Origin of the sequence: Sphingobium sp. YR768 (assembly GCF_900111125.1) — a bacterium.
Classification (GTDB): domain Bacteria; phylum Pseudomonadota; class Alphaproteobacteria; order Sphingomonadales; family Sphingomonadaceae; genus Sphingobium.
The window spans coordinates 54,726-111,413 of sequence record NZ_FOGE01000016.1 but is presented as its reverse complement, the minus strand read 5'-3'; the positions used below and the strand labels follow the sequence as shown (position 1 = coordinate 111,413).

General features: G+C 61.6%; 54 protein-coding genes (2 of these 54 running past the window's edge). 33 read left to right on the top strand and 21 right to left on the bottom strand.

Translation table 11 applies throughout. The annotated features are described in order from the left end of the window. On the top strand, window positions 1-722 hold the end of the coding sequence (locus tag BMX92_RS17510) for a TonB-dependent receptor (RefSeq protein WP_177185123.1). The gene continues 1,675 nt to the left of window position 1, outside the view; the window shows 722 of its 2,397 coding nt (coding positions 1,676-2,397); the start codon falls outside the window, past its left edge; it ends in the stop codon at window positions 720-722. Window positions 723-819: 97 nt separating this feature from the next. Here the strand turns inward: BMX92_RS17510 and BMX92_RS17505 are convergent, their stop codons facing one another. Then, the gene (locus tag BMX92_RS17505; RefSeq protein WP_218145802.1) at window positions 820-2,226 is read right to left on the bottom strand and encodes an aromatic ring-hydroxylating oxygenase subunit alpha; all 1,407 of its coding nucleotides are present in this window, start codon (window positions 2,224-2,226) and stop codon (window positions 820-822) included. A 155-nt stretch (window positions 2,227-2,381) separates the two neighbouring features. On the opposite strand from BMX92_RS17505, the gene BMX92_RS17500 reads away from it, so the two are divergent. From BMX92_RS17500 to BMX92_RS17495, 3 genes are read left to right on the top strand one after another with little or no spacing between them, the layout of a single operon-like run. Then, window positions 2,382-3,377, top strand: a complete 996-nt coding sequence (locus tag BMX92_RS17500; RefSeq protein WP_093018841.1) for a DUF7064 domain-containing protein — start codon at window positions 2,382-2,384, stop codon at window positions 3,375-3,377. Between the two features lie 20 nt (window positions 3,378-3,397). After that, window positions 3,398-3,949, top strand: coding sequence for a hypothetical protein (locus BMX92_RS27425; RefSeq protein WP_177185121.1), 552 nt, complete (start codon window positions 3,398-3,400; stop codon window positions 3,947-3,949). Between the two features lie 11 nt (window positions 3,950-3,960). After that, window positions 3,961-4,248, top strand: coding sequence for a DUF1330 domain-containing protein (locus BMX92_RS17495; RefSeq protein WP_177185120.1), 288 nt, complete (start codon window positions 3,961-3,963; stop codon window positions 4,246-4,248). 2 nt (window positions 4,249-4,250) lie between these two features. Here BMX92_RS17495 and BMX92_RS17490 read toward each other — a convergent pair whose 3' ends face one another. From BMX92_RS17490 to BMX92_RS17470, 5 genes are all read right to left on the bottom strand, one after another. Further along, window positions 4,251-5,066 carry an enoyl-CoA hydratase/isomerase family protein gene (locus BMX92_RS17490; protein WP_177185119.1) on the bottom strand — a complete coding sequence of 272 codons (816 nt, stop codon included), beginning with the start codon at window positions 5,064-5,066 and terminating at the stop codon, window positions 4,251-4,253. Between the two features lie 50 nt (window positions 5,067-5,116). After that, entirely contained in the window at window positions 5,117-6,133 is a 1,017-nt protein-coding gene (locus BMX92_RS17485) for an alpha-ketoacid dehydrogenase subunit beta (protein WP_218145801.1), read from the bottom strand. Between the two features lie 10 nt (window positions 6,134-6,143). After that, complete coding sequence (locus BMX92_RS17480; RefSeq protein ID WP_093018835.1) at window positions 6,144-7,127, bottom strand: thiamine pyrophosphate-dependent dehydrogenase E1 component subunit alpha; 984 nt, start codon at window positions 7,125-7,127, stop codon at window positions 6,144-6,146. Between the two features lie 19 nt (window positions 7,128-7,146). Further along, a complete protein-coding gene (locus BMX92_RS17475) occupies window positions 7,147-8,313 on the bottom strand; it encodes an acyl-CoA dehydrogenase family protein (RefSeq protein WP_093018833.1) in 1,167 nt (388 codons plus the stop codon). 110 nt (window positions 8,314-8,423) lie between these two features. Continuing rightward, a complete protein-coding gene (locus BMX92_RS17470) occupies window positions 8,424-9,203 on the bottom strand; it encodes an SDR family NAD(P)-dependent oxidoreductase (protein WP_093018831.1) in 780 nt (259 codons plus the stop codon). A 108-nt stretch (window positions 9,204-9,311) separates the two neighbouring features. Here BMX92_RS17470 and BMX92_RS17465 point away from each other — a divergent pair, with 108 nt between their 5' ends. The 5 genes from BMX92_RS17465 (at window position 9,312) to BMX92_RS17445 (ending at window position 13,706) form a co-directional block, all read left to right on the top strand. Continuing rightward, window positions 9,312-9,839 carry a VOC family protein gene (locus tag BMX92_RS17465; RefSeq protein ID WP_093018829.1) on the top strand — a complete coding sequence of 176 codons (528 nt, stop codon included), beginning with the start codon at window positions 9,312-9,314 and terminating at the stop codon, window positions 9,837-9,839. Window positions 9,840-9,911: 72 nt separating this feature from the next. Next, window positions 9,912-11,312 (top strand): phosphotransferase family protein, encoded by a 1,401-nt coding sequence (locus BMX92_RS17460; RefSeq protein ID WP_143066818.1) that lies wholly within the window; start codon window positions 9,912-9,914, stop codon window positions 11,310-11,312. Next, complete coding sequence (locus BMX92_RS17455) at window positions 11,309-12,445, top strand: epoxide hydrolase family protein (RefSeq protein WP_093018825.1); 1,137 nt, start codon at window positions 11,309-11,311, stop codon at window positions 12,443-12,445. Before BMX92_RS17460 ends, BMX92_RS17455 begins: the two co-directional genes overlap by 4 nt. A 142-nt stretch (window positions 12,446-12,587) precedes the next feature. Beyond that, window positions 12,588-13,133 carry a MarR family winged helix-turn-helix transcriptional regulator gene (locus tag BMX92_RS17450; protein ID WP_093018823.1) on the top strand — a complete coding sequence of 182 codons (546 nt, stop codon included), beginning with the start codon at window positions 12,588-12,590 and terminating at the stop codon, window positions 13,131-13,133. Window positions 13,134-13,403: 270 nt separating this feature from the next. Continuing rightward, window positions 13,404-13,706 (top strand): YciI family protein, encoded by a 303-nt coding sequence (locus tag BMX92_RS17445; RefSeq protein ID WP_093018821.1) that lies wholly within the window; start codon window positions 13,404-13,406, stop codon window positions 13,704-13,706. A 19-nt stretch (window positions 13,707-13,725) separates the two neighbouring features. Here the strand turns inward: BMX92_RS17445 and BMX92_RS17440 are convergent, their stop codons facing one another. Both BMX92_RS17440 and BMX92_RS17435 read right to left on the bottom strand, forming a co-directional pair. Further along, on the bottom strand, window positions 13,726-14,754 hold the full coding sequence (locus BMX92_RS17440) for an NADP-dependent oxidoreductase (RefSeq protein ID WP_177185118.1): 1,029 nt from the start codon (window positions 14,752-14,754) through the stop codon (window positions 13,726-13,728). Window positions 14,755-14,783: 29 nt separating this feature from the next. Next, window positions 14,784-16,187: an aromatic ring-hydroxylating oxygenase subunit alpha gene (locus BMX92_RS17435; protein WP_093018817.1), complete on the bottom strand. Its 1,404-nt coding sequence runs from the start codon at window positions 16,185-16,187 to the stop codon at window positions 14,784-14,786. Between the two features lie 191 nt (window positions 16,188-16,378). Between BMX92_RS17435 and BMX92_RS17430 the strand changes: the two genes are divergently transcribed. The 3 genes from BMX92_RS17430 to BMX92_RS17420 are packed head-to-tail and all read left to right on the top strand — an operon-like array spanning window position 16,379 to window position 18,682. Further along, complete coding sequence (locus BMX92_RS17430; protein ID WP_218145800.1) at window positions 16,379-17,242, top strand: MaoC family dehydratase; 864 nt, start codon at window positions 16,379-16,381, stop codon at window positions 17,240-17,242. 16 nt (window positions 17,243-17,258) lie between these two features. Next, entirely contained in the window at window positions 17,259-17,909 is a 651-nt protein-coding gene (locus tag BMX92_RS17425) for a hypothetical protein (protein WP_143066817.1), read from the top strand. Next, a complete protein-coding gene (locus BMX92_RS17420; RefSeq protein WP_093018813.1) occupies window positions 17,906-18,682 on the top strand; it encodes a tyrosine-protein phosphatase in 777 nt (258 codons plus the stop codon). The genes BMX92_RS17425 and BMX92_RS17420 overlap by 4 nt, the downstream gene beginning before the upstream one ends. Before the next feature lie 25 nt (window positions 18,683-18,707). On the opposite strand, the gene BMX92_RS17415 is transcribed toward BMX92_RS17420, so the two are convergent. From BMX92_RS17415 to BMX92_RS17405, 3 genes are all read right to left on the bottom strand, one after another. Beyond that, the gene (locus tag BMX92_RS17415) at window positions 18,708-20,321 is read right to left on the bottom strand and encodes a class I adenylate-forming enzyme family protein (RefSeq protein WP_093018811.1); all 1,614 of its coding nucleotides are present in this window, start codon (window positions 20,319-20,321) and stop codon (window positions 18,708-18,710) included. Then, window positions 20,308-21,240, bottom strand: a complete 933-nt coding sequence (locus BMX92_RS17410; RefSeq protein ID WP_093018809.1) for a BKACE family enzyme — start codon at window positions 21,238-21,240, stop codon at window positions 20,308-20,310. Before BMX92_RS17410 ends, BMX92_RS17415 begins: the two co-directional genes overlap by 14 nt. A gap of 61 nt (window positions 21,241-21,301) precedes the next feature. Continuing rightward, window positions 21,302-21,532 (bottom strand): biotin/lipoyl-containing protein, encoded by a 231-nt coding sequence (locus BMX92_RS17405; protein WP_093018807.1) that lies wholly within the window; start codon window positions 21,530-21,532, stop codon window positions 21,302-21,304. A gap of 281 nt (window positions 21,533-21,813) precedes the next feature. Between BMX92_RS17405 and BMX92_RS17400 the strand changes: the two genes are divergently transcribed. Continuing rightward, on the top strand, window positions 21,814-22,821 hold the full coding sequence (locus tag BMX92_RS17400; RefSeq protein ID WP_093018805.1) for a hypothetical protein: 1,008 nt from the start codon (window positions 21,814-21,816) through the stop codon (window positions 22,819-22,821). Between the two features lie 53 nt (window positions 22,822-22,874). Continuing rightward, a complete protein-coding gene (locus tag BMX92_RS17395) occupies window positions 22,875-23,717 on the top strand; it encodes an oxidoreductase (protein ID WP_177185117.1) in 843 nt (280 codons plus the stop codon). Between the two features lie 6 nt (window positions 23,718-23,723). Here BMX92_RS17395 and BMX92_RS17390 read toward each other — a convergent pair whose 3' ends face one another. Both BMX92_RS17390 and BMX92_RS17385 read right to left on the bottom strand, forming a co-directional pair. Further along, complete coding sequence (locus BMX92_RS17390; protein WP_093018803.1) at window positions 23,724-24,950, bottom strand: MFS transporter; 1,227 nt, start codon at window positions 24,948-24,950, stop codon at window positions 23,724-23,726. 57 nt (window positions 24,951-25,007) lie between these two features. Beyond that, a complete protein-coding gene (locus BMX92_RS17385; protein ID WP_177185116.1) occupies window positions 25,008-26,312 on the bottom strand; it encodes an MFS transporter in 1,305 nt (434 codons plus the stop codon). A 156-nt stretch (window positions 26,313-26,468) separates the two neighbouring features. Here BMX92_RS17385 and BMX92_RS17380 point away from each other — a divergent pair, with 156 nt between their 5' ends. Beyond that, window positions 26,469-27,755 (top strand): hypothetical protein, encoded by a 1,287-nt coding sequence (locus tag BMX92_RS17380; protein WP_177185115.1) that lies wholly within the window; start codon window positions 26,469-26,471, stop codon window positions 27,753-27,755. A 17-nt stretch (window positions 27,756-27,772) separates the two neighbouring features. After that, window positions 27,773-28,531, top strand: a complete 759-nt coding sequence (locus tag BMX92_RS17375) for an SDR family NAD(P)-dependent oxidoreductase (protein ID WP_093018797.1) — start codon at window positions 27,773-27,775, stop codon at window positions 28,529-28,531. A gap of 10 nt (window positions 28,532-28,541) precedes the next feature. Here BMX92_RS17375 and BMX92_RS17370 read toward each other — a convergent pair whose 3' ends face one another. Then, window positions 28,542-28,835, bottom strand: a complete 294-nt coding sequence (locus BMX92_RS17370) for a Rieske (2Fe-2S) protein (RefSeq protein WP_177185114.1) — start codon at window positions 28,833-28,835, stop codon at window positions 28,542-28,544. A gap of 179 nt (window positions 28,836-29,014) precedes the next feature. Here BMX92_RS17370 and BMX92_RS17365 point away from each other — a divergent pair, with 179 nt between their 5' ends. From BMX92_RS17365 to BMX92_RS17340, 6 genes are all read left to right on the top strand, one after another. Continuing rightward, window positions 29,015-30,454: a 3-oxoacyl-[acyl-carrier-protein] synthase III C-terminal domain-containing protein gene (locus BMX92_RS17365; protein WP_093018793.1), complete on the top strand. Its 1,440-nt coding sequence runs from the start codon at window positions 29,015-29,017 to the stop codon at window positions 30,452-30,454. 12 nt (window positions 30,455-30,466) lie between these two features. Next, window positions 30,467-31,663, top strand: coding sequence for an acetyl-CoA acetyltransferase (locus tag BMX92_RS17360; RefSeq protein ID WP_093018791.1), 1,197 nt, complete (start codon window positions 30,467-30,469; stop codon window positions 31,661-31,663). Further along, entirely contained in the window at window positions 31,663-32,121 is a 459-nt protein-coding gene (locus BMX92_RS17355; RefSeq protein ID WP_093018789.1) for a MaoC family dehydratase, read from the top strand. The genes BMX92_RS17360 and BMX92_RS17355 overlap by 1 nt, the downstream gene beginning before the upstream one ends. Next, on the top strand, window positions 32,118-33,014 hold the full coding sequence (locus BMX92_RS17350; protein WP_093018787.1) for an HpcH/HpaI aldolase/citrate lyase family protein: 897 nt from the start codon (window positions 32,118-32,120) through the stop codon (window positions 33,012-33,014). The genes BMX92_RS17355 and BMX92_RS17350 overlap by 4 nt, the downstream gene beginning before the upstream one ends. Next, a complete protein-coding gene (locus BMX92_RS17345) occupies window positions 33,007-34,176 on the top strand; it encodes an acyl-CoA dehydrogenase family protein (RefSeq protein ID WP_093018785.1) in 1,170 nt (389 codons plus the stop codon). Before BMX92_RS17350 ends, BMX92_RS17345 begins: the two co-directional genes overlap by 8 nt. A 166-nt stretch (window positions 34,177-34,342) precedes the next feature. Continuing rightward, the gene (locus BMX92_RS17340) at window positions 34,343-36,673 is read left to right on the top strand and encodes a TonB-dependent receptor (protein WP_093018783.1); all 2,331 of its coding nucleotides are present in this window, start codon (window positions 34,343-34,345) and stop codon (window positions 36,671-36,673) included. A gap of 42 nt (window positions 36,674-36,715) precedes the next feature. On the opposite strand, the gene BMX92_RS26985 is transcribed toward BMX92_RS17340, so the two are convergent. Then, window positions 36,716-37,366, bottom strand: a complete 651-nt coding sequence (locus BMX92_RS26985) for a TetR/AcrR family transcriptional regulator (RefSeq protein ID WP_177185113.1) — start codon at window positions 37,364-37,366, stop codon at window positions 36,716-36,718. Between the two features lie 132 nt (window positions 37,367-37,498). Between BMX92_RS26985 and BMX92_RS17335 the strand changes: the two genes are divergently transcribed. Both BMX92_RS17335 and BMX92_RS17330 read left to right on the top strand, forming a co-directional pair. Then, window positions 37,499-38,770 (top strand): cytochrome P450, encoded by a 1,272-nt coding sequence (locus BMX92_RS17335; RefSeq protein WP_177185112.1) that lies wholly within the window; start codon window positions 37,499-37,501, stop codon window positions 38,768-38,770. 37 nt (window positions 38,771-38,807) lie between these two features. Next, complete coding sequence (locus BMX92_RS17330; RefSeq protein ID WP_093018779.1) at window positions 38,808-40,241, top strand: aromatic ring-hydroxylating oxygenase subunit alpha; 1,434 nt, start codon at window positions 38,808-38,810, stop codon at window positions 40,239-40,241. 62 nt (window positions 40,242-40,303) lie between these two features. On the opposite strand, the gene BMX92_RS17325 is transcribed toward BMX92_RS17330, so the two are convergent. Then, entirely contained in the window at window positions 40,304-41,251 is a 948-nt protein-coding gene (locus BMX92_RS17325) for an NAD-dependent epimerase/dehydratase family protein (protein WP_093018777.1), read from the bottom strand. 291 nt (window positions 41,252-41,542) lie between these two features. On the opposite strand from BMX92_RS17325, the gene BMX92_RS17320 reads away from it, so the two are divergent. From BMX92_RS17320 to BMX92_RS17310, 3 genes are read left to right on the top strand one after another with little or no spacing between them, the layout of a single operon-like run. Beyond that, window positions 41,543-42,772: a hypothetical protein gene (locus BMX92_RS17320; protein WP_093018775.1), complete on the top strand. Its 1,230-nt coding sequence runs from the start codon at window positions 41,543-41,545 to the stop codon at window positions 42,770-42,772. After that, window positions 42,769-43,545, top strand: a complete 777-nt coding sequence (locus BMX92_RS17315) for an SDR family NAD(P)-dependent oxidoreductase (protein WP_093018773.1) — start codon at window positions 42,769-42,771, stop codon at window positions 43,543-43,545. Before BMX92_RS17320 ends, BMX92_RS17315 begins: the two co-directional genes overlap by 4 nt. Window positions 43,546-43,565: 20 nt before the next feature. After that, window positions 43,566-44,063 (top strand): nuclear transport factor 2 family protein, encoded by a 498-nt coding sequence (locus BMX92_RS17310; protein ID WP_093018771.1) that lies wholly within the window; start codon window positions 43,566-43,568, stop codon window positions 44,061-44,063. Here the strand turns inward: BMX92_RS17310 and BMX92_RS17305 are convergent. Then, window positions 44,045-44,443 carry a putative quinol monooxygenase gene (locus BMX92_RS17305; RefSeq protein ID WP_093018769.1) on the bottom strand — a complete coding sequence of 133 codons (399 nt, stop codon included), beginning with the start codon at window positions 44,441-44,443 and terminating at the stop codon, window positions 44,045-44,047. The genes BMX92_RS17310 and BMX92_RS17305 overlap by 19 nt on opposite strands. A 115-nt stretch (window positions 44,444-44,558) precedes the next feature. Then, a complete protein-coding gene (locus tag BMX92_RS17300) occupies window positions 44,559-45,716 on the bottom strand; it encodes an aminoglycoside phosphotransferase family protein (protein ID WP_093018767.1) in 1,158 nt (385 codons plus the stop codon). A gap of 197 nt (window positions 45,717-45,913) precedes the next feature. Between BMX92_RS17300 and BMX92_RS17295 the strand changes: the two genes are divergently transcribed. Genes BMX92_RS17295 through BMX92_RS17285 form a run of 3 tightly spaced genes read left to right on the top strand, consistent with a single transcriptional unit; the run spans window position 45,914 to window position 48,334 of the window. Further along, window positions 45,914-46,741, top strand: coding sequence for an SDR family NAD(P)-dependent oxidoreductase (locus BMX92_RS17295; protein ID WP_256213483.1), 828 nt, complete (start codon window positions 45,914-45,916; stop codon window positions 46,739-46,741). A gap of 31 nt (window positions 46,742-46,772) precedes the next feature. Next, window positions 46,773-47,828, top strand: coding sequence for a phosphotransferase family protein (locus tag BMX92_RS17290; protein ID WP_093018763.1), 1,056 nt, complete (start codon window positions 46,773-46,775; stop codon window positions 47,826-47,828). Beyond that, window positions 47,825-48,334, top strand: coding sequence for a hypothetical protein (locus BMX92_RS17285; RefSeq protein WP_093018761.1), 510 nt, complete (start codon window positions 47,825-47,827; stop codon window positions 48,332-48,334). Before BMX92_RS17290 ends, BMX92_RS17285 begins: the two co-directional genes overlap by 4 nt. 43 nt (window positions 48,335-48,377) lie before the next feature. On the opposite strand, the gene BMX92_RS17280 is transcribed toward BMX92_RS17285, so the two are convergent. Both BMX92_RS17280 and BMX92_RS17275 read right to left on the bottom strand, forming a co-directional pair. Then, window positions 48,378-49,226 (bottom strand): SDR family NAD(P)-dependent oxidoreductase, encoded by an 849-nt coding sequence (locus tag BMX92_RS17280; protein WP_093018759.1) that lies wholly within the window; start codon window positions 49,224-49,226, stop codon window positions 48,378-48,380. A 97-nt stretch (window positions 49,227-49,323) separates the two neighbouring features. Continuing rightward, entirely contained in the window at window positions 49,324-51,765 is a 2,442-nt protein-coding gene (locus BMX92_RS17275; protein ID WP_177185111.1) for a TonB-dependent receptor, read from the bottom strand. Between the two features lie 251 nt (window positions 51,766-52,016). On the opposite strand from BMX92_RS17275, the gene BMX92_RS17270 reads away from it, so the two are divergent. Together BMX92_RS17270 and BMX92_RS17265 are read left to right on the top strand one after the other, a co-directional pair. Continuing rightward, window positions 52,017-53,426, top strand: coding sequence for an FAD-dependent oxidoreductase (locus BMX92_RS17270; protein WP_093018755.1), 1,410 nt, complete (start codon window positions 52,017-52,019; stop codon window positions 53,424-53,426). A 29-nt stretch (window positions 53,427-53,455) separates the two neighbouring features. Continuing rightward, complete coding sequence (locus BMX92_RS17265; RefSeq protein WP_093018753.1) at window positions 53,456-54,922, top strand: phosphotransferase family protein; 1,467 nt, start codon at window positions 53,456-53,458, stop codon at window positions 54,920-54,922. Here BMX92_RS17265 and BMX92_RS17260 read toward each other — a convergent pair. Next, window positions 54,919-55,932: a zinc-dependent alcohol dehydrogenase gene (locus tag BMX92_RS17260; protein WP_093018751.1), complete on the bottom strand. Its 1,014-nt coding sequence runs from the start codon at window positions 55,930-55,932 to the stop codon at window positions 54,919-54,921. The genes BMX92_RS17265 and BMX92_RS17260 overlap by 4 nt on opposite strands. A gap of 81 nt (window positions 55,933-56,013) precedes the next feature. On the opposite strand from BMX92_RS17260, the gene BMX92_RS17255 reads away from it, so the two are divergent. Beyond that, window positions 56,014-56,688, top strand: the 5' portion of a protein-coding gene (locus BMX92_RS17255; RefSeq protein WP_093018749.1) for a phosphotransferase. It continues 414 nt past the right edge of the window; the window shows 675 of its 1,089 coding nt (coding positions 1-675); the start codon lies at window positions 56,014-56,016; its stop codon lies beyond the right edge, outside the window.

The window sequence follows — 56,688 nt, the reverse complement described above, 5'->3', positions numbered from 1 at the left end:
CGCTCGACACCAAGTCGCTCAATCCGGAAATCGTCGATGCCTATGAAATCGGCCTGAAGACCGAATTGTTCGACCGTAAGGTGCGCTTCAACACGGCGCTGTTCTGGAACGACATCAGCAATCCGCAGATTCAGGCGCAGCGCAATGGTCTGGTGTTCCTGGCCAATGCCGGATCGGCGCGGACCAAGGGTGCTGAGTTCGATCTGACGACGGTAGTGGCGCAGGGGTTGACCTTGCGGCTGGCCGGCACCTATCTGGACGCGAAGTTCCGCAATTTCGGCGATGTCGATGGCAATGGCACGCTCGATTGCGCGTCCTATGTCTATTCGCCGACCGCGCCGGGCAATCTCGACCAGATCAGCATCAATTGCAGCGGCAACCGCATGCCTTATGCGTCGAAATGGAAGTTCAGCGGCGGCGCCAGCTATGTTCGTGAGATTGAGGGCGCGGGCGAGATGACGCTCGACCTGACCGGCAACTGGTCGAGCAGCTTCAACTGGGATGCCGACAATCTGATCAAGGAGCCGTCGCGCTTCCTGCTGGACGGCGGGGTATCCTTCACGCCGGAAAGCTGGGAGCATGTCACCATGCGCTTCTGGATGAAGAACATCACCGGCAAGAAATATAATATCAATTATTATGCGCAGGCATCGGGATCGGCCTTTGCCAGCGCGCCGGGTGCGCCGCGCACCTATGGCGGGGAACTGGTCTTCAAATTCTGAATCGACCAATGTTCAAAAAGAGAGGCGGCCGGGACAACCCCGGCCGCCTCTCTTTTTGTCAGGGGAAGGAGGGGCGCTCCTTCCCCGCGTCTTTTGATCAGCGCGCCAGATCGCGGTCGATCAGTTCGTGCCAAGCCTGGATCATGCCCTCCTGATAAGCGCCAAGGCGTGAATAGGGGGCAGCGGGATTGGCTGCCTTCAGCCCCTGCTGGACCAGCGGCAGGTTGCTCATATCCTGATCGAAGATCATCGCGAGGAAACCATAAGCCGGCGCCTTTTCCGCAATGCTTTCGTCCGCGCCGATCTCGATCGGTTCGGCCGCCGGCGGCCGAGGCTCACCCTCGCGCCAGGGCATCAGCAGGCGGACATCGAAATAGCAGAGGTTCGGGTCGGTTTCGTGCGGCAGGAACTGGTAGACGAAGGGCACCGATTCCGACAGCCACAGGGTAAAGTGCGGATAGAGGAAATAGAGCGAGCTATCGATCATCACCGCGTCGCTTTCGGTGATCGGGCGGTCATAGCTTTGTTCATAGCTTTGCCGCAGCCAGTCGCCCAGTTGCGCGCGCACATCCTTGGCCGGATCGATGTCGGGCAGGGTGGCGTCTGGATAATGCCACATCTGCTGCACCTGCGCCGCCACCATCGCGGCGGCATGCGCCGTTGCCGAGGAATCCGCATGCATGCTGGGTACGGCCGACGGCACCGCTTCGCGCCCTACCGCACCCAGCGGCGTGGTGAAAATGTCATATTGCGACTGGCTGTCGCCGGTGAAGGGCACGCCTTCCGGGTGCGTGGCGTAGAGATGATAGGATTCCTGAAAGGCTTCCTGTGTGATTTTCCAGTTGGCGCGGACGAGTTTGCGAAAGCGTGCCTTGGTATAGCGATTTTCTGGTGCGAAGGCGGCGAAATGATCCGGCATCGGTCCCAGCGCGTCCAGCAGCGGCGGCGCATCCTTGTCGGCATTGATAAACAGGAAGCCGCCCCAGCGTTCCAGCCTTACTTCGGGCAGGGAAGCGTTGAGCCGGGTGAGGTCGGGGAAATCCCAATGGCTGGGGATGCGTTTCAGCCGCCCGTCCACATTCCATTCCCAGGCATGATAGGGACAACGGATCGTTTCCGCCTGTTCCTTCTTCGCGCATAACTTGGTCCCGCGATGCAGGCAGCTATTATAGAAAGCCTTGAAGCTGTCCGTATCCGACCGCACGATGAAATAGCTGTTGGGGCCGATCGTCAGTGGCACCCGATCGCCGACCTGTGGAATATCCTCGTCGCGGCAGGCGAACAGCCATTGGCGGTTCCAGATCTTGTCCAGTTCCTGCTGGAAAAAGGCAGGGTCATGATAGCGCGCATAATCGATCTGCCGATTGTTCGGCTGATGGTCGCCGCGTGCCTGCATCGCCGCATTAGGGCCGCGACTGTCCCGGCTCCACAATTCGCTCAGCAAGGGGCGTTCCTTACTGCCATAGCCCTTCACCACATCCCGTTCGGCAATGACTGCCATCATCCGTCTCCCTTGGCTGCGGGTTCGCATTTCCAATATGGTATGCTACCATACAAAATGCCGGCCGGTCCAGCCTGCAATAAATTATGCTAGCATATGGTGCGTAAGCATCCTAATGCTCGGACAAAGGCCGATGACGGCGCAAATGGAGAGGCTTGATGTCCGATACCGACTGGAACAGCAATCTGGGCGGAGGCTTTGGATCGCATGTCCCGCAGGACGAATATTATCATGGCGTGGGCGATCCGGTCGATACGCTGACCGAGACATGGTACTGGAATTTCCATGTGCCCGAAGCGGCGATCAACTGCTTCGCCTATTGCTGGGTGCACCCCACGCTGGGGACGGTGAGTTCCGGCCTGATGATCTTCAAGGGCATCAAGCAGAGCCATCTGGCCTGCGAGCTATTCGATTACCGCGACTATATGGCGATGACCGTGGTCGGCGATGGCAGCGATATCCAGTTGCCCAACAGCATGCGGGTGCAGGCGATCAAGCCGCTGGAGCATGTGCGTCTGACCTTTGACGATCCGGTGCGTGAGACAAGCGTCGATGTGGACCTGCGCGCGATCGGCGTGCCGATCATGCGGGCCAATAACAAACATTTCGAACAGGTGATGCATGTCACCGGCGATCTGGTCCTGCGCGGCGAGCGCTACAAGGTCGATTGCCATGCCGTGCGCGATCGCAGCTGGGGCGAGGCGCGACCGGAAAATCACAATCCCGCGCCGCCCTATACCTGGGTGACGGGTGCCTTCGGCGAGGACTTCGCCTTCAATGTCGGATCGCATGACGACCCGGATCGCAACCCCGAATGGAAGGGCATCATGCCGGTGCCCACGCGCATCTTCAACGATGGTTGGGTCGTGGTGAAAGGGGAACAGCGCCGCATCCGCAATTCCTCGAAGATTACGACCCGCACCCCTGATCAGTTCGGTCCGATCACCCATGATTACAGCTTTGAGGATGACCGGGGCGACACCTATCATATTCGCGGCAAGCTGGTGGCGCAAACCATCTGGGGTGGCTGGTCCAACATTACCTGCCATATCGGCCTGGTCGAATGGGATTGGGACGGGCGCACCGGCTATGGCGAAAGCCAGGAAGTCCAGTGGAACGACTATGTCTACAAGATGAGCCAGCAGAAGCGCTGAGCCAAACGGGGGAGGAAGGCATGAAAGGCGCGCGGATCATCGCCTGGGTCGTGATTGCGATCATGGGCGTCAACATGGCTAACGTCGCAATCAACAGCGGCATGGATCATGGCGTGGGCTTCGACACCTTCCTCGCCGGATCGGGCGACCCATGGCAGTTGTTCATCAACAATGATCTGGTGACGGGCCTGTTCTTCATGGTCGGTTGGCTGATCTTCCGCGAACGGGGCGGGCGTCTGGCCGACCGGATTGCCTGGGTGTGGATGATCCTGTGGTGGGGCAATATCGTCGTGGCCGCCTATGTATTGCTGGCGCTGTGGCAGGCGTGTGGGGACGACAGGCGCTTCTTCATGGGGCGTCGGGAAGGGCGATTGCCGGGGCTGCGGATCGGTGGCGTCGTCCGCGTGGTCAGCGGTGTGACGGCGGCGCTGGTCGCGCTCTGGACATGTGCGGAAATCGTGAAGGTCGGCTTCGCGCCGATCGCAATCTTCGGCTTGGTCATGGGCTTCGCGCCCGTCATCCTGTCGTTTCTGCTCATCGCCTGGCCCTCGAGACCGGCTGCGGCAGCTTGAAGGAAAACGTCATGACTGTCTATCTCGTTGTCGAACTTACCTATCTGGATGAGGGCTGGCGGGCCGACTATGGGCGCGCGGTGCCGCCGATGGTGGCGGCTGCAGGAGGGCGCTATCTGGCGGCCGGCGCGCCGGACGTGCTGGAGGGGGAGGGGGCAGTGCCGGATCGGGTCGTGATCTTCGACTTCCCCTCGGCCCAGGCGCTCAAGGGCTTTCTCGCCAGTCCGGAATATCAGCCTTATGCGCAAAGCCGGCAGGCGGGTGCGACGACGCGCATGTACCTGATCGACGCGCTTTAGCGTTAGCGCGTCGAGGGGAAGATGGCGCTGCGCTTTTCAAGGAAAGCGCGCACGCCCTCATCGAAATCAGGATCGCCAACGCAGGCGACGATACCATCGGTTTCCGCGTCCAATATCTGCGCCAGCGACTGTTTGGGCGCGTCATTGACCAGCTTCTTGGCGCGGGTGATCGCCAGTTGCGGTGCGCGGGCGAGACGGGTCGCCATCTTCATCGCTTCTTCCTCCAGCGCATCCGCCGCGACGATCCGATGCAACATGCCCAGCCGTAATGCCTCCTGCGCGTCGACCTTGGCCGCCGTCAGCAGCAGCATGCGCGCCATGCGTGTGCCGACCACCTGCGGCAGAACGGCGGTGACGCCGCCATCGGGCGATAGGCCGACCTTCTGGTGCGCGAAGACGAAGGTCGCGCTGTCGTCACCGATCGCATAGTCGGCGACCAGCGGGTAGAAGAGGCCCGCGCCAGCCGCTGCGCCGCGCACCGACGTCACGATCGGCCGGTCGAAGGCGGCGATCGCCTCCACCAAACCGCGCGCCAGCGGCAGGCGACGGGCAAAATCGGCCTGCCGTGTCGCCACGTCCTGCTCGATCGACTGGGCGAAGCCAGCGACATCGCCGCCGGCGGAAAAAATCTTGCCTTCACCGCGCACCCACATGCAGCGCACTGACGGATCGGCTTGCGCGGCGTGGAACAACTGGGTCAGACCGGGCACGGCCGTCTTGGGAATTGCGTTGCCAAATTGCGGCCGGTTGAAGGACAGGCGCAGTACGCCGTCGGTCAATTCGACCAGATAGCTGTCATCTTCTGCTGAAGCGATCATGCAGATGCCCTTGAAAGGGAGGGGCCGCCACCACGGCGACCCCATGATGGTCAGGCGAGCGCTGCCTTGATGGCGGCGGCGATCGTGTCCGGCTGGGGCGCGAAGGCGGTTTCCAGCGGCTTGGAGAAAGGCACCGAGCTGAAGGCCGCGCCGACCCGCTCGACCGGACGCTTGAGCGTGCCCCAAAGCTCTTCGGTGATGACCGACGCGATTTCCGCGCCGATGCCGAACTGCTTCACGGCTTCATGGACGACCACCGCCCGCCCGGTCTTGCGCACCGACGCGAGCACCGTTTCCTTGTCCCATGGCGAAATGGTGCGCAGGTCGATCACCTCCACCGACACGCCTTCGCCGGACAGCTTTTCCGCCACGGCCAGGCTGTGCGTCACCATCAGCGAATGGGCGATGACGGTGACGTCGCTACCTTCGCGCGCGATCCGTGCCTTGCCGATCGGGATGATCTGCTTCGTCACCGGCGCAGGCGTCCAGTAGCTGGGCAGGTTTTCGATGAACAGCACCGGATCGGGATCATCGATCGCCGCCCGCATCAGGCCATAGGCATCGTCCGGGTTGGACGGGGCGACCACCTTGATGCCGGGGGCATGGGCGAACCAGGCCTCCCAATAGTCGCTATGCTGGCCGCCGGTGGAGAAGCCCGCGCCGGTCATGGTGCGGATCACCATCGGCACGCCGGTCTGCCCGCCCGACATGAAGCGCAGCTTGGCGGCATGGTTGATGATCATGTCCATCGCCACGGTGACGAAGTTCATCAGCATGATTTCGGCGACGGGCTTGTAACCGCCGACTGCCGCGCCAATGGCTGCGCCGATGATCGCCTGCTCCGAAATCGGCGTCGATTTGACGCGATCTTCGCCGAATTTGGTGGACAGGCCCTTGGTCACGCCCATGACGCCGCCTTCCTGCGGGTCGGCGACTTCCTCGCCCAGCACGAGTACCTTGGCGTCGGCCTCCATCGCATCATGCAGCGCCAGGTTGATGGCTTCGACGGCGGTCATTTTCCTGACCTGATTGTCGGCCGGGGCGGTTGTGGTGGTGGTATCGGTCATGACGATCCTCTCACGCAATTTCTTCGGCGAACACGTCGCGCTTCAGTTCGGCGACATCCGGGAATGGCGCGTCATAGGCAGCAGCCAGCGCGACATCGATGCGGGCGTCGATATCCGCTTCGATAGCGGCCAGTTCGTCCTCGTTCGCAATCCCGTCTGCGATCAGGCGCGCGCGCAGGATCGGCATCGGATCATCCTTCTGCGCCTGGGCATAAAGGCCCTTGTCCATATAATGGCCGGCTTCACCCAGCAGATGGCCGTTGAAGCGGAAGGTCATCGCCTCGATCAGGGTCGGGCCTTCGCCGGCGCGGGCGCGGTCGATCGCGACCTTGGCCGCGCCATACATTTCATCGGGATCATTGCCGTTCACCGTAACGCCCGGCATGCCATAGCCCGCCGCCCGATCCGAAATCTTGTCGATCGCGCGGGAATAGGCGACGCTGGTATGTTCGGCGTAGAGATTATTCTGGCACACGAAGATGACCGGCAGCTTCCACACCGCCGCCATGTTGAGCGATTCATGGAAAGCGCCGATATTGGCCGCGCCATCGCCGAAATTGGCGATGGACACGCGATTCTTGCCATCCAGCTTCGCCGCCCAGCCAAGGCCGGTGGCGATCGGCATGGACGATCCGACGATGCCGGTCGTTACCATCATCCCCTTGTCCGGGCAGGTCAGGTGCATCGGGCCGCCCTTGCCCTTGCAGGTGCCGGTGACCCGCCCGGCCAGTTCGGCCCATAGCTCGTCCAGCGGGAAACCCTTGGCCAGCATATCGTGGATGCCGCGATAGATGGTGCAGATATAATCATCGTCGGTCAGGCTGACGGAAATGGCCGACGGGATGATTTCCTGCCCGCGCGGGCTGTAATAGGGCATGACCAGCTTGCCGGCCATCATCTGCTTGATGATGCGCTCGTCGTTAAGCTTGATCAGCGCCGCCTTCTTGTAAATTTCCAGCAAGGTTGCCGGATCGGGCTTGGGATAGTTGGACATAACCTCTCCTGATTATGGCTCAGTAGGATTTGGGCAGGTCGAGCACTTTTTCGGCGATGAAGCTCAGGATCATCTGCTCCGTGATGGGCGCGATGCGCAACAGGATCGATTCCCGGAACAGGCGTTCGACCTGATATTCGGTGGAATAGCCCATGCCGCCATGGGTCATGACTGCGCGGGTGCAGGCGTCGAACGCGGCCCGTCCGCCCAGAAACTTGCCGGCATTGGCTTCCGCGCCGCAGGGCTTGCCCTGATCATAGAGATTGGCCGCGCGCATGATCATCCAATAAGCGGATTCAAGATAGGTCCAGTTTTCCGCCAAAGGATGTTGAATGCCCTGATTTTCGCCGATCAGCTTGCCGAACACCTTGCGTTCGGCCGCATAGCGGGACGCGCGCGCCAGTGCGCCGCGACCAAGGCCCACTGCTTCGATGCCGACCAGTATGCGCTCGGGGTTCAGGCTGTGCAGGATATAATGGAAACCCTTGCCTTCCTCGCCGATGCGGTCCTCATCCGGGATGAAATAATCGTCTATGAAGGTGGCGTTGGAATCGACGGCGTTGCGGCCCATTTTGGGAATACGGCGCACCTCGATCTGGCTCTTGTCCAGATCGGTGTAGAACAAAGTCATGCCGTCGGTGGGCTTCTTGCACTGATCCTTGGGCGTGGTGCGGGTTAGCAGCAAGATCTTGTTCGCGACCTGACCCGACGATGTCCAGATCTTGCGGCCGGTGACGCGATAGCCGCCCGGCACCTTGGTCGCGAAGGTCGTGATGCTGGTGGTGTCGAGGCCCGCGTCCGGCTCGGTTACGCCGAAGCAAGCGCGATCCGAGCCGTCGATCAGCGGCTTGAGCATTCGCTCCTTCTGTTCGGGCGTGCCGTTTACCACCACCGCATGGGGGCCGAAGATATTGAGGTGCAGCGTACTGGCGGCGGAATAGCCGCCCGCGCTGCACGCCACTTCATGCATCATGATCGCCGCTTCGGTGACGCCCAGATTGGCGCCGCCAAATTCCTCCGGCATGGTGATGCCCAGCCAGCCAGCATCGGCCATGGCGCGGTGAAATTCGAACGGGAAGATCTTTTCCTGATCGCAGCGCGACCAATATTCGTCATCGAACTGGTCGCACACCTTCCGCACATTCTCACGGATGGTTTCATGATCTTCCGAAAGGCAAATATCCACTCGATCTCTCCTGCGAGGTCCGGTTCAGTCGGCCGGCTCTCAATTCGTATGCATTATTACTATATGCATCATTTCCAGAGTCAAGGGCGAGCAAAGGCGTGACGTGCAATTCAGTGCGGTGTCAGCCCGCCATCGACGAAGAGTTCCGCGCCAGTGACATAGGAGGCCGCATCCGATGCCAGGAAGGCGACGACCGCGCCAACTTCCCGCGCTTCGCCCATGCGACCCATGGGGATGGCGGCGCGCAGGGCCTGCACTTCCGGCAAATCGGCCTTGGCGTCGCTGCCCAGCAGCATGTCGGTCGCATGCGGGCCGGGATGCACAGAATTAACCCGGATGTTCGCGCCACTCTGCGCCAAATGAATGGCGGCCGATTTGGTCATGTTCGCCACCGCCGCCTTGGTCGCGGCATAGGATGTGGTGATGGCGCTCACCCTGCGGGTGGAGTTAGAGGATATGTTGACGATCGCTCCGCCGCCGCTGGCCTTCATTGTCGGGATCGCTGCCTGCATGCCGCGAAAGGCGCCGAGCAGGTTGATGTCGAGGATCGTCTGGAAATCCGCGACTGTAAGATCTTCCACGGTGGCCGCCGTCGCAATGCCAGCATTGTTGACGAGAATATGCAGCCCGCCAAAGGCCTGAACCGTGGCGTCGACCGCTGCTGCCCATGCGGTTTCGTCGCGTACATCGAGTTGGACGAACTGCGCGGCGTGGCCGGCAGCGCGCAACTCCGCAGCGGTTTCCTCGCCGCGATCGACCAGCAGGTCGCCTATCATCACTTGACCGCCCGCCTCGCAGATCGCCCAGGCGCTCGCCGCGCCAAGGCCGCGCGCTGCGCCGGAAATGAGGGCAGCCTTCCCCGTCAGACTGGGGCTGTTGGTGCGTTGCATATCCTCTCCTTGATCCGGCGTTCGCTCGATTTTCTTTGCCGAAATGAAATGCTAGCATATGGTATGAATGATAACCAGTGGTGATGACCGCATTTCAGGAGAGAGACTATGGCGCGCAAACCCGTGGGCCGGCTGAACCAGATCGCCTATATGGTGCCCGATCTTGACGCCGCGATCGACTGGTGGACGCAGGTGATGGGCGTCGGCCCCTTCTTCGTTTTCCCCGGCTTTGACATGGTCCGGTCCGACTATCGCGGTACGGATCAAAAAGTGGAGTTCGGTGCGGCGGTCAGCTTTTCCGGCGATCTGATGGTCGAACTGATCGAACCGCGCGGCCCCTCCATCTTTCAGGAATTTCTCGATGCCGGTCGGCTGGGCGTCCATCATCTGTGCGCTTTTGCCGATGATATGGCGGCGACGCAGGCATGGGTCGAGAGTGTTGGCGGGAAGCGCTTGCAGGGGGCGGCCTTCGGCGACGGGTCGCAAATCGCCTATTTCGCGATGACGGAAGATGAAACGATCATCCTGGAGGTCGGCGTGCTGCAACCGGAGGTGATCGGCCTGTTCGATGCGATCCGGGCGGCAGCGGTGAACTGGGATGGGGAAAGCCGTTTGTTCGATCCCACAGCCACATAAGAGGGGTGACAGGCAATATAATATGCATTAGTATGATATGCATATAATCATATATCGGAGAGGCGCGCTGACGTGAGCAATGCACAATATCTCTGGAGCGCGGCCATGGGCTTGCGGACTCAGGTCCGGCCCAAGGTGGAGGACAGCGCCGCGTTGGGTGCGCTCGACAATGGCATTCGCATCCTGACAGCCGTCGCCAACGCACTGGAGCCGGCGGCGGGGCAAATTCCGGCGCATTTCTCCGCCTTTCCGACGGCGGATACCGATCGGCAGGGCGGCCCGGCGGAAAATGCCGCCGCCTATCGCGATACGGGCGCGGCGATAGCGGACGCAGCGGGAAGGCTGTCGACCGGTGCCTCCCTGTCGGGCCTTGGCAATGCGATCCGCTGGGAGAAAACGCTGCTCGACAGCGCGATTGCGCGGATGGATGCCGTCGAACGGGCGCTGCCTCCTGCGGTCGAGGCGGATGATCAGGCGATCGATCCGGCGCGCTTGCAAGCCTATCTTCGGCGGCAACCGGGTTGTGAGGAAGCGGTGCTTTCCGCCTTCCGCCTGATCGTGGGCGGCCGATCGCGTCAAACAGCGATCTTCTCGGTTTCAAGCGCCGACGCCTTGCCTGCCCATATGGTTATTCAGCGTGGCATTCCCGGACAGGCGGGTAGTGCCGCTTTCCTGAGCGAGATCGCGCAATATCGGCTGCTGACGCAACTGTATGCCGCTGGCATGCGCGTTCCCCGCCCGGTGCTGGTGGAGGAAGATGCGGCGTGGCTGGACGCGCCCTTCCTGCTGGTCGAGCGGGTCGATGGCGCGCCGGTGCAGCCCGATTACTGGCTGCCAGCGGAGAGCGAAAAGATCGTTCTCGGGCTCGCACGGGAAATGGCACTGCTGCACAGCCAGCCGGTGGAAAGTGTGGGCGACGGACTTCGGCAGGCACGGGATCGCTATGATATTGATGGCTGGCGCGCCGAACTGGAGCAACTGGCGGCGCAGTGGGAGGGGGCGGCCCATTGGCCGTCCGTCACCATGTCGGCGGTCATCGCCTGGCTGCGCGAGAATGTCGACTGTCTCGATGATCGACGCGCCATCGTTCACAACGACATGGTGTTCCACAATATATTGGCGGACGGAGATCAGATCACGGCGGTACTGGACTGGGAGCAGGCGGCGATCGGCCATCCCGGCGAGGATCTGGGTTATTGCTATCCCGTGGTTATCGCCGTCACCGACTGGAGTCGGTTCATGGACGCCTATCGTGCGGCCGGCGGGGCGGATATTCCGCAGCGCCAGATCGACTATTTCGCCCTGCGCGCGGGGCTTCGCCTGATGCATCTGGTCATGCATGGCGGCCGCGACTCCTTCGAAAAGGGGCTGAGCGACGATATATTGGTCGCCAGCGCCGGGGCGCATTTCACCCAGAGGCTGTTGCACCGTATCGCCGTGATCCTCGCTTCGGTGCTGGAGCGTGACGCATGAGCGAGGCCATTCACCCCTTCACTCTGGCGATCGACGAGGATGTGCTGGATGACCTGCGCGATCGCATCGACCGGACGCGCTGGCCGGAACGCGAAACTGTCGCCGACTGGAGTCAGGGCGTGCCGACCGATCGGCTGCGCGCGCTGGTCGACCATTGGCGCCATGGCTATGACTGGCGCCGGTGCGAGGCGATGCTGAATGGCTTTGGCCAGTATAAGACGCGGATCGACGGCCTCGACATCCATTTTCTGCATATCCGTTCGCCCAATCCCGATGCGATGCCCCTGCTGCTGACCCATGGCTGGCCAGGATCCGTGATTGAATTTCACAAGGTGATCGGACCGTTGAGCGACCCGGCGGCGCATGGCGGTGATCCGGCCGATGCGTTCCACCTGATCGTCCCGTCGCTGCCGGGCTATGGTTTTTCCGATAAGCCGGCGGAATCGGGATGGGGGGTGGAGCGGATCGCACGCGCCTGGGCTGAATTGATGCGGCGGCTGGGCTATAATCACTATGTCGCGCAGGGCGGCGACTGGGGATCGGCAGTGACAGTGTCGCTGGGGGTTCAGGCGCCGCCGGGCCTTGCCGGCGTACATTTCAACATGCTGTCGATCCGGCCGGAGCATGTGTCAGAGCATCCTGATGCGCAGGAACAGGCGGCGATCGATGCGCTCGATTATTTCGGCAATGTCGAGTCCGCTTATGCCCGGCTTCAGGCGACGCGCCCGCAGACGATCGGCTATGCGCTGGCAGATTCCCCGGTGGCGCAGGCGGCCTGGATTTACGAGAAGCTGCGCGGGTGGAGCGATTGCAACGGCGAGCCGGAGACGATCTTCACCCAGGACGAGATGCTCGACAATATCATGCTCTACTGGCTGCCCGCTAATGGCGCGTCATCGGCCCGCCTCTATTGGGAAAGCATGGGCAGTTTCCGGCCGACGAAGATCGACCTGCCGCTGGGTTACAGCCAGTTCCCGCGCGAGATCATGGCGCCGCCGCGCCATTGGGCGGAACAGGTTTTCAGCAATATCATCCACTGGAATACATTGGATCGGGGCGGTCATTTCGCCGCTTTCGAACAGCCGGATCTGTTCATAGGGGAGGTGCGGGATTGCTTCCGCACCTTGCGGTAACGGCGTGCTTATATCTGCTCAAATTCTTATCATATGGGCCATTATGATAAGCATGCGTGAATATTATGCGTGCATGGCGCGCTGGCTTGCGTCATGATGGCCGTGGCGCTGCGCTCATGCGCGTCCAGATGAAGTTGCAAAGATGAAACATGGGGATCAGGCCGCCCTGGCGGTGGCGCAATCGGAACAACAGGCGGGGGCACAGCCCTTCACCTTCGGCTATCTGGTGCATGACGTGTCGCGCGTGCGGCGTGTGGTCATGGACATGGCCATGCGCCCCTATGACATCACCCGATCACAATGGTCGGTGCTGACGACGCTGGCGCGCGGCGGCAATGACGGCATGATGCAGGTCGACCTGGCCCGACTGATGGAAGTGGGCAAGGTGACGGTAGGCGGTCTGATCGACCGGCTGGAAGCGTCCGGCCATGTCGAACGGCGCCCCGATGCGACCGATCGACGGGTGAAGCGGGTCTTCATCACCGAAAAGGGCCATGGCGTCGTGAAACTGATGGTGGAGATCGCATCGACCATGAATCAGCGCATCCTGGCTGGACTGTCCCCTGAAGAAGTGGCGATGTGCGAGCAGGTGCTGGGCCGCGTGAAGAAGAATTTGAAGACCATATTGGCCGAAAATGGCGGTGTGAACGGATCGGGTGACATCCTTGCCGAGGGGCTGGACGACTAGACGACGTGGACACATTCCCATCGCTGTAATTGGCGATAATGTGAGAAAAGAACCACAAAATGCGTGTGGAATTGTCACCTTATGTCGCTTTTGCAGGTCCGCTGGAAGTGATGGGCAGCGCGTCTGCTAACAATCGAAAGAGCCGATCGCAGGTTAGGTGCGGTCGGCCCTGTAGGACAGAAAATTACCATAGCAGGCAGGCATTGAGAGGCAGCGCGTGACGCGCGAATATGTCCAGATGGCCTGACGCGCATAAGAAGGGATGCCCGAATGTTTTTCATTGTCCTTGCCCCTGACAAGCCGGGCATGCTGGAACAGCGGCTGGCGCACCGGCCGGCGCATGTCGATTATTGGGTCAGGCAGGGCGATGCGCTGAAGGTCGCTGGCGCGATGCTGGAATCCGATGCGTCGGACGCTGCGCCGATCGGCAGTTCCTTCCTGATCGAGGCCGAGGATGAAGCGGCAGTACGTGCGTTGATCGCCGCCGATCCCTTCACGATCGAGGGGATTTTCGGCGACGATGTGACGGTGCAACCGGTGCGGCCGGCGCTGGGCGTGTGGCGGCCCGCCTGATCGAGGCGGGCTTTTCGCCTCAATCCTCGCCTATATAGACCAGCATCTTGCCGGCATTGGTGCCGGCGAACAGCGCCTCCAGCGTCGGCAGGATGCGCTCCAGACCGTTCTCGACGCTTTCGTCATGCTTCAACTGGCCAGCCAGCAGCATGTCGGTCAGACGCTCGATCGCGGCGGGGAAGCGATCCACATGGTCGAATATGACGAAGCCTGTCCAGGTCAGCGCCCGCATCAATATTTCGCGTTCGTTGCGCAGGCCCGTGGGCGCAGGGTTCCAACTGGAGGTCGCCGCGGTGCCGCACTGGACGATCCGGCCGAAGCGGGTCATGGCGCGGATCGTGCTGTCCAATATCGCGCCGCCCGTATTGTCGAAATAGGTGTCGAAACCCTGCGGGCGCGCGGCGGCCAGCGTTTCGGACAGGTCGCCGACCTTGTAATTATAGGCGGCGTGATAGCCATAATCAGCGATGCAGCGCGCGATCTTGTCCTCACTGCCTGTCAGGCCCACGACATGAGCGCCAGCTTGTCGTGCGATCTGACCGACGACGCTGCCGACGGTGCCGGCGGCGGTCGACACGAGGACAGACTGGCCTTCGCGGGGCGGCGCAATGTCGTGCAAGGCCAACCAAGCCGTCACCCCGGGCATGCCCAGCACCCCGGCATAGGCGGGCAATGGCGCGCGCGGGTCCGCAATATGCGACAGCAGGTCGGCACGGGTGGCGGTGGCATAATCCTGCCATCCGAAAAATCCGTAGACGATGTCCCCTGTCCGGATGCCGGGATCGCGGCTGTCGATCACGACACCGATGGCCAGCGACCGCATGGGCGCGTCGATCGGCGTCAGCGCCGGATTGGCGGCCCAGCCGCGCTGGACCGGGTCAGCCGACAGATAGAGATTGCGGACGAGGAAGCTGCCCGCCTCTGGCGAAGCGATCGGCGCTTCGCGTAGCGCGAAGTCGGCGGGACGGGGCGTGCCCTGTGGCCGCTGCGCCAGCACCATCTGACGGTTGGTCTGGGGCGTCGTGAAATTGGGCATGGCGGTCCGCAAGGAAGACTCCTGTACTGGCATTGGGGTGACTAGCGCCGGCCCGGCGCATCGGCCGGATCGTCACTGAGATAACGGTCGAGCGTCTGGTGCAGATGCCGGATGCGCACTTCCTGATAGGCGGAATAGAGGATGTCGGCGTCGCCGCCGTCGCGCAGCCCCTGCTGGCACATGCGCAGGCCTGTCACATCCTGATCATAGATTTCACCCAGCCAGGGCGGCAATATGCCGGCGCCCGCGAAACTGTCCGCCTCGGCCAGATCGACCAGATCTACTTCGGGAATATAGCCATCCGCCAGTTTGGGTTTGAAGATCATGAATTCGAACGTCGCCCGGTTCGGATCGCCCCGTACCGGCAGGAAGCGGTAGACATAGGGATAGCCGAGCGAGCGGAAGAGGATGATATTGGGGAAGAGGGAATATTGGATGGCGTCGGCCGCCTCCGCGTCCGACAGGGTCGAATAATCCACGCCGTCCGCCGCGCTCATGGCCGCGCGCATGCCGGCGGCCATATAATGGCGCGCTTTCGTGCCGGCCTCCAGTTCGGGCACCTGCGCACCGACGAAGACGGCGGAGAGGGCGGCATCCAGTATCTGCTGTTCCGACAATTGAACGGGCAGCTGGTCGCTCATCACCCCGGTCGGTTCCAGAAAGCGGCTGACATGGGGATCGTCCGGCCAGACGTCATATTGGGTGCTGGCATCGCCGCCGAAGGGCAGGGCCTGTGCATGGATGCCGGCCAAATGGTAGGATTCGACGAACCCCTCGATGCAGGTCTTCCAGTTGGCGTCGATCGTCTTGCGCATGACCGTCGCCAGATAGCGGTCGCCATAGGACCAGTCGGCGAAATGAGAGGGCAGATGGCCCAGATAGTCCTTCAGCGGCGGGGCTGCGAGATCGCGGTTGATGAATATGAAGCCTTGCCAGCGTTCGACCCGCGCTTCGGGCAGGTTCATGGCGTCATCCTGCATGTCCGGGAAATCCCAGCGCGCGGGGACGTGCGCCAGTTTTCCGTCGAGATTCCATGTGAAGCCATGGAAGGGACAGGTGAGTTTGCGCACGCTGCTGTCTTCGGCGCACAGTCGCATGCCCCGGTGCAGGCAGCTATTATAGAAGGCCCTGATGTCGTCCGGGCCGCTACGCATGATGATCAGCGATGCGCCGGGGCTTTCGTAGAGCACATAGTCGCCGACCTCGGGAATCTGCTCCTCCCGGCAGGCGAATTGCCAGACGCGGGGCCATAGCCGTTCCATTTCGAGCGCGGCAAAATCGGCGCTGCGATACTGGTTGCGCGGTACACGCGCGACCGGAATGTCGACTTCGGAATATTCGCGCAAAACGGGGGGCGCCGCGACCGGATCGTCAGCGATCACCTGTTGGAACAGGGGGGCTGGACTGTCCCGATAGTCGGGCGCGAACTGGCTCTGCTGGCCCATTTCTCTCTCCTGACATGCCGATGGGGCGCTGCGCCTTCATGGGCGGTCTTATGTCACCGCAGGATAGATCGAAGCGTCGCCAAGTCAATATAGTATGCTAGAATATCATATGAAGGCTGGCTTTATCGAAAAATGATTGCTAGCGTATTATGTGATTGCAAACAATATGAAGCCAGATGGCGCTGTGGGAGATGATGGGGATGGACCTGGGCAAGATTGAAACCATGGCGATCGATCCGATCGTCCAGCCTTATGACAAGCGCGACACGATCATTTTCGCGCTTGGCCTGGGTTATGGCGCCGATCCACTCGATGAAGACGAGCTGCCGTTCGTCTATGAAAAGGATCTTCGCTGCCTGCCGGCCTATGCCAATATCCTGTGTCATCCCGGTTTCTGGGCGCAAGACCCGCAATTCGGCATCGAATGGGTCAAGATTTTGCACGCCGAACAGGATCTGGTCATTCACGGCCCGTTGCCGGCCGTTGGCGCGGTGCGCGGCGAATATCGCGTTGCCGGGGTTGAGGACAAGGGCGAGGGGCGCGGCGCGCTGCTCCATCAGGTCAAGCAACTTTATGATGACGCGGATGGGACGCATCTGGCAACCGTGCGCTCTACCCTGTTCCTGCGCGGCAATGGGGGCGAAGGCGGCTTTGGTGACGCGATGCCGGTGGCTGCACCGGTACCGGATCGCGCGCCCGACCGGGTCGTGGAGATCGCGACATTGCCCCGACAGGCCCTGATCTATCGATTGAGCGGTGACTGGAACCCGCTCCATGCCGATCCGGCGATCGCTCGCAAGGCTGGGTTCGATAAGCCGATCCTGCATGGGCTGTGCACCAAGGGGCTGGCCAATCGGGCGATCCTGTCCACCTATTGCGACAATGATGTTGCCCGCTTCAAATCCATGTTCGTGCGCTTCAGCAAGCCTGTGATGCCCGGCGAGACGATTCGCATCGAGTTTTTCGAGGAAGGCGAAGGGCAATTGCGCTTCCGCGCGATCGCTGTGGAACGCGACATCGTGGTGCTCGACCGTTGCTCTGCCACGGTGGCGTAAAGCAGGGATGCCGACGATGCGCTGTCTGATCCTTTATTATTCGATGACCGGGCAGGCGGAGAAGGCCGCCATGCAGGCGGCACGGGCGGCCGTCGAGGTCGGGTGGGATGCGACATTGTGCCGCATCGGCATGAGCGATCCGGCGGATGCACTGGCGCGCCCGATGAACATTGCCGCGTCGAAGAAATGGACGCAGGGCGCGCAGAAGGGGATGACGGTGCCGATTGCCTTCGACCCGCCCGATGCCGTCGATGTGCGCTATGATGCCGTCCTGTTGTTCAGCAATACCTGGGGCGATAACCCATCCGTGCCGATTCGATCCTTTCTGGAAAGCGATCGGGCGAAGGCGTTGTTCGCCGGGACGCCGGTCGGCGTCTATATCGTCTGCCGGCGGCTGTGGCAGAATAACCTGCGGATCGTGCGGGAACTGGTGGAGCAGGCTGGCGGTCATGTGCTGTCGGGGGAGGCGTTCATGCATCCGGGCGGACAATGGGGCAGCCTGATCCAGACCATCACCTATTTATATCGCACCGATACCGGCCGGACGCATTTTCTGGGGTTTCCCTTGCCGCGTTATGGCCTGTCGGATGAGGCTATGGCACGCATTCCCGGCTTCACCGGCGCATTGCTGGCAGCGGCCGTTACCAATCAGAAAGGCAAGGCATGACGGATCTGGAACTGGAGCGGGTCGTTCCGCTGACGGGCGGGCATAATTTCCGCGATCTGGGGGGGTATTCGACCAAAGACGGGCGCAGCGTCGCGCGCGGGCTGGTCTATCGTTCTGGCACGATGGCGGAATTGAGCGATGAAGATCATGCCATGCTCGACGCGATCGGGCTGAAGGTCATCTGCGATTTCCGATCTTCGCAGGAGCGCGACCGGCGGCCATCGCGACTGCCGGCCATGGCCAGCTACGAGATATGGGCGCGCGATCATCAGACCAGTGCGGGCGACGTCACCATAGCGCTGCAAAGGCCGGGGGCGACGGCCGATACTGCGCGTGCCTATATATTGGAGGCGTATCGCGATCTGGCCTATGAGCAGGCGCCCTCCTATCGCGAACTGTTCCTGCGGATCGCGCAGGGGCCGTTGCCGCTGGTCTTTCATTGTGCGGCGGGGAAGGACCGTACCGGTATAGCGGCCGCGCTTTTGCTCGACCTGCTGGGCGTGGCGCGGGAAGTGATTGCGCAGGATTATGCGTTGACCGATCGCTTCTTCGCGCGGGGTTGCGAACTGGTGGCGAAAGACCCGTTTGGCGCGAAGCTGAAGGGGATCGATCCGGCCGTTTGGGAACCGATCATGCGGGCTGACCCCAGCTATCTGGCGGCGATGTTCGAAACGGTGGAGCAGCGCCATGGATCGGCGCAGGGTTTCCTGCGCGAAGAACTGGGGCTGGGCGATGATATTCTGGAGGCCATTCGTGCCCGCTTGCTGGAGTGACCGGGCCGGTTGGCGCCTTCTGATTTTATGAGGCCTGCTCCATGAAATGCCTGCGGATCATGGCCCGCTGGACCTTGCCCGATGCGGTGCGGGGCAGCGGAACACCCGTCTCGATCCGGCGCGGTATCTTGTAGGCGGCCAGCGATTTGCGGGCGAAGGCGATGACTTCTTCGGCATCCACGTCATGGCCGGGCCGCAATTCCAGCGCGGCGGTGACGCCCTCGCCCCATTTGGGATGGGGAAGGCCGAATACGGCACAATCCAATATGGCGGGATGATCGCGCAGCACCGATTCCACTTCGGCAGGATAGACATTCTCGCCGCCCGATACGATCATGTCCTTGATCCGGTCGGTCAGGAACAGATAGCCATTATCGTCCAGCTTGCCGCCATCGCCCGATCGATACCAGCCGTCGATCAGCGCATCGGCCGTCGCTTCGGGCTTGTTCCAATATTCCATCAGCAGGCTGGGCCCCTTGACCCAGATCTCACCCGGCATGTTGGTCGGCAGTAATTGTGCGTCCGGCCCGCGAATGGCGATGCTGAAGCCCGGGAGCGGGCGTCCGACCGATCGCAGCAGATGGGGATTGCTGGCATCATGTTCGTCCGGCCCCAGGATCGCCATGGTGCCCGTCACTTCGGTCATGCCATAATATTGCAGGAAGCGGCAGCCGATCCGGTCGACCGATCGTTCCAGCAGGGCTGGGTCCATGGATGCTGCGCCATAATGGATGCCGCGCAATGTCGGGACGCGAACACCACGCGTGTCCATTTCGCCGATCAGCGCCCTGACAAGGGTCGGGACGATGAAGGTGCGGGTGATGCCGTGCGCCAGGCAGTTGTCCAGAATGACAGCGGGACTGGTATCGGCGATGACATGGGCGGTCGCCCCCCGCACCAGCGCGGTGCAGACCCAGGACATGCCGCCGATATGGAAGGATGGCAAAGGCGACAGCAGGATTTCGTCATCGCCCCAGTCGGCGAAGAAGCCGGAGATATTTTCGATATGCCGGGCGCTGCCGAAAGCATATTGCGACGTGACCACGCCCTTGGGCCGGCCGGTGGTGCCGCTGGTATAGAGTTGCAGGCACGGGGCATGCGGGTCGAGCGGGATGCGCTCTGCGGGTGATGCGGCATGGATGCGGGCGCGCAGGCCATCTGGGCCTTCCTGATCGACAACCAGCACGGGCAAGCCTTGGGAATTGGCTTCCCCGATCAGGTTCAGAAAGGCGCTGTCCGCGATGATGAGCGACACGGCCGAATCATCGATGACGTAGCGGGTTTCGGGTGCGGTATTGCGCCAGTTTACGGGCACCATCACCGCGCCCGCCCGGATCGCCGCGATCAGCAGGACGAAGAACAGGTCGCTATTCTTGCCCATATAGGCAAGCCGGCCGCCTCGCCCTATCCCATAGCCGGATAGCAAGGTCAAGGCGGCATTCACACCGCGATCAAGCTGCGCATAGGTCCATTGATGCGGGCCGAAGATCAGGGCCGGTTTGTCCGGCGTGATCGCCGCATAAATATTGGGATATTCCGACGGCAGGATCATGCCGCTATCGTCCAGCGTCGGCCCCTCGGCAAAGGCATAGCCTGCTGCAACACCGGCATGCGGGACGGCAATGTCAGAAAGCGACATTGTCTCCCCCCTTCGTCTGCATCATCTCCCGTGCTTCGGCAGGCGTCGCGACGCTGAGGCTCAGTTCCTCCAGAACCCGGCGAATCTTGGCCACCTGTACGGCATTGGATGTCGCCATCACCCCTTTGCCCGCATAGAGGCTGTCTTCCAGCCCGACGCGAACCGAACCGCCGAGCAGAGCCGAAAGGGTGACGAGGCGCATCTGATGCTTACCCGCCGCGAGCGCGGAGAAGATATAATCCTCGCCGAACAACCGGTCTGCGGTCGATTTCATGTGCATCACATTTTCCGGGTCCGGGCCGAGGCCGCCCAATATGCCGAACACACCCTGAATGAAGAAGGGCGGCTTCACCATCCCGCGATCGACGAAATGCGCCAGATTGTAGAGATGCCCGACATCATAGCATTCGAATTCGTAGCGGGTGCCCTGATCCGATAATTCGGTCATGGCCCGTTCGATCTGGGCGAAGGTGTTGGACAGGATGAAGTCCTGCGTCATGTCCAGATAGGGCTTTTCCCAGTCATGCTGCCAGTTGTCGATCTTTGCCCCGGCGCCGGAAATGTTGAAATTCACCGACCCCATATTCATCGAACAGACTTCGGGCTTGAATGTCTTGGTGGGTGCCAGCCGGTCGTCCAGGCTCATGCCCAGACCGCCGCCGGTGGTGATGTTCAGGATCGCATCGGTCGATTGTTTGATGCGGGGCAGGAATTGCGCGAACAGGGCCGGGTCCTGCGATGGCTGACCGGTTTCCGGATTGCGGGCGTGCAGATGAAGCATCGCGGCGCCGGCTTCTGCGGCGGCGATGGCATCTGCGGCGATCTGATCCGGCGTGATCGGCAGATGGGGGGACATGCTGGGCGTGTGGATCGAGCCCGTGACGGCGCAGGTGATGATGACCTTGTCGGTACGCTTCATGATCTTGTGCGGCGTCTGACACGCCTCTCCCTATGGTTTCTATGTTCGGGCCGTGGCGCGATCAGATGATTTCGCCCAGAACCGTCCCCACCTCATAGGTTTCGCCGGTCTGCTTCAGGATTTTGAGCGTACCGCTGACCGGAGCTTCAACCTCCTGAGTCGATTTGTCGCTTTCCAGCGCGAACAGCGGTTCGCCAGCCGTCACCGTGCCGCCATCGGCGACCAGCCATTCGGACAGAAGGCCTTCGTTCATCGAAAAACCAAGTTTAGGCAGAATGATTTCGGTAGCCATGAAAACCTCTCTCCAAGTTCGACATTTGCCGATTACCGTATGTATGCGACCCATGAAGTAATCTAGCGTACCGATTGCGTCCAGCGAAATTGCGTCATGACAGGCGCGACGATGCAAATTCGTATGCCGACGTACTATATTGACAGGCGGGCCGGTGTCAGCCACTAAATGCGGCACAAGATCCGATGGAAAGCTGGAGAGGAGCGGGCGGGACCCTGTGTTCGCGCGTCGAACCCCTGTGGCTGACATCGTTCGCCGCTGTTTCGACCAGGAGTTTCGCGATGCCGACGCCGCCGATCAACGATTATCCGTGGGATGGGGCCTTCCCCGACACACCCAACTGGAGCGAGAATTTCCTGCTGGCCGGGGATGACCCCAAGGCAGGCGTGGGTTTCTGGCTGCATCTTGGCCGCTGGCGCAAGGACCTGACCATGTTTCGGGAAACCACCATCGTCCGCTTGCCGGATGGCAGCGTCGTGGGCAATCGCGCGATCGGCAATGGCCGGGCCGTCAAGGACGGACCCGGCGGGCCGCATTATGCCATCCGCATCATCGAACCGGGCCGCAAGCTGACCTATAGCTATGCCGGCGGCGTCCGTAGGGTGCCGGCCCAGTCGATGCGGGACGGACTGGTCCTTGAAGGGCCGCGCACGCCGATGACCTATGAACTGACGTTCGAATCCGATGCCGACATCTGGGATCTGCATAAGGTTGGCGGGTTGCAGGACTTTCTGCCCGCCGGCCATATCGAGCAGATCGGGCGCGTGACCGGATGGTTGCAGGTTGGTGCGGATCGCTTTGATATCGATACGATCGCCAATCGGGACCATAGCCTGGGTCCGCGCGACAATAAGGATCTGCTCAATCACCAATGGCATCAGGGCTATTTTGAGAATGGCATCAGTTTCCTGCTGTTCGATGCGATGACGCGCAGCGACGGCAAGGTCGTGTTCTCCGAAGCCGTAGTCTATGAGGGCGACCGCCTCTATCCGGGCAAGCTGGAAATGGGCTGGCGTTGCGATGACGCTGCGCGCGACGAAGAGCCGATTTCGTTCAGCATCCTCTATGAAAAGGGGCGGCTGGATATCGAGACGGTCGGGTACAGCAGCAACAGCTATTCCTCGCTCACGTCGCCGAACGACCAATATGTGGGCGTGTACAAGTCCGACACGGACGAACCCACGCTTGCCCTGCTGGAACAGTCGGTGAAGTTGCGACTGAATGGGTCGGTGCCCGGTTATGGTTGCTATGAACGCACCGTCAACGGCCGGATCATGCCGGAAGAATGACCCGACGCCTGCCTGCGGAGCGGGTGTGACCCAATATGCTGGAGGAGGATGGGATGATGGAATGGGGCGAGAAGAACTGGTTCATCACCGGAGCCTCCTCCGGCTTTGGCAAGGCGATCGCCGAGGCCATATTGGCACGGGGCGGGCGGGTCATCGCCACCGCGCGCAATCCCGATACGCTGGACGATTTGAAGGTGATCGCGCCCGATCGCGTGCTGGCGGTTCAACTGGATATTCGTGATCCGGTCGGCATGGCGGGGGCGCTGGAGCAGGCGAAGGCGTTTGGCGGTATCGATGTGCTGGTCAACAATGCCGGCTACGGATTTCTGGGCGGTGTCGAGGAAAGTAGCGACGAAGAGATTGCGACCCAGATGGACGTCAATTTCTTTGGGCCGCTTCGCCTGATTCGCGCAGCCCTGCCCGATATGCGGGCGCGGGATTCTGGTTTTATTGTCAACATCTCGTCCATCGCGGGGATTCGATCCTTTGCCGGATCGGCCTTCTACTCGACGTCGAAATTCGCGCTGGAGGCCTTGTCCGAAGCGCTGGCCGGGGAGGTGGATCGCTTCGGCATCGGGGTGATGATCGTCGAACCCGGCTATTTTCGGACGGACTTTTCCGGGCGTTCGCTCATGCATGCATCGAACCCGCATCCCGACTATGATTTTCTCGCCCGGCGCAGGGCGGCTGCATCGGCGGCCAGCGGGACGCAGATCGGCGATCCGCGCAGGGGGGCGCGTGCCATCATCGATGCCATGAATGCGCAGACGCCGCCGACCAGACTGGTGCTGGGCAGCGATGCTTATGCGATCGTCAAGGACGCGCTGGATGCGCGCCATATGGAATTGGAAGACTGGCGGACGCTGAGCGAAAGCACGGACTTCGCCGAGGACTGATCCGTTTCATATTGGGCGTGGCCGGTAGAGCAGGAATAGCAACCCGATCAGGGCGAAGGTGCCGACATGCAGCAGTATCGTCGGTCCATAGCCGCCGAAGCGATCGAACATCGCGCCGGCCAGCGGTCCGGCCCCGAACATGAACGGGATTTGCAGCAGATAGCACAGGCCCATACCCAGACCGACATTGGACGATCCCAGCCAGCTGCCCATAAGCGATCCGAAAAGGGGCAGGATGGCGTTGCAGCACAGGCCGATAGCGAAGGTCAGACCGAGCAGGGATGCCAGATCGCTCCCTGCGACCAGCAAGCCTAGCCAGGCGGGTATTTGGATGAGGCCCAGCAAGGCAAAGGCGCGGCCGCCACCGATGCGATCCGCGATCCAGCCGAACAGGGGCGCGCCGACCACACCGGCAAGGCCGAAGGCGGACAGCAGCAAGGAGGCTGGCGCCAATGCAACGCCCCTGTCCATGGCGAGGGCGACGATATGGGTCACCATCACCAGTCCCGCCGCGCTGAGCAAGGATACCCCCAGCGTCAGGACCAGAAAGGGTGGCGAGCGTAGGATCTGTCCCGCCGCCATGGGCGTGGACTGACCCGTCTCGTTCTCCTGGTCGGGGCTGGCGCCGAGCGCATGCTGACCGATCCGACCCGGATGATCGACAACCAGCCAGATCAGGGGGAGCATGGCGATCAGGACGATACCTTGCCCCAGAAAGGTAGCCCGCAGGCCAAAGCTGGCGAGGATGGCGGCCGCCAGCAATGGCATCAGGCTATTGCCCAACGGCATATTGATAATGCCCAGCGCCTTGCCCCGGTCGCTATCGAACCAGTTGGCGATGATGGCGGTGCAGGGAACCGGACCGGACAGGGCGAAGCCGGGGCCGATCAGCAGCATGTAGATGGTAAGCAGCAAACCGATATGGCTGACCTGTGTCAGCAGGAAGAAACCGAGCGCATTGAGCATCATGCCTGTCAGCATCAGGGTGCGGATCGATACGCGGCGCATCAGTCCGCCCACGAGAGGCGACAGCAGGCCGAGCGCGAGCGTCAGCATGCTGAGGCCGGCAGCGGCAAGAGCGCGACTGGTGGCGAAGCTGGTCTGGATCGCGTCTACCAAGGCGCCATAGACGGCGAAGTTGACACCCAAGGAGCAGTTGAGAATGACGAAGATCAGGGCGACCATGCGCCAGCCCTGAAAGGATTGCCCGCTGCGGGCGCCGGTCGTTGCCATGCTGTGTCTCTCTCCGATAGGCGCGCCGGATATAGTCCGGTCTGGCCGATGAAATGGTCAGGCGATGGTTGCGCGGCGATAGGGGCGCCAGGCGCAGGCATAGAGTATCCAGGCGATCGGCCCGGCGATCAGCGCAATGGTCAGCATGGCCTGCCCCAGTCCCGCGGGTCCTGGAAAGCGCGTCTGCGCCAGCAAGGCGACGAGATAGGCACCGAGGCTGAGGCTGATGATATTGTTGCAGAACTGGACCATCGCCACGAGGCGACCGCGCAAGGCTGGCGGTGCGGTGAGCGGGACCGTGATGGAAGGCAGCGCGTTGATGGCGCTCAGCAGGCTGAAGCCCAGCCCCATGAGCAATGACGCGCCAAGCAGGCTATGTTGGAGGAGCGCAGCGATGAACAGCAGGAGGCCGATCGGTATGACGACCAGCGGAATGCGCATGAGGATGTCACGCCGACCGGAGCGGGCAAGGCGTTGGGACAGGGTCGGGAAGAGAATGGTCAGCACGACGCCGAGTGCCAGTGCGGTGGAGAAGAGATAACCGGCCTGTGCCGGCGCGATATTCTGACTGCGGATGAGGTGGGTCGGATACCAGGCGAGTGCGCCATAGAGCATCGTGCCCAATATGGCGTTGCCGATGAAGAAGCAGCCATAGAAGCGGATGGCATCCGATCGATTGAGGAAGATGCCGAAGCGGGTTTCTGTCGCTTCCGCTGACGTCGCGAGGTCTGTCGAGGCCTGTTCCATCGCCCCGCGCTTTGGTTCGGGGACGGTAAGGATCAGCAAAGGCGCGATCAGGAAGCCGGGCAGGGCGATTAGCACCAATGTCTGACGCCAGGCTGGGAGCGCGCCGATCAGCGGCAGCGTGGTCAGGGCGCCGCTGCGGGCCAGATCGAGCGCGGCGGCGCCGACGACATAGGCCAGCATCACGCCGGTCGTGCCCGCCGCGATGAAGATGGCGCTGGGCGCTGCCCGCCGGTCGCGCGGGAACAGGTCGCCGATCAGCGATATGGCGGCGGGCGCCAGCACCGATTCGCCCACGGCCAGCCCCATCCGCAAAGCGAACAGCATCGCGAAGGAAGATGCATAGCCGGCAAGCAGGGTCGACAGGCTCCACAGGACGATCCCGGCTGCCAGATATCTTGTGCGGTTGCCGCGATCGATCAGCCAGGCGACCGGCAGGCCGATCACCGAGAAAAGGATGGCGAAAGCCGGGCCGATCAGCAGGCCAACCTGAAGGTCACTGATGCCCAGATCCGCCTTCATCGGATCAACCAGCAGGGTCAGGATCAGACGGTCGACATAGGAGATGACGTACAGGGCGGCGAGCAGCAGGACGGCATACCATGGCCTGTTTTGCATATCTTGGTCCTCTCCTGGTCGCCTCATGCTTATCGAGTCAATAAGTTCGCCAGCGAATGATAAATAGCAATACGATAATTGACCTGTAAACATCCATCGCGGATAGTCGGCACAAAGAGGCAATGCCCGGCAGGACGGGCGGAATGAGGTGAGAGGATGGGATTTCCCAAACTGGTCGAGGGCGACCATGTCGGTACGGCCTTTCCGGCCAGCGTCGACGTGCTGCTGGAAGATGCACCGAGGCATCTGACCCGGCTGTTTCGCGCAACGGGCGCGATCGGGCAGGACAATGTGGTGACGGAGATCACCCATTGGCGTGAGTTTTTCGGTGGCGGCATGGGACGCAAGATGGAGATCGATGTGCGCTATGCGCATGCGGCACCGGATTTGCCGACTCGTCTGTTCGCCAAGTTCACGCGGGAATTTGGCGATCCGCTGCGCGAGCTTTTCTCCCCGGTGATGGACCCGGAAGTGCGCTTCGCCATGTTGTCGCGTCGCGCGGACTTTCCGGTGCGGGTGCCATGGTGCCTGTTCGGCGACTATAGCGTGGCGGACAAGACCGGCCTGCTGATCACCGAGCGTGTGCCCTATGGTGCGGAAGGGGTCGAGCCGGCGCTGGAAAAATGCCTAGACTATCGGATTGCCGATCCGCTGCCTTATTATGAGGCGCAGACGCGGGCGATTGCGGCGCTGGCGGCGTTCCATCGATCGGGGCAGTTTGGCGATGCGGTTGAGCGCCAGTTTCCTTTCCAGCCGGATAGCCCGGCGATGGTGAAGGTCATCCCCTTCGATCGGGACGGGCTGGCGGAAAAGCTGACCGCGTTGCGCGCCTTCGCGCGCGAGGCGCCCCAGCTATTGCCCCCGGAACTGACCGATCCCGATTTCCTCGATGCCTTTTGCGCCGATGCCGCCGTCGTGCTGGAAAAGGAGGAGGCGCTTTGGGCTTTCCTACACGGGCAAGCCGATCTGGTGGCGCTGGCCCATTGGAACATGAATCCCGACAATGCCTGGTTCTGGCGGGATCAGGCGGGTGTCCTGCAATCCGGGCAACTGGACTGGGGCGGCGTAGGGCAGGCCAATATCGCCCAATCCTATTTCGGCATGGTCTGTGCGGCGGAAACCGATTTTCTGGACCGGCATGACGCGCATTTGCGTGCGCTGCTGCTGGAACGGCTCGCGGCTTTGCGTGGCCCGACGATCGATGCAGAATTGTTCGACCGGTGCGTGCTGATCGCGACGGCATTGCTGGGCGTCGCGTGGATGTTGGACGCCCCGGCCCTGATCGCAGCGGAAATTGCGGATCATGCGTCGCTGGCCGACCGATATGATCCGCGCATCCGCGATGCCTTCATTCCGCGCGCGCAATTGCATCTGATGACGGTGTTTCTGTGGCTGTGGCGCCGTCATGACATGGGCGCGGCGATCCGGCGCTTTGCGGCGTAACAGGAAAGGAGGGCCATATGCGCGAATTTGAGGGCAAGTCCATATTCATCACGGGCGGGGCGAATGGCATCGGGTTTGCCACGGCCAAGCTCTTTGTCCAGCGCGGCGCGCGGGTTGCCATTGTCGATTTTGACAGGGATGCGGGTGAAAACGCGCTTGCTGAATTGCAGCAGTTGGGTGGCGAGGCGATCTTCCTGCCCGGCGATATCTCCGAAGCGGCCGATGTGCGGCGCGTGGTCGATGCGACGGTGGCGCAATTTGGCGGCCTGGACTGTGCGTTCAACAATGCTGGCATCTGCCACCCCGCCGATGCACTGTGGGACGATGCCGCCTTCGACCGGACCTTCGCCATCAATGTGCGCGGGATGATGCAATGCATCAAGGCGCAGTTACGGCATATGGTGCCGCAGGGGCGCGGGGCGATCGTCAATACGGCGTCGGTCGCGGGACTGGTCGCCTCGGTGGCGCCGTCGCAGCCAGCCTATACCGCCAGCAAACATGCCGTGATCGGGCTGACCAAGAGTGTCGCTCTGCGCCATGCGCGCGACGGGATTCGCGTCAATGCGGTGCTGCCGGGCGTCACCATGACCAATATGGTGCGCGAGGTGATGCAGCAGGGGCCGGAGGTGCGCGCCACGCTGGAAAATCTGGCGCCGATGGGCCGGATGGCGCGTCCGGAAGAAGTGGGAGAGGCCGTCTTGTGGCTTTGTTCCGACCGGGCGAGCTTCGTCACCGCGCATGCGCTGGCCGTCGATGGCGGCGCGCTGGCGCAGTGATGCGCCGCGATCAGCAGTCGACCTCTATCATGTCGCCGTCGATCCGGACCGGGTAGAGGGTCAGGCCGTTCGTCGTCAAGGGTGACAGCGATCGCCCGTCCTCCAGATTGAAGCGGGCACCATGATGCGGGCACATGATGAAATCGCCGCGCACCCGTCCGCCATCGAGCGACAATTTCTGATGGGGGCACATTTCCGCGATGGCGTGAATCCCCTTCTGGCTGCGGCACAGCAGCACGCGGCGGCCATCACATTCCACGATATGCGTGCCATTGGCAGGCAATTGCGCCAGCGGAATCCGCATCCCAACCTCTCCCTTCCTGTCTTGTCCCCGCATAATAGGACAGGGCCGATAATAAGTCACTTGCATAAAGTACTATAGCGCACTAAATCTTCGTCAATCGAGAGGCGATGGCCTCTCCGCGGCGTAATGCCGCCCGACGCAACCAGAAAAGGGGCCATGGCCCCAGGCAGGTGAGGTGCATGACGGATATCGGTATTGCGCGCTTTGGCGCCTATGTTCCCCGCCTTCGGATCGAACGGTCGATCATCGCCGCTGCTCATGCGTGGATGGCGCCGGGCCTGAAGGGGCAGGCCAAGGGCAGTCGTGCCTTCACCAGTTGGGATGAAGATGCCATTACCATGGCGGTGGAGGCAGCGCGCGATGCTGCCGGATGGGGGGGGCTGACAGGCGTGGAGGCGGTGCGGCTGGCATCGACCAACCTGCCCTATGCTGACCTTCAGAACGCGACCATCGTCGCCGGGGCGATCGGTGCGCCATCGACCATTGCCACATCGGATGCCTCCGGGTCGCAGCGGGCAGGCACGTCGGCGCTGTTGCAAGCCTTGAAAGGGGGGCGACCGGAACTGGTGGTCGCGGCCGACAATCCCTATGGCAAGCCCGCCAGTGGGCAGGAGTTGAGCTTTGGTGCAGGGGCGGCAGCCTTCCTCCTGTCGGATCAGGATGTGGCGGCGCGGCTGATCGGGTCGGCCAGCATCAACAGTGTCTTTGTCGACCATTTCCGGTCGGACGAAGCGAGCAGCGACTATGCCTGGGAAGAGCGGTGGGTGCGCGATGAAGGCTATGCCAAGATCGCCCCGGCGGCGATCCGGGCGGCACTGGCCGATGCACAGATCGACATTGCCGATATCCAGCATTTCGTCATGCCATCCTATCTGAAGGGCGCGGCGGATGCCGTGGCGAAGAAGGTGAAATTTGCTGGCGCCGTCGCAGGCGGGCTGGAAGATGGGGTGGGCTATGCCGGTGCGGCCCATGCGCTGCTGATGCTGGCGGCAACGCTGGAAAAGGCGCAGCCGGGCGAGCGCATATTGCTGGTCGGATTCGGGCAGGGCGCCGATGCTCTGATCTTCGAGGTGACGGACGCGATCGCCAATGCCCAGCCGGCGCGGGGTGTCGCTGGTTGCATTGCCGACGCTCTGCCGACCGACAGCTACTTGCGGATGCTGTCCTTCTATGGCGGGCTGGAGGCCGAATGGGGCATGCGATCGGAAAAGAGCGGCAAGACGGCCCTGACCGAACAATATCGCTCTGCCGGCCAGTTGGAAGGATTTAATGCCGGCAAGTGCGGCAGCTGCGGGACGGTGCAGTTCCCGCAGCTGCAATATTGCGTGCAATGCCATGCGTCGGCTGAAGGGTTCAGCGACGTGTCGCTGCGCGACGAGCAGGCGGAGGTGCTGACCTCCACCGCCGACTGGCTATCCTATCATCCCTCGCCGCCCTTGTGGGTCGGCTTTGTTCGCTTCGACAGCGGCGCCCGCGTCCTGATGGAGATGGTCGATATCGGCAAGGACGGGATCGATACCGGCGCGAAGCTGCGGATGGTCTACCGCATCAAGGAAAAGGACCGGCAGCGCGGCTATAACCGTTATTTCTGGAAATCGACGCCGCTGGGTGCGGCCTGAGGAGCAAGAGCCATGGCAACAGGGATCAAGGACAAGGTCGCCATATTGGGCATGGGATGCTCCAAGTTCGGCGAGCGTTGGGATGCGGGATCGCCCGACCTGATGAAGGAAGCGTTCGAGGAAGCGCTGGCGGATGCGGGGATCGAGCGCAAGCAGATCGACGCGGCCTGGTTCGGCTGCTGGGGGGATGGCATCAATGTCGGCAATTCCTCCATTCCTGCGGCCATGGCGCTGCGGCTGGAGGGCATACCGGTCAGCCGCGTGGAAAATATGTGTGCGACCGGCACGGAAGCGCTGCGCGGCGCGACCTATGCGGTGGCCAGCGGCGCGGCTGACATCGCGCTGGCCATCGGGGCGGAAAAGCTGAAGGATACCGGCTTTGGTGGGCTGCCGCCGCCGTTCAAGGGTACGTTCAACGACATGTGGATGCCGATGGGGTCGGCGCCGGCGGGCTTTGCGCAACTGGCGCCCTATTATCGGTCGAAATATGGCACGTCGAAGGAAGATCTGAAGCGCGCGATCAGCCATGTCTCATGGAAAAGCCATCAGAATGGGCAGTATAGCCCCAAGGCGCATTTCCAGAAGGCGGTGTCGATGGAAACCATCATGAACGCGCCGATGATTTCCGATCCGCTGGGCCTGTTCGACTGTTCGGGCGTGTCGGACGGATCGGCCTGCGCCATCGTGACGACGCCGGAGATCGCCAGAGCGCTGGGCAAGAGCGATCTGGTGACGATCAAGGCATTGCAACTGGCGACCAGTTCGGGGCGCGAGACGCAGACGAACAGCTGGGACGGCAGCTATGTCGCGACGACCCGTGCGGCTGCCGCGCGGGCCTATAAGGAAGCGGGCATCACCGATCCGCGCAGTCAGGTGCATCTGAGCGAAGTGCATGATTGCTTCTCGATCACTGAACTGGTCACTATGGAGGATCTGGGCTTTTCCGACGACGGCCGTGCGGTGTTCGACATTCTCGACGGGCGCTATGATCGGGACGGCGCCATGCCGTGCCAAATTGACGGGGGCCTCAAATGTTTCGGCCATCCGATCGGCGCGTCGGGGCTGCGCATGGCTTATGAAATCTACAATCAACTGCTCGGCCGGGCGGGCGAACGGCAAATGTCGTCGCCGTCGATCGGCGTTACGCATAATCTGGGCGGTGTTCCCTATCAGGGGATCGCAGCCATCTCTGTTCTGGGGCTCGCATAATGGCTGGTGTCTGGTTTGATGAATTGGAAGTCGGGCAGGTGTTCCATCACCCGATCCGCCGTACCTTGACCGAAACCGACAATCTGTTGATGTCGACGCTGACGCATAATCCGGCGCAGTTGCACATTGATGCCGAATATATGAAGGGGACGCCATTCGGGCGCCCGCTGATGAATTCGGCCTTCACCCTGGGCCTGATGGTCGGCATTTCGGTGGGGGACACGACGCTGGGCACGGCGGTCGCCAATCTGGGATGGGATGAAGTGCGCTTCCCCAATCCACTCTTCGCTGGCGATACCATCCATGTCGTGACGGAAGTCATCGAATTGCGGGAGTCGAAGTCGCGGCCGGAGGCCGGTATCGTCACCTTCCTGCATCAGGCTTTCAACCAGAAGGATGAACTGGTGGCCACCTGCAAGCGGTCCGGATTGCAGCTCAAGAAGCCGGCGGACGCATGACCAGTCTGCCGATCCGGTCCTTTCTGTTCATTCCGGGGGACAGCGAGAAGAAGTTGGGGAAGGTCGATGGTACGGCCGCCGACGCCTTCATCTTCGACCTGGAGGATGCCGTGGCGGTGGCGCGCAAGCCGGTCGCGCGCGAAATGGTGCCAGCGTTCATCAAGGCGCGCCCAAAGAGCCAGCGCAAGGCGCAATATTGGGTGCGGGTCAACCCGCTCGATACGCCCTGGACGCTGGAGGATCTGGCCGTGATCGTATCGGCCGCGCCCGATGGCATCATGTTGCCCAAGGTGAATGGGCCGCAGGATGTGGCGCAGGTCAGCCATTATCTGTCCGCGCTGGAAACGGCGGCGGGCATCGAAGTGGGATCGATCAAAATTCTGCCGGTGGCGACCGAAACGGCGATCTCGCCCTTTCGGCTGGGCGATTATGCAGGGGCCGGGCTTGACCGTCTCTATGGTCTGACCTGGGGGGCGGAGGATCTGAGTTCCGCCATCGGGGCGAGCGGCAATACCGACGAGAGCGGGCAGTGGACGCTGACCTACAAGATGGTCCGCTCCCTCTGTCTGCTCGGTGCACATGCCGCAGGCGTTGAGGCGGTCGATACGCTGTACGTCGATTTTCGCGACCCCGATGGATTGCGCGCATCCTGCATGGCGGCGCGGGCGGAAGGTTTTTCGGGACGGGTGGCCATCCATCCGGCGCAGGTCGACATCATCAATGAGAGCTTCTCGCCATCGCCGGCGGAGGTGGATTTTGCCCGCCGGGTGGTCGATTTGTTCGCCGCCAACCCGGATTCGGGGACTTTGGGACTGGACGGAAAGATGCTGGATATTCCGCACCTGAAACAGGCGCAACGTACGCTGGCCATGCATGAGGCGCGTCATGGCTGATCCGCTGCTGCGCAATGATGGCGGCCGGGGCATATTCTCCGCCGAACATGAGCAATTCCGTGAGACGGTGGCGCGCTTCGTCGATGAAGAATTGGTGCCCAACCATCATCAATGGGAAAAGGATGAGGTCGTCCCTCGCGAGATATGGAAGCGCGCGGGCGAGGTCGGCATTCTTTGCCCCAATATCCCGGAGGCCTATGGTGGCTTCGGGGCGGACTGGCTCTACAATGTCGTGATCATCGAGGAGCTGGCGAAGAAGGGCATTACCGGCCCCGGCTTCATGGTGCATTCGGAGATGGTCGCGCCCTATATTTTGGCGGCCGGCACCGAGGAACTGAAGCAGGACGTCCTGCCGAAAATGGTGACGGGCGAGTATATCGGCGCGCTGGGCCTGACCGAGCCGGGCGCCGGGTCCGACGTCAAGGAAATCCGCACGCGGGCCGTGCGCGATGGCGACGACTATGTCCTCAACGGGCAGAAGGTCTATATTTCCAACGGCCAGCTTGCCGATGTTATGGTGTGCGCCTGCAAGACCGATCCGGCAGCCGGTGCCAAGGGCGTCAGCCTGATCGCGGTCGACACGCATCAGGAAGGGTTCAAGCGCGGCCGCAATCTGGAGAAGATCGGCCTCAAGGCGCAGGATACGTCGGAAATCTTCCTGGAGGATGTCCGCGCGCCGCTCCATCGCCTGCTGGGCACGGAAGGCGGCGGCTTTGGCATCATGATGGGCAAGCTGGCGCAGGAACGGCTGACGCAGGCCGTGCGCAGCATCTGCGTGGCGGAAGCCGCGATCCAATGGACCGTCGATTATACGTCGGAACGCAAGATGTTCGGCCAGACGCTGGCCGATTTCCAGAACACCCAGTTCGTTCTGGCGGAATTGTCGGCTGAAGTGCTGTCGGCCCGTGTCTTTACCGACTGGTGCATCAAGCGGTTCCTGGCCGGGGAACTGACCGGCGTGGAAGCGGCCAAGGTGAAGTTGGTCGTGACCAACCTGCATGTGAAGGTCGTTGACCAGTGCCTGCAATTCTTCGGTGGCTATGGCTATATGACCGAATATCCGATCGCCCGCGCCTATGTCGACGCACGGATCGTCCGCATCGCGGGGGGCGCGGCAGAGGTCATGAAGCAGATCATCGGGCGCGACCTGTTCAAGAAATAGAAGCTCCCATTATTTACATTCAAACCTGAATGTATGTCTTTACTCATTCCAGTAAGCACGCTAACCATAAGGCGTGCGGACGGGAGGGTGACTCAACGACCGATCCGCACATCCCGTTGACATAAAAAAGCGCCGGACTGCGGCGTGACATGGGGAGAGGATTGGCATGACGTACAACAGGCTGTTGTTGTGCGCTTCGCTCATTGCGATTGCGCAAATGAATCATGTGGCTTTGGCGCAGGAGGATGGGGCAGGCGGCACCGCGCGCCAGCAGGCCGACATCATCGTGACGGCCCAGCGCCGCGAACAAAGATTGGAGGATGTGCCGCTGACGGTGGCGGTGCAGTCCGGTGAGCAACTGGCCCGTGCGGGCGTGACTGACAGTCGCGGCCTTCAGCAACTCACGCCGGGTCTCGTCTTCCAGCAGCAGAGCAGCTTCCTCAATCCGTCGCTGCGCGGCATTTCCACCACGGTCGTCACGGCGGGTGCAGAAAACCCGATCGCAATCTATCTCGACAATGTCTATGTCTCCAGCTTCGCCGGATCGATCCTGTCGCTACCCGACGTGGACCAGATCGAAGTGCTGAAGGGGCCGCAAGGCACGTTGTTCGGCCGTAATGCGACCGGCGGCGCGATCCGCATCTCCACCAAGGAGCCGGGCAACGACGTCGCGGGCAAGATCGACGTCACGACCGGCTATTATGACGGCGCCGGATCAAGCCGGTCGGCCTATGACCTGTCTTTCAAGGGCTTTGTATCCGGTCCGATCGTGGAGGATGCGATAGCGGCCAGCCTGGCCTTCTCCTATCGCAAGAGCAATGGATATGGGCGCAATGTCGCCTATTCGCAGGTATCGGACAGCGTGCGTCACGCCTTTGGCAGCGATCGCATGATGTATTTGGAAGACAAGCTGTTGCGTGGGAAATTGCGCCTTACCCCGACGGACAATCTGGACGTCCTGCTGACCGGCTATTGGAACGAGTGGGAGTCCGATCGCGGGCAGATCGGCGTGGTACAGTCGGGCGGCACGGCGACCGGCCCGGCCCAGTTGAACGACGCCAATGGCAATCCCTACAATTACATCGTCGGCACGCGTCCCTGGCAATATGCCTATGATGCGCACAAGCCCAATGCGTCGGTGGAAGGGCGGGGCGCCAGTATGCGGGTCAAATGGGATCTGGATATGGGCCAGTTCACGTCGACTACGGCTTGGTCGCGGGCGCGCAGCCGCGAGTATGTCGATTCCGATGCCACCTATTCGCCTGACTGCCTGGAGATCGCGAATGTCGGCGCGGGCGTTGGCTGTGTCGCGCCGTTCGACACGATATTGGACAAGACCTTCCAGCAGGAACTGCTCTTTTCCTCGAAGGATTTCGGCATTTTCAGCTTTGTCGCCGGCGCGAACTATTATCGTGGAACGTCGGTGGTCGATGTGCGGGTCAGCGACTTTGCCACGGGCGCTTTCCCCGCTGGCGACCTGTCGGTGAATTATCCGTCCATCTTCACATACAATACCGGCATCAAGACGAAGGCGATCGGCCTCTTCGCGGAGGGTACGTTCAAATTCACCGATCGGCTGACCGGCGTTGCGGGCATCCGCTATAGCGATGAGAAGAAGAGCGGTACGACATCCTTCTTCGGCGGGGCGGATTCGCCGCTGGTCCCGATCAAGGACGATGCCTGGACGCCGCGCGTATCATTGATGTACGAAATCGCCGATCGCACGAACATCTATGCGACATGGTCGAAAGGCTTCAAGTCGGGTCTCATCCCGGGCGGCAATGCCGCCTATATTCAGGGCAGCGCCAATCCACTTCCCAGCGTTCGGCCGGAAAAGATCACCGCCTATGAAGTGGGCTTCAAGACGGCGAAGGCCGGCGCCTATACGTTCAACCTGGCGGCCTTCTATTATGACTATAGCGATGTGCAGGTGCAGGCCAGTCTGGGGGCGGGCGGTACGGTCATCGCCATCCAGAATGCCGCCAGCGCCACCATTTACGGCTTCGATGCGGAAGGCACGCTGACCCTGAACGATGATTTCAGCCTGCGGGCGGGCGCATCCTATATTCCCCGCGCGCGCTATGACCGCTTTCCGGGGGCACAGGTCGCGTTGCCGCCAGGCACCTATGGTGGCTTCGTCAATGGCGAACTGGTGGATCTAAAGAATAAGCGTCTGTTCAAGACGCCCAAATTCACCGGCAATATCGCGCTGAATTACGAGCATGAGCATGATTGGGGCAAGATCGACGCGACGGTGAACGCCTATTATGCCTCGCGCCTCTATTTCGACCCGACCTATCTCTTCTCCACCAAGGAGTTCAAGCTGGGCGGCGAGGTCGGCTTCACGCCTGCGGGCAGCCCGTTCCGCGTCGCTCTATGGGTGCGCAACCTCACAAATAATGACGCCTATGTGTCCTATCAGCTGACGTCCAACGCATCGGTGCTGACGCCGGGCGAGCCGCGTTCCTTCGGCCTGACGGCAGGATATAAATTCTGAAATAGGGGAAGGGGGCGCTTTCGGGCGCTCCCTTTCTATCGATCAGAGGCGGACGCGGACAAATTCCAGCAGCATGGTGCGGGTGTCCGCCATCGTTCGGCCAATGGTGTCGGATGTCTGGCTGAGCAATTGGGCCATCGCTGCGCCTTCGCTCATCATCAGGGTGATTTCCAGACTGGTTTCGATCAGCGGCGCGGGAATATGGCCATCCAGATTGCGGCGCCAGAACTCCCGGAATTGCTGGGTCAGCGGGCGCTGCAATTCCAGTGTCCGGTCCTTGAGCGCGGGATCGCCGCGGCTGGCGCTCAGCAGGTCATAGACAGCGATGGCGTCGGGCGAGACGGTGAGCGCCGTCACCTGATCGAACAAGGCGGCGACGCGGTCGATGCCACGCACGCCATCGGGCACGCTATAGCGTTCGAACGCCTGCGACAGCCGATCGTCCAGTTCGCGCACGGCGGCCAGGATCAATTCTTCCCGGCTGCTGAAATGATGCTGGATGGCGCCGCGCGTCAGATTGGCGTCGGCGGCGATCTCGCTCATGCTGGTGGCGGCGATGCCGCGTTCGCGCATCAGGCGGATGGCGCTATCGAGCAGGCCGGCGCGCGAGGTTGCGCTGCGCTCTTCCTGCGAACGGCGGATTCGGCCTGTCTTCCTTGTCCCGTTCTTCTCGATCGTCGTGCGTGTCGCCATCAGCTTTCCGGCATGCCCTGTTCGGTTCCCCTTTACAAGGTCCCGCTGCTTGTACATACATTCGATAAAGAATGTATGTTGCTTCTATGCCTTTTTAGGATGGGATGGCAATCATGTACCCGGAGAGATGATGTGACGGCGACTGATACGCTCGATTCCGCAGCCAGTTTTGATTTTACCGCGCCGCCTCTGCTGGCCTATCCGCACGAAGCGCTGGCGACATTGCGGGAGCAGGGGCCGGTGGTGAAGGCGCGCGTGCCCGGCGGGATGGACGCCTATCTCGTCACCGGTTTTGCCGCCGTGTCGGAAGCGACCAAGCGGACCGAGGATTTCTCGTCACAGATGGGGCATCTGACCAACCGGCCGAACATGGATAATCATGAGGCGCTGGCGATATTGGCAGAGGCCGGGAAGGCCGGGTCCGGCTTGTTGCTGGTGTCCGACGATCCCGATCACAAACGCTATCGTGCATTGGTCAATGCCGTGTTCGCGCATGGTCGGATCGCCAACCTGCAACCGCTGATCGAACGGATCGTGACGCAGTTGCTGGACGATATGGCGCGGAAGGAAGAGGCGGATTTCGTCAATGAATTCGCCGTGCTGCTGCCCACCTATGTCATTGCCGACATATTGGGACTGGACCGCGATCACTGGCATCTGGTGCGCCAATGGTCGGACGCCGCCATCCTGCTGGTCAGCCGTATGGGAACGATGGCGCAGGAGGTTGAGGCCGCGAAACAGGTGGTGGCGTTCATTCGCTTCATCCGCGAACGGCTGGCGCTGCGCCGCGCCGATCCGGCGGACGACCTGATTTCCAATCTGGTCCATGTGGGCGTCGATGGCATTCCGCCGCTCAACGATGATGAGGCGACCGCGCTGACGCTGGAAATCGCGGTGGCGGGCAATGAAACGACGCGCAACACGCTGATGAGCGGGTTGGTGCAATTGCTGCGGCACCCGGAGCAGATGGAGATGCTGCGCGCCGACCCGTCGCTGATCGCCAATGCGGTGGAGGAATTGCTGCGCTATGAGACGCCGGCGACGTCGATGTGGCGGATCGCCACGCGCGACACCGAACTGGCGGGCACTTTCATCCCGGAAGGCGCGCCGGTGTTGCTCCGGTTTGACGCGGCCAATCGCGATCCGGCGCGTTTTCCGGAACCGGACCGGTTCGACATCACCCGCAAGGAGGCGCGCAATCATGTCGCCTTCGGCGCGCCCGGCGTGCATCGCTGCCTGGGGCAGATGCTGGCGCGCAAGGAACTGGCGATTGCCCTGCCGGCGCTGCTCGCGCGATTACAGGATATTCGCGTCCTGGATGGCAGCGACACCGATTATTGGCCCGGCCTGCTGCATCGCGGGATCACCAGCCTGCGGATCGGATACCGGGCGGCAAACGCATAAAATTTACAGCATAATCATAGGAACAGGATGATCGATCATGGCGACGATTGTACGCAAATCGGAAATTACCCGCGGTTATGGCACGAAAGAACGGCCGGTCACGCAGGAAGTGTGGGACAAGGAGACATTCTTCCCCGATCATGTGTCGCTGCACATTGATGGGACGATCGAGCCGGATAGCCGACGTTTCGACCATAATATCTATATCGATCCCGGCATCGCTGCGCTGGAGCAGGAGCATGTGTGGGAGAAAAGCTGGCTCTATATCGGCCGGGATGAGGATCTGCCCAATGTCGGCGATCGCATGCCGGTGAATGTCGGTCGGCGGTCTTACATGATCGTCCATGCATCGCCCGACGAATATAAGGCCTATTATAATAGCTGCCCGCATCGCGGCACCGAACTCTGTTCGCAGAAGGAAAATGCAGCGTCGATCCGCTGCCCCTATCATGGCTGGGAATGGCAGAATGGCGGGAAGCTGAAGCGCATTCCGAGCCATTGGGATTTCAAGGAAATCACGCCCAATAATGGCGGCCTGCCCGAAGTGCGACTGGAGCGCTGGGGCGGGTTCCTGTTCATCAATGCCGACAAGGATGCACCGTCGCTTCAGGATGCGCTGGGCCTGATCCCGGATCATTTCAAGGAATTCGATTACGCCAATCGCTACACCTATGGCCATTTCCGTCGTGAGATGGACTGTAACTGGAAGGTGGCGCAGGAGGCCTTTCAGGAAGCCTATCACCTCTATGCGACCCATCCCGAAGCCGTGCCCTTCGCCGGCGACGCGCAGGGCAAATATGATGTCTGGGAAACCAAGGGCAGCTATATCGGCCGCAATTCGACCTATTCGGCCATCCCGTCGGCGCATGCGCCGGCCGATACCGATCCGGTCGCATCGGCGCAGATGTTCCTGCAAACGACGGGCGACTGGCACTATCCCGGCCACCCGGTGACGGTGCTGGACCCGGACAAGGGTTTGCGGGCGCAGGTGGCGGATTGGATTCGCGACGCATATCGGGCGAAACATGGCAAGGATACCGAGTTGCCGGACGCCATCTTGCTCGATTCCCTGCTCTATTTCTTCTACCCGCATTGCTGCTTCTGGCTGTCGGAGGCAGTGCCCTTTACCTACCAGTTCTGGCCGCATGCGACCGACCCGAACAAAAGCTATTTTGAAGTGCGCATGCTCTATCCGGTTGGCGAAGGCGAAGCGCGACCGGCGGCGGCGCCGCGCGTGGATATCGGCCCGGACGAGTCGATCTTTGCGACCATGCAGGAGAGCTTCGGCTTCCTCGCCTATATCTTCGATCAGGATTGCAGCAATTTGCCGCGGGTGCAGCGCGGCGCGCATTCGGCCAATATCGAAAATCCCACCACCTTCCTGGGCGCCTATCAGGAATCGATTATCCAGCAGTGGAACAAGGTGATTCTGGCCGCGATCGAGGAGGGACAAGCGCGCAAGCGCGCCTGACGCCTGAAACCAAATAAGGGGGCTGCGGCGCCGGAGTGATCCGGCGCCGTCTTTTTATTTGTTCAGGAAGCAGCCTTGCGCGGCGCGACCCAGGAGGGGGCGGCGCGTTCTGTCGCGGCGGCATAATCGGGGTGCAGACAATCCTCCAATATGTCGACGCGATCCTCGCGCGGCGACCAGCCCAGTTGCGTGCGGGTGCGCGGACAACGCTGGCGACTGTTGGATTGCAGGATGATCTTGCCCAGCCCCTTGTCCCAAATGTCGCAGGCTTCCTCGACCGTAACGGAGCGAGTCGGCACGCCCAGATGCTGGGCGATCCGCTGTGCCATCACGCCATAGGCGACCTCACCCGACACCGCGAAATAGAGCGCGCCCGCTTCGCCCTTTTCGATGGCGAGGCGGTAGATTTCGGCCAGTTCCTCGACATGGATGTTGGAATAGACGTTGAGGCCCCGGCCGATATGGCAGACCGCGCCGGTGGTGCGGGCCGAATGATAGAGATCGGCGATGATCTGGCTGCCGCCATTGCCCCAGATGAGCGACGGACGGATCACCATGCCGCGCACGCCCTGTTTCGCGGAGTCGCGGGCAATGGCTTCGTTGATCAGGCGGGGGGCGATCTGTCGCTTGGGTTCGAAGGGTTCATCCTCGGCGAAGCTACGTTCGTCCCACAGGCCGCCGGTCGGGATCGACATCAGGCTGGTGCCGCTGGTGAAGATGAAGGTCTTGCCGCTGCCTTCGAAGTGATCGACGATCGTCTGCGTCACCTGCTTTTCATGGTCCAGCATGAGTTGGGCAGCGAAGATAACGACATCCTGCCCTTCCAGCATCGCCGGGATCGAGTCGATCTGGGCCAAGTCGCCGCGCACGGCGCGCACGCCCATGGCCTGCAAGATCGCGTCATTGGCGGCGTTGCGGGAAAAGCCCGACAATTCGTGACCATGGGCCGCCAGATTGGCGACGATATGCCGCCCCAGATAGCCGGTCGCGCCGAAGATGATGATCTTCATGGATCAGACCTCCGTGGCGATGGCTATGGGGGCGGACAGGCCGCAAGGGTGGGCTTCAGTCATGATGGGCATCCTCCTCCAAATGTCATTGCACTGACATAAATACATTCAAGAAAGGATGTATCTTGCGTTTGCGGTCGGATGCAATAAGTTTCGATCCAGTTCCTGAAGGGTTTGCGCAAAGCCCTTCCCAAAAGCAGGCCGAATAACAGGCCGGGCGCACCGGTTTAGACGGATCGCCCGGCAGAACCGCTTGCAACAATGACAAGAGCCAAAAGGAGAGGACCACAGATGCTCACCCCCTATGACGAATTTCCCGTCCATCAGGCGTCACGGCCGTTCAGCTTCATTCCATCGACCGACTATAGCTGGGACGACGGCTATTATTTCGGGGTCTTCAATCCCGATGAAGGGATTTTCATTGCAACCGGCGCGCGGGTCAATCCGAACACCGACATGTTTGGCGGCTATGCCTTCATCAACGACAATGGCATCCATTCGACCACGCGCTTCAACCGGACCTGGCGTGGCAATTTCGACGTGGCGATCGGCCCTTGGCGGGTCGAATTTGTCGAACCGCTCAAGAAAATCCGTCTGGTGCTGGAGGATAATGGCAGCGGCCTGTCCTTCGACATATTGTGGGAGGGCGTGTCGCCGGCATTTCTGGAGGACCATCATTCGGCCGAAAATCGCGGGCGGCTGACGACCGACCAGAGCCGCTATTCGCAACCAGGCGTGGCGACGGGCTGGGCCGAATATCAGGGCCGACGGTTCGAAATCACGCCGGATACGTGGTTCGCTGCGCGCGACCATAGCTGGGGCCTCTATGCCGAGCGACCGCCGCTGGCGCCGCTGGCGTCGCTGTTGCCGCCGCGCCGCAAATCCGGGCCGCAGCGCGCGATGCGTTGGTGGAATTGCTTTGTCGCAGGCGACTATAGCGGCTTCTTCCACCTGCATGAAACGCCCGATGGCGTGCAGGCGAAGATGAATGACGTGTTCGGCACACCGCTGGGTGGCCATGTGTTCAAGGGGTGGGACAGCGAGGCGCTGCATTTCACTTCGGCCCGGCATGAAATGAACTTCGCGGAAGGCACGCGGATGCTGACCGACGCGACCATGTATCTGGAGGATGACCAGGGCGGGGCGTGGAAGATCCGCTATGATGTCGCCGCGCCGCCGTGGATGGGTCAGACGATGGGTTATCATCCGGGCAGCTGGAAGGATGGCGGCACCTTCCACACCTATCATGGGTCGGAGGAGCTGGCGATCGAATGGGAGACCTTCGATTGGTCGACGCAGCCCTTTACCTACACCCCCTACAAGGTCAGCGGCGAGCAGCTGGCGACCAATTTCGGCGAAGGCACCGGCGTCGAGGACAAGGGCAATGATGGCAACAAGACCCATGGCGTCGAATATCTGATGCGGGTGACGCTGCATGCGCCCGACGGATCGGTCCACACCGGCGCGGCGCAGGTCGAGATGTTCATCAACGGCCGCTATGATCCCTATGGCTTTGCATGAAGTTGGGGCTTGACGGCCGGGTCGCGCTGGTTTCGGGCGGCAGCGCCGGCATGGGCCGGGCGATCGCCTGCGAACTGGCGCGGGAAGGCGCGCATGTGATGGTAGTCGCGCGGCGCGAAGAGGCGCTGCGCGACACCGTGGCCGCCATCGAGGCGGAGGGCGGCCGGGCCGGGTGGATCAGCGCGGACATGGCCGATGAAGCCGGGATCGTGCAGGCGGTGGCGGAAACGCGCCGCCTATTCGGCGATCCCGATCTTGTCATCGGCAATGTCCGATCGGTGGTGCGTTACGGGTTCGAAGAAGCGTCTAACGACGATTTTCGGCTGAGTAACGAACAGGTCGTGCTGTCCTTCGCCATGCTGGTGCGCGAAACCCATGCCGCGATGAAGGCGAAGGGCTTTGGCCGATACGTCAATCTGGGGTCGGTCTGCGCGAAGGAGCCGCATCGCTTCTTCGACATCATCCTGTCCAACACTTATCGCACGGCTGCTGTGGGGTTGGCGCGCAGCCTGTCGAACGAACTGGCGCCGCATGGCATCACCGTCAATACGATCGCGCCGGGCAGCATCGACACGGGGCTGAACCAGGAAACGCAGGGTGGCGGGGCTGAGGCGCGGACCCAGCGAGAGCCGCCACCCGTCATCCAGATGGGGAGACATGGCCGTCCCGATGAAGTGTCAGGCCTTGCCGCGTTCCTCTGCTCGGATCGGGCCAGCTATATCACCGGACAGACGATCGCGGTCGATGGGGGCTGGACGCGCGGGCTTTTCTGAAGGCGGGGAGAGAGAGCGGCATGAAGCTGGAGGAAATGCTGGCGCGCGAGGCGATCCGCTACACGATCGAACTCTATAACCGAGCGTCGGATACGGCCGATTATGACCTGCATCATCATGTCTTTCATCCCGATGCGCTGTTCGAAGTGCAGGGGCAGGGCGCGTTGCAGGGACCTGACGCCATCATCGCGATGCTGCGGCCCGCGGCAAAGCGGCGCGGTGCGTTCGATCCGGGCAATTTTCAGCGGCATAATCTGACTACAACGATGATCGATTTCATCACGCCGGAGCAGGCGAGCGTGACGACCTATATCATCGTCGTCACCGAATTGGGGATGGATCATGCGGGCCGCTATGACGATATATTCGTGGCGCAGGGCGATCGCTGGCTGATTGCACGCCGGCGCGCGACGATGGAATGGTCGCGGCCGGATTCGCGGTTCGTGCGCTGGCTGGGGGACGCCAAGCCGATGGATGCCAGCAGCCACGCAGCAGATATTTACAAAAATTCGGCGTAGTTGGTCGCGGTTTGCGGGTGAACAATGGATTTCCCCTGCGCATAGACGTCGAAAATATCCGGTCCCATTTCCAGACCGTTGAACAATTCCATCGTCATCGGGCCACTGCACAGGTCGAGCATCTGGCTGACCAGTTGCTTGAAGGCGTCTGTCTTGCGGATGGCGTTCACCGCTTCCTCATTCTTGTAGGATTCGATGGCGACCATGACATTGGGATCGCGCCCGAAGCCGTAAAAGACGAAATTGGCATTTTCCTGCATGAATGCCGTGGCATTTTGCCAGAGCGGGTTGAAGATTGCCAGAAATGCGTGCCGCTTGCCCGGTTTGATCGGATAGCGGGATATGAAGATGTTCGATTGGGTGACGATGATTCCCGTCATAGTGCCTCTCCCTTGTCAGCGACCTTGCTGGTCGCCGCAATTTACATGCAATAAAGAATGTATGTTATCAAGGGCGGATCGGGATGAACGACCTCATCCCGATCCCATTGTGACCTCAGTCGAATGCGTCCAGTGCTCTATAATCGTCGATCGCCGTACCCATGCGGTGCAGAAATTCCAGCGTCGTATGTTCCGGCTGCATTGCGGGCATGTCGTCCGTCGGCCGCATGGTGATTGTCCAGAAGGCGAAGGCCGTGAACATCTGCTGGCGGACATTGCGCAGCGCATCATCGAAATCGATCTTCGCCACGCCCTTCTCCGCCATCAGATCGATATAGAGGCGCAGCAGATCCTCCAGCCATTCGCGGCGCTGCTCTACGGTCAGCGCGGTGAGGGTGGAAAAGATGAAGTCGCGGCTCCAATGGCCGATCGTGGTCAATTGCCAGTCGGCCAGTCCCAAGCGGTCATTGGGCGTGATATACCAGTTCTTCAGATGGACATCGCTGTGGATCAGGGTTCGGGGCAGATCGAGATGCCGAGCGACGGACCGTTCGGTGGCGGCCCATACCTCGCCGCTACGACGGACGAGGCCGGCGGGCAGGACATGGGCGGCCGCATCGAACCCTTTGGCACAAAAGTCCGGGAAGTCGGGCGCGCCCTGCATCATGTCGCGCCACCAGACCGGCCAATGTTTGAAGGGCAGGGTGGCGCTGCCCAGTTCCGGGTTTTCGTAAAAGCGGGAATGGAGGCTGGAGAGGGTCGTCACCAGCGCCTCAGCCTGATTGTGCGTCAGGGTGGTGCGTTCGTCGGGGAAATGCACCTTGCCGGCCATATCGTCCATCATGATCAGATAGGCGAAGCTATCGGGATCGAATTTGGCGAAACGCGGTGTCGGCGCCTCGAAATCGATGCGGGGACGGACGAGATTGTAGAAATCCGATTCCGCTCGCGCCGTATCCGACGCGCCCAGCACGATGCGGTTCTCCAGCGTCTCCGCCGCCTTGCAGAAGACCGTGGCTGGCAGACCGGCCGCTTGCGCCACATGATTGTAGGACAGGAAGATGCGGCGCCGGTTGGAGGAACCATCGTCCCTTTCATCGAAGCGGAAATCCATCACCGCGCCGCCCGGCGTGTCGGCGCACAGCACGGCTGTCAGCCAGTCATGTGTGATGGCCGCATAGCTGGTGGGCACTTCATGCCTTTGGGTCACGGGGCGGTCATGATCGACCTCCGCCGCATAGGCCGCCTTGATTGCTTCCGCCGATGCACCCATCGCTCCTGCTCCTTCGAATTTGATCGTTATGAAGCGTATGATTAGCTTCTATAGAGATTTTGGCAAGGGACAGGATGGCGCATGCAATAAGGATTTGCACTTTGGCCATATGCATATAATATGCATGCAAACATGAATGTAAATACTGAGACAGGATAGCGGGAAGCAGCCGCGCCAGTCATGATGGGAGAGAGGATTTGGACCAGCAAGCCATGGCGTTCGGCCTGAACCTGAAGGGCAAGGTCGCCGTCGTTCTGGGCGCCTCGGCGGAAGGCGGAACCGGCTGGGCGATTGCCGAGACGCTGGCCCGCAATGGCGCTGACGTTGTGGTCGCCGCGCGCAGCCTGCCTCCACTGGAGCGGCTGGCCGAGCGAATCGGCGGCGCGGCTTTCCGTTGCGATGCCGGAGTGGAAGCGGATATAAAGGCGCTGGCTGCCTTTGCGCTGGAACGCTATGGCCGCGTCGATATCGCCGTGAACAGCGCCGGCCTGCCGGTCATGGGCATGATTTCGGAGATGACGCAGACGTTGCTGGACGATGCGACCCGCGTCAATTTCCACGGGCCGACCTTCTTCATCAAATATATGGCGGAGGCGATCGGCAGCAATGGATCGATCATCTTCATATCGTCCATGTCGACCACCCATCCAGTCATGCCGCACATTGCCTATGCCGCCGCGAAATCGGCTGCCGATTGCATCGTGCGCTATGCGGCGATCGAATATGGCCCGCGCAATATCCGAGTCAATTCGATCCTGCCGGGGCCGATCAATTCGGACATGGCGAAGGAAGCCTTTGCCGATCCCGATTTCGAACGCGCCTATGCCCGGGAAATCCCGGTGGGGCGGGTGGGCCTGCCGGACGATTTCGCCAATGCCGTGCTGTGGCTGGCGGGACCGTCCTATGTCTCCGGTCTCAATTTGCAGGTGAATGGCGGCAACCAACTGACACGCATGCCGCGCCCCGATGAACTGGCCAAGGGCGCCGATTCCTATGGGTCCGGCAAGGCGCTGGGCGACCGCTGACAACAGAAATCAATAATGGAGAGGTAGAGGCGTGGAATTGTTGAAACGGCCGCTCGCCGAATATATCCGCCATCTTTACGGGGACGAGGCGGTTCTGGAACATGATGTTCGCTATCCCCGGGGATCTTCCCGCCTGACCTGGTTTGTGGACTATCGGGAACGGCCCGGTGCGGACCTGTCTTCCATCGTTCTGCGCGCCGACTTCGAAGGCGGGAGCACGATCCATAGCTCGCTGGAGCAGGAATATTTCATGTATGACCGGCTGGGGCAGAGCGCTGTGCCGGTCGCTCCCGTGCTGCGGTGGGAGGCGGATGAGCAATGGGCAGAACGCCCCTTCTATATCCGTCGGCAGATCAAGGGGGATTGGGAAATTCCGCATTTCAAGGACCCCGACCCCCAATATGACGCCATGCGCATTGCTGTGTCGAAGGAACATATGCGCAAGCTCGCACTGGTGCATCAGGTCGACTGGAAAGCGCTGGGCTTCGATACGCGTTTGTCCGCGCCGGCCAGTCGGGAGGCCTGCGCCAGTCACTTCATTGACCGGCTTATGGCGCAACTGGCGGATTTCCAGCGCGAACCGATGCCGGTCGTGGTCGAATGCCTTGCCGCGCTGAAGAAAGGCGCGCCGGTCGCGCCTTGCGTTTCGTTGTGCAAGGGCACGAACGGCTTGGGCGAGGAGATATTCCTAAATGGCGAGATCGTCGCCATGAGCGACTGGGAGGAAGCGTCCATTGGCGACCCGGCGGCAGATTTCGCTTCCTTGCAGGATCTGATCCCGGAGATCGAGCGGGACGGCGCCAAGATCTGGGGGCTGGAGCAGGCGCTAGCCTATTATCGGGAGGTCAGCGGCATCGATCTGCCGATCGAGAATGTTCATTTCTATCAGCGCCTCCGCACGCTGGGCGCCATCCTCTATGGGCACAAGGCGGCCGTGGTTCTGCATAATGGCAAGGCGGATATCCGGCAGGCCTGGACCGGCACCGAAGTTTTCCATCTGGCCAAGCGGATGCTGGCCGGTGCGGGCGGCCTTGGGAAGCCCATCGACCCTGCCTGGTTTGCTCAAATGAACGAGACTGTCGCATGATCCCGATCCTGACCCCGACCGCAACCGAAGTGCTGCGCTGCGTGCGCGAAACGATGGAAAGCGGGATCATTCCCTCGCTGTCTGGTCGCACCGAACGCAGCAATGCTGCGACGATCCAGCATATGCTGCGTTTCGTGGAGCATCGCATCGACAAGGAAGGGCAGTTGCTGTTCGATGAGATCGCCTATCTGCGCGATCTGTTCCCGGCTGCGCTGGACTGGTTGGCCGGCCGGTCGGATGCCGCTGCGTTGAAGGCCGCCATTGGTCGTGCGGTTGATGCAACGCCTGATCCGAGCGTCTATCCATCGCTTGCGCGCCTTGGCGAGACGGTGGCTGCGTTGCGGCAGCATGTCTGTGATCTGTTGCTGTTATTGCAGGTTACGCCGGAGAGCGACGGTCAAGCGGCCGACCTCCATCAAGTGCTGCGCGATTATATCGTGTGGCAGTTGGAGCAGGAAGGCAGCATGGTGGAACCCGCCTTCATCGGCCATGGGCCGCGCCGCTAGCATGGTTTTCGCGGGGCGGCAGCAACGCCGCCCCGCAATATCGTTAGGCTGGCGCCGTTTCGCCGGACATCATGGCCGCCATCATCGCATCCATCTCCGCGTCGGACAGGCTGTGCGCGGCAGCGATAAGCTGTTCTGCATCCGCACCTGCAGCATAGCGGGCAGCCGGCGCTGCATCGGTCAGGGCGCGAACCACGACGCTTGCCACCTGTTCGGGGGTGGAAGCGGTGCTGATGTGGCTGGCATGTGCGGCCGCACGGAAGCCGCGATAGAAATGGCCGTAGAGCGCATCGTCCTGCGGTGTCAGTTCCTCGATCATCTGGCTGACCTGCGCGAGTTGCGTGTCCACCATGGGGGTCTTGATCCCACCCGGTTCCACCAGCGCGACATGCACGCCCTGTCCAGCCACTTCGCGGCGCATGGCATCAGCCAGACCCTCTAGGCCGAACTTGGAGGCACTATACTGGCCGACGAAAGGCATCGATACCTTGCCCGCCATGGAACTGATGAAGACGAGCCGCCCCTTGCTCGCACGTAGCGACGGAATGGTAGCCTGAAAAATGGCAAGCGCGGACAGGATGTTGACGTCCAGCGTGCGGGCGACCTGATCGAGATCGGCCATTTCCAAAATGCCGATCGGTGCGACCGCTGCGCAGACCGCTACGCCATCCAGCGGAGCGTTACCGATCGCCGCGCGGACGGCCGCGACCACCGAGGTTGGCTTCGACAGGTCGAGCGCAAAGCTGGCCACATCGGCATGCGCGGCCGTTACCGCCGCCGCTTCCCTGTCGTCGAGGACGGAGGCGACCACCTCATCGCCCGCCGCCTTGAGCGCCGAGACGAGGGCAGAACCCACACCGCCCGCGCCGCCAACTACCAGATATCGTGCCATGTCCTGCTCCTGATAATAGCTGTTATCGAATTGGGTCGAAAAAGGGTCTGCCGATAGTGCATCGGCAGACCCGCAATGGCGATCGTTGATCGGGGCGTTATTGCCCGAACTTGTAGGATAGACGGATCATCACTTCCCGCCCACGGCTGACTGCCGCGAAGCGATCGCCTGGCACGCCTGCCGCCGTCCCCGTGCCGCTGCCGGTGAAGGGCACGTCGGTCGAAGCGACATAATAATATTTGTTGGTCAGGTTGCGGCCGACCAGCGCGACTTCCCACTTATCGTCCGTGTCGCTGATGCGCAGCGATGCGTCGAGCAGTGTATATTTGGGCATCCGACCTTCCGGCGCGGAAGTTGCGTCGGTTAACATACTACTTGAATAATTAGCATCGGCAGACAAGCCGATTTTCACTGCTTCGGTCAGCGGCGTTTCATAGGAAAAGCCGCTCGACAGGTTCCAGCGCGGCGCGCGGGGGATTTCGGCGCCCGACAGATCCTGCACCGGCGCACCGGAACTGCCGATGACGCAGCCCTGCGTCGGCGTCTGGCCATTATAGCAAGGCGCGTTGGCGAAGGCAGCATAGCGACCCCGGTTGTAGGCGGCGGCACCATGGACCGACAGACCATCCAGTGGCGTGCGGTAATTGAAGTCGAATTCCACGCCTTTGATCTTGGTCGATGCGGCATTGCGGATGGTCGAACTGGCATTGGTGAAGTTGACGACCTGAAGGTCATCGACGCGGTAGGTGTAGGCGGCCATGTTGATGCGCAGCGTGCGGTCCAGCATGGCGGCCTTCAGGCCGGCCTCAAAGCCCTTGATGGTCTGCGGGTCATAGGACAGGTCGGTGGTCGCGATATTGTCGACCGAGCTGGAGTTGAAGCCGCCTGACAGGAAGCCATGCTTATAGTTGCCGAAGATCGTCAGATCCTGGGTCGGGCGATAGGAGACGCTGATTTCCGGCGAGAAATCATTCCAGTTGCCGCTGCGCTTGACGAGCTGGTCGGTGACGTCGACCATATTGTCGAACGTGTTCTGCACCGGCTCGACGAAGCCGACGCCGCCATTGATGCCGTTCAGCACCTTGGTCAGCTTCTTCTTTTCATAGGAATAGCGGCCGCCGGCAGTGATTTCGATCTGCTCGATGGGCTTGTAGCTCATCTGGAGGAAGGCTGAATAGGCCGTGCCTTCCTGCACGAAATAATAGTTGTTGATCTGGAAGGGCGTGCGCAGCGGGATGAAGCCAAGGCCGTTGGCAGTCAGGGAGGCGAGGCCGCTTGCTTCCGCCGCGAAAAGGAAGGTCTTAGACCCGGTCTCCGCCTTCGTGATGCCGAGATAGGTGCCGGCGGTGAAGTTCAGCGGGCCATCATAATCGGTCTGGATGCGCAGTTCTTGGCTGAATTCCTTGTCCTTGTAGATATTACGGCTGGGCAGCGCGATCGAATAGTCGTTTTCGTAATTTTCGGCCTGAATGAGGTCGACATCATAATAGCCGGTGATCGAGGTCAGCTTGACCTCGTCCGACGGGCTGTAATTCATTTCCAGCCCGGTCAGGATCTGGCGCTGGCGGCCATAAGGCTCGCCATCGCGGAAAGTGGGATCGAGCGTCCCGACGATCGGGCCGGACGAGCCACGGATGAGCTGGTCGTCCGCCTTGCAATTGTCGGTCGATCCCGACTGGGGCGAACCGAAGGGGCAATGGATGAATTCGCCCGCCTGCGCCGGGCCGGCATATTTGGTGCGGCCGATATTGACCTTCAGCCGGGCGTCGAAATTGTCGGTTGGTTCCCATTTGACCGTGCCGCGGATCGCATAGTCGCGATTATGCGGCAGCCGCTGCTCCTTGGGATAGAGATAGGCGGTTTCGGGCACCTGATTATTAAGGTCTCCTTCGATCCGTGAATAATAGCCGGCCAGGCGCACGCCCAGCGTTTCGGTGACGGGGCCGGAGACATAGCCTTCCAGACGCAGTTCGTCGGCGTTGAATTCATAGCCGCCACTGACCTTCGCTTCGAAGCTGCTGGTCGGATCGGCAGTGCGGATGGATACGACGCCGCCGGGGCTGTTCTTGCCATAGAAGAGCGCCTGCGGCCCCTTGAGCACTTCGACCTGGGCGATGTCGGTGTCGCTCATGCGGCGGACGGTCGCCTTGGCGATCTGAACGCCGTCGATGTTGAAGGACACGGCCTGATCGCCGAAGGGATTGCTGTCCGGCCCGCTGATGCCGCGCAGCGCGATATTGCCGCCCTGCACCGATCCGTTCTGCGGCGCGATGATAAGCTGGGGCACGATACGCGCGATGCCGTCCAGATTGGTGACGGAACGGCGGGAGAGTTCACTGGCGCCCACGGCCGTCATCACGACGGGGACCGCGATCGAGGATTCGTCGCGCTTACGGGCAGTGACGACGATGTCGTCCAGGCTGGCCGTAGGCTGGCGAGCCGTGCTGTCCGTACTACCCTGTGCCATCGCGATGCCAGATGACGAGGCAAGCAACGCTGCAACGAACAGCGAATCGCGCACGATGATATGGCTTTTCAACTCTACTCTCCCGGAACATATTTTGGGTCCGTTTCGACCGACTGCAAACATATAGTATATTAACGTACCATACGTCAAAGGATTATCCGCATATTGCCAAAATCGCAACTCGGCTTTCATCCCCCTTGCAATCTGGTACGCTAGGATACTAGATTGTCTTCAGAAGCCGGTCCGCACCAGAAGCGGTCTGATATTTGAGAGTCAAGCCTCTGGAATATCGGGCGAATATCGGCATGGAGAGGAATGGGCGCATGAGCACGGATTACGACATCATCGTGGTGGGCGGCGGCGGTGCGGGTATGACCGCTGCGCTGTTCGCGCAGGCGGCCGGCGCGTCGGTAATGCTACTGGAGGCGGACACAAAGCTGGGCGGAGCGACCCGGCTGTCGGGCGGCGTGGTCTATGCGGCGGGGACCAGTGTTCAGCAGGCAATGGGCATCGCGGACAGCCCGCAGGCCATGTACGACTATATCATGACGCTGAACGGCTGGCAGACGCGGCCCGACATCATCCGCCTGTTTGCCGAACGCAGCGCGGCTTCGGTCGAGTGGCTGGTCAGCCTGGGCGCGGAATATGAGTGGGTGGTGAAATCCGGCGTCGACACGGTGCCGCGCGGCCATTGCACCGTTGGCGCGGGCGACACGATCGGCCGCCTGCTGATCAATGAGGTTGGCGCAAAGGGCATCGAAACCGCGCTTGGTACCCGGGTCGATCGATTGCTGATCGAGGACGGCCGGGTGGTGGGCGTTCATGCGTCGGGCATGGACCTGCGTGCGAAAGCGGTGATCATCACGACCGGCGGTTTCGGCAACAGCCCCGGCATGCGCGCGCGCTATTTCCCGTCCGCCGCGCAGCATGGCGACATCGTCTATTCGGTGCATAATGATGCGCCCTTCATTCTGGGCGACGGCATCAAGCTGGGCGAGGCGATCGGCGCGCAGATTACCGGGCATGATACGGGCCTCGTCCTGCCATCGGCCGGGCTGGTGCCCAATTCGGTGGAAGCCTTCCTGCCGCCATGGTGCATGCTGGTGAATGACGAAGGACGGCGCTTTATGCCGGAAAATTCGCCCTATGCCGTGTCCGGCTATCTGATCAACGAACAGTCCGGCGCTCATGCCTGGGCCATTTTCGATGAAAAGACGTTAGTGGAAGGGAGCGCCGACAAGCGCTTTTCCGATCCCTATCATACCGGCGAAGTGTCGCAGACCTGGGATGAGGATCTGATCCGCAAACATGTAGAGAGCGGCAAGATCCGTACCGCCGACACGCTGGAGAAACTGGCCGATATGGTCGGCATCAATCGTCTGGCGCTGGCCGAGACGGTCGCGCGCTATAATGAAGATGCTCAGGATGGCGTGGACAGCGAGTGGGCCAAGCAGGCGCCCAAATATTTCCCGATCGACGCCGCGCCCTATTTCGCGGTGGAGGTGCGGGCATCGGTGATCGGCCAGACCAGCGCCGGGCTGGACATCGATACAAAGGGACGAGTGCGCGACCGCAACGGCATCGCCATTCCCGGCCTCTATGCGGCGGGCGAGATATTGGGCTGCGTCCAGGGCAATCGCTATTCGGGCGGAGGCATGGGCGTGGGCAATGCCCTGACCTTTGGCCGGCTGGCGGGCGAGGAAGCCGCCGCATCGCTCCGCGTAAACGCCTGAACTGTAATCCCGTACCGGGAGAAGAATGAATGTCGATTTCCGCGCGTCTGCTGCGCTCGCTCAACCGTACCGTCGCCATCGTTCATGAAGATGTCGTCTATGCCTCGAATGAGGAGGCGCTGGTCGCCTCGCTCAAGATATTGGAGACGCGGGAAAGTTTCCACGATCCGCTCTTTTCTGGCTGGCGCGACCGGCTGGAGGCGCAATTGGCTGGGCTGGTCGATCGCCTGTCCCTGTCGCGCATCGCGCCTGACCTGTTCGAAGCGGTCGAAGCCATTCGCGCGGCGCTGGCAGCGGCGCCCGATGGCAAGGCAGAGCGGGAAGCGATGCAGCGCGCGACGATGCGGGACTGGTCCTTGCTGGTCGAGCGGCTGGCGTCCGATCCGCGCATCGACGCGGCCGAGCGGACGCGGATCGTGTTCGAGACGTCGGACGCGGAACTGACGCGCATCGGCGAACTGTGTGGCGACCTGCTGCCGGTCGAGACTATGCAGGACACGGCTATAACGGCGCTGCGCCTTCAGGCCTATCTCGCTGATCGCTTTGACGATGCCGGTCTGCGCGTCACCGATTTCCGGCCTTTGCCGGGCGGCTATGGCAAGGAAACCATCCTGTTCATGGTCGAGGGGCAGGCGCTGTCCGGCGCGTTTGTCATGCGCCGCGACCGGGACGAACCGACGATGGACAATGACTGTCATCGTGTGCGCTACGAGTTTCCGGTCATCCGCGCGGCCTATGACCATGGATTTCCGGCCCCCGAAGCCCTGTGGGTGGATGAGGAGCATCAATTGCTGCCCGGCGGCGACTTCCTGATCATGACGCGGGCACCGGGGACGAGCGGCGGCAATGTTCATGGCGCGGCGGGCAAGGTGGATCAGGCACTGGTCGACCTGCTGGCCGGCAGCGTCGCGCGGTTGCACCAGTTGCCGCCGATGCGCGAACTGGGCGACCTGACCGACGGGATTGCGTCGCATCTGTGGGATTTGCCGCTTGCGGAAGTGACGCGCCGCTATATCCAGTCGATCAAGGATCTGTATCTGCGCGAAATGGCGATGCCGTCCCCCGCGGTGCTGGCCCTCTATGGCTGGCTGATGGACAATATTCCCGAGGCAACGGGTCGACCGGTGCTGCTGCACGGCGATATCGGCTTCCATAATTTCATCGTTGACGACGGGCGGCTGAGCGCCGTGGTCGATTGGGAATTTTCCCATATCGGCGATCCGGCGGATGACGTTGGTTATGTCCGCAACACGGTGGGGAACTCGCTCGATTGGGGCGCTTTCATGGACGCCTATCGCGCGGCGGGGGGCCCCGATCTGGACGAGGCGCGAGTGCGCTTCTTCCAGATATGGGGGCATGTGCGTAATTTGACAGCGAGCCAGCTGACGACCAATTGTTTCGAGACGGGGAAGCTGGACGAACTGAAGCTCGGCCATGTCGGCCATTCGATGATGGCCGGCTTCCTCCGGCCGATCCGCGACATGATGGCCAGCTAACCGGCCGTCGGGTCGACCATCACCTTGGCGACGTGCGATCCGCTGCGCATCGTTTCGAACCGGGCGGGCAGGGCGGCGAGCGAGATCGTCTCGCCGACCAATGCGCGCGGTTCGAGCGCGCCAGCGTCCAGCGTGTCCACGCACTGGATGAAATCGGTCAGACCATAAGCCACACTGAATTGCAGCCTGATATCCTTGAACATGGCGATGGCGGGCATGATCGGGTCGGGCTGGATGCAGCCGCCCAGGCTGAGCACCGTCCCGCCATTGCCGACGAGATTGATCGATTGCTGGATCGCGCCAGATGAGCCTGCGCCTTCGATAACAATGTCGGGCGCGCCGCCCAGCATCTGTTCCAGCTGCTGCGGCAGATCGTCATTCACCGTCAGGAATCCATCCGCGCCCATGGCGGCCGCCAGCCCTTCATTGCGGTTTGACCGTGCGATCATCGCCACCCGCCCACCACCCAACCGGCGCGCCCAGAAGGCGGCGGAAGCGCCGATCGCGCCCGCTCCCAATATAGCGACGCGGCTGTCCGGTCCCAGCGGCCCCAACCGCTGGACTCCGCGCAGGGCGGACGCCAGCGGTTCCACTAAAGCGCCATCCGCATATGTCAGCGTGTCGGGCAGGCGGATCGCCTTGCGCGTGTCGATCAGCGTATATTCGCCATAGCCGCCCGCCATCGACCGCAGCGCGGTGCAGTGAAGCGGCCTGTCGGCCCGGCAAGCAGGGCAATCGCCACAGGCCGACATGGGCAGCGCGGTCACGCGATCGCCGACCCGGATCGGCGCAGCGTCCGGGCCGACCTCCAGCACGTCTCCGGCATATTCATGGCCGGGCGACGTGCCGCATGGCATGTCGAAAGGGCTGCCGCTGGTCATATGCAGGTCCGACCCGCAAATGCCGCAGCGATGCACGCGGATCAGCGCCTGATGTGGACCCGGGCGGGGGATAGGCCGATCCTCGATCGCCAGAGGCTGGCCCGCCTGCACGAAAATCGCCGCCTTCATCCCATCTATCCTCTCATTCTTATAAATATGCTAGCATATCATAATCTAGCGTGCCTATAAGCGCCTGACAAGGAGAGAGACATGGCTGAAACACTGACCATTCCGCTGCGCTATGAGGATATCGATGCGTCCTGGGTGACGGCTGCGCTGCGGCGGAGCTGGCCGGAGGTAGCGGTTTCGCGGGTGGAGCGCGGGCCGGTGTTCGGGTTCAAGCAGAATAAATTCCGCATCAAGGTGGACTATGCGGCGGGCGGTGAGGGCAAGCCGGACAGCTTCATCGTGAAGGGCAATTTCCCCGGCGAAAATGACCCGGCGACCGGGTCGGCCTGGGCCATGGCCAATGAATTGCGCTCCTTTCGCGATATCGTGCCGCTGGTCGCCGCGCCGGCCGGGCCGCGATGGCACCATATCGACGTCAGCGATGAAGCATCGGCGATCATCATGGAGGATCTGACGCCGCAGGGCGCGACCTTCTTCCATGCGCATCATACGCTCGATCTGGGGCAGGCGATGGCGTTCATGGACGCCTTTGCCCGCATGTATGCCAGCAGTTGGAACAGCCCGATGTTCGCGGAGGGCGGCGCGATGGGGCCGGGCACCCTGGCGCATGAAAATCGCCGAATGGTGAACGATGTCTATTTCCCGACCTTCTTCACCGCGGAAAACTGGCGCAGCTATGTCGAATTGCCGCGCGGACGGGCATTGCCGCGCGCCTTTCAGGATATGGAACGGGCGCAGGAGGCGTGGAGTCGACTT

Bases quoted from the DNA above. Each gene is read 5' to 3' on its own strand.
- BMX92_RS26985 (WP_177185113.1), bottom strand. From the start codon at position 37,366: ATGGCGACACGCACGACGATCGAGAAGAACGGGACAAGGAAGACAGGC.
- BMX92_RS17385 (WP_177185116.1), bottom strand. From the start codon at position 26,312: ATGCAAAACAGGCCATGGTATGCCGTCCTGCTGCTCGCCGCCCTGTAC.
- BMX92_RS17320 (WP_093018775.1), top strand. From the start codon at position 41,543: ATGCTCACCCCCTATGACGAATTTCCCGTCCATCAGGCGTCACGGCCG.
- BMX92_RS17415 (WP_093018811.1), bottom strand. From the start codon at position 20,321: ATGTCGCTTTCTGACATTGCCGTCCCGCATGCCGGTGTTGCAGCAGGC.
- BMX92_RS17260 (WP_093018751.1), bottom strand. From the start codon at position 55,932: ATGAAGGCGGCGATTTTCGTGCAGGCGGGCCAGCCTCTGGCGATCGAG.
- BMX92_RS17345 (WP_093018785.1), top strand. From the start codon at position 33,007: ATGGCTGATCCGCTGCTGCGCAATGATGGCGGCCGGGGCATATTCTCC.
- BMX92_RS17490 (WP_177185119.1), bottom strand. From the start codon at position 5,066: ATGATCGCTTCAGCAGAAGATGACAGCTATCTGGTCGAATTGACCGAC.
- BMX92_RS17410 (WP_093018809.1), bottom strand. From the start codon at position 21,240: ATGAAGCGTACCGACAAGGTCATCATCACCTGCGCCGTCACGGGCTCG.
- BMX92_RS17505 (WP_218145802.1), bottom strand. From the start codon at position 2,226: ATGATGGCAGTCATTGCCGAACGGGATGTGGTGAAGGGCTATGGCAGT.
- BMX92_RS17355 (WP_093018789.1), top strand. From the start codon at position 31,663: ATGGCTGGTGTCTGGTTTGATGAATTGGAAGTCGGGCAGGTGTTCCAT.
- BMX92_RS17330 (WP_093018779.1), top strand. From the start codon at position 38,808: ATGGCGACGATTGTACGCAAATCGGAAATTACCCGCGGTTATGGCACG.
- BMX92_RS17310 (WP_093018771.1), top strand. From the start codon at position 43,566: ATGAAGCTGGAGGAAATGCTGGCGCGCGAGGCGATCCGCTACACGATC.
- BMX92_RS17300 (WP_093018767.1), bottom strand. From the start codon at position 45,716: ATGGGTGCATCGGCGGAAGCAATCAAGGCGGCCTATGCGGCGGAGGTC.
- BMX92_RS17400 (WP_093018805.1), top strand. From the start codon at position 21,814: ATGCCGACGCCGCCGATCAACGATTATCCGTGGGATGGGGCCTTCCCC.
- BMX92_RS17450 (WP_093018823.1), top strand. From the start codon at position 12,588: ATGAAACATGGGGATCAGGCCGCCCTGGCGGTGGCGCAATCGGAACAA.
- BMX92_RS17360 (WP_093018791.1), top strand. From the start codon at position 30,467: ATGGCAACAGGGATCAAGGACAAGGTCGCCATATTGGGCATGGGATGC.
- BMX92_RS17380 (WP_177185115.1), top strand. From the start codon at position 26,469: ATGGGATTTCCCAAACTGGTCGAGGGCGACCATGTCGGTACGGCCTTT.
- BMX92_RS17305 (WP_093018769.1), bottom strand. From the start codon at position 44,443: ATGACGGGAATCATCGTCACCCAATCGAACATCTTCATATCCCGCTAT.
- BMX92_RS17350 (WP_093018787.1), top strand. From the start codon at position 32,118: ATGACCAGTCTGCCGATCCGGTCCTTTCTGTTCATTCCGGGGGACAGC.
- BMX92_RS17340 (WP_093018783.1), top strand. From the start codon at position 34,343: ATGACGTACAACAGGCTGTTGTTGTGCGCTTCGCTCATTGCGATTGCG.
- BMX92_RS17445 (WP_093018821.1), top strand. From the start codon at position 13,404: ATGTTTTTCATTGTCCTTGCCCCTGACAAGCCGGGCATGCTGGAACAG.
- BMX92_RS17280 (WP_093018759.1), bottom strand. From the start codon at position 49,226: ATGGCACGATATCTGGTAGTTGGCGGCGCGGGCGGTGTGGGTTCTGCC.
- BMX92_RS17395 (WP_177185117.1), top strand. From the start codon at position 22,875: ATGATGGAATGGGGCGAGAAGAACTGGTTCATCACCGGAGCCTCCTCC.
- BMX92_RS17455 (WP_093018825.1), top strand. From the start codon at position 11,309: ATGAGCGAGGCCATTCACCCCTTCACTCTGGCGATCGACGAGGATGTG.
- BMX92_RS17375 (WP_093018797.1), top strand. From the start codon at position 27,773: ATGCGCGAATTTGAGGGCAAGTCCATATTCATCACGGGCGGGGCGAAT.
- BMX92_RS17430 (WP_218145800.1), top strand. From the start codon at position 16,379: ATGATGGGGATGGACCTGGGCAAGATTGAAACCATGGCGATCGATCCG.
- BMX92_RS17425 (WP_143066817.1), top strand. From the start codon at position 17,259: ATGCGCTGTCTGATCCTTTATTATTCGATGACCGGGCAGGCGGAGAAG.
- BMX92_RS17495 (WP_177185120.1), top strand. From the start codon at position 3,961: ATGACTGTCTATCTCGTTGTCGAACTTACCTATCTGGATGAGGGCTGG.
- BMX92_RS17500 (WP_093018841.1), top strand. From the start codon at position 2,382: ATGTCCGATACCGACTGGAACAGCAATCTGGGCGGAGGCTTTGGATCG.
- BMX92_RS17390 (WP_093018803.1), bottom strand. From the start codon at position 24,950: ATGGCAACGACCGGCGCCCGCAGCGGGCAATCCTTTCAGGGCTGGCGC.
- BMX92_RS17325 (WP_093018777.1), bottom strand. From the start codon at position 41,251: ATGAAGATCATCATCTTCGGCGCGACCGGCTATCTGGGGCGGCATATC.
- BMX92_RS17470 (WP_093018831.1), bottom strand. From the start codon at position 9,203: ATGCAACGCACCAACAGCCCCAGTCTGACGGGGAAGGCTGCCCTCATT.
- BMX92_RS17365 (WP_093018793.1), top strand. From the start codon at position 29,015: ATGACGGATATCGGTATTGCGCGCTTTGGCGCCTATGTTCCCCGCCTT.
- BMX92_RS17435 (WP_093018817.1), bottom strand. From the start codon at position 16,187: ATGGGCCAGCAGAGCCAGTTCGCGCCCGACTATCGGGACAGTCCAGCC.
- BMX92_RS17480 (WP_093018835.1), bottom strand. From the start codon at position 7,127: ATGTCCAACTATCCCAAGCCCGATCCGGCAACCTTGCTGGAAATTTAC.
- BMX92_RS17270 (WP_093018755.1), top strand. From the start codon at position 52,017: ATGAGCACGGATTACGACATCATCGTGGTGGGCGGCGGCGGTGCGGGT.
- BMX92_RS17285 (WP_093018761.1), top strand. From the start codon at position 47,825: ATGATCCCGATCCTGACCCCGACCGCAACCGAAGTGCTGCGCTGCGTG.
- BMX92_RS17265 (WP_093018753.1), top strand. From the start codon at position 53,456: ATGTCGATTTCCGCGCGTCTGCTGCGCTCGCTCAACCGTACCGTCGCC.
- BMX92_RS17485 (WP_218145801.1), bottom strand. From the start codon at position 6,133: ATGACCGATACCACCACCACAACCGCCCCGGCCGACAATCAGGTCAGG.
- BMX92_RS17420 (WP_093018813.1), top strand. From the start codon at position 17,906: ATGACGGATCTGGAACTGGAGCGGGTCGTTCCGCTGACGGGCGGGCAT.
- BMX92_RS17370 (WP_177185114.1), bottom strand. From the start codon at position 28,835: ATGCGGATTCCGCTGGCGCAATTGCCTGCCAATGGCACGCATATCGTG.
- BMX92_RS17405 (WP_093018807.1), bottom strand. From the start codon at position 21,532: ATGGCTACCGAAATCATTCTGCCTAAACTTGGTTTTTCGATGAACGAA.
- BMX92_RS27425 (WP_177185121.1), top strand. From the start codon at position 3,398: ATGAAAGGCGCGCGGATCATCGCCTGGGTCGTGATTGCGATCATGGGC.
- BMX92_RS17315 (WP_093018773.1), top strand. From the start codon at position 42,769: ATGAAGTTGGGGCTTGACGGCCGGGTCGCGCTGGTTTCGGGCGGCAGC.
- BMX92_RS17465 (WP_093018829.1), top strand. From the start codon at position 9,312: ATGGCGCGCAAACCCGTGGGCCGGCTGAACCAGATCGCCTATATGGTG.